The sequence below is a fragment of the Streptomyces sp. NPDC091387 genome (assembly GCF_044756945.1).
Taxonomy (GTDB): Bacteria; Actinomycetota; Actinomycetes; order Streptomycetales; family Streptomycetaceae; genus Streptomyces.
The window spans coordinates 114,020-170,223 of sequence record NZ_JBIVTZ010000013.1 but is presented as its reverse complement, the minus strand read 5'-3'; the positions used below and the strand labels follow the sequence as shown (position 1 = coordinate 170,223).

Annotated in this window: 49 protein-coding genes, 1 tRNA gene and 1 pseudogene (1 of these 51 cut by a window edge); 30 read left to right on the top strand and 21 right to left on the bottom strand. The window is 69.4% G+C overall.

Annotated features, from left to right (window positions below; all coding sequences use genetic code 11):
* From ACIQM0_RS26785 to ACIQM0_RS26775, 3 genes are all read left to right on the top strand, one after another.
* Positions 1–130, top strand: partial view of a DeoR/GlpR family DNA-binding transcription regulator gene (locus tag ACIQM0_RS26785; RefSeq protein WP_401291150.1) — the final stretch only. It extends 656 nt beyond the left edge of the window; the window shows 130 of its 786 coding nt (coding positions 657–786); its start codon lies beyond the left edge, outside the window; the stop codon is at positions 128–130.
* A 76-nt stretch (positions 131–206) separates the two neighbouring features.
* Positions 207–584 (top strand): DUF4406 domain-containing protein, encoded by a 378-nt coding sequence (locus tag ACIQM0_RS26780; RefSeq protein ID WP_401291148.1) that lies wholly within the window; start codon positions 207–209, stop codon positions 582–584.
* A complete protein-coding gene (locus tag ACIQM0_RS26775; protein WP_401291146.1) occupies positions 581–1,252 on the top strand; it encodes an NUDIX domain-containing protein in 672 nt (223 codons plus the stop codon). Before ACIQM0_RS26780 ends, ACIQM0_RS26775 begins: the two co-directional genes overlap by 4 nt.
* A gap of 48 nt (positions 1,253–1,300) precedes the next feature.
* Here the strand turns inward: ACIQM0_RS26775 and ACIQM0_RS26770 are convergent, their stop codons facing one another.
* Entirely contained in the window at positions 1,301–2,176 is an 876-nt protein-coding gene (locus ACIQM0_RS26770; protein ID WP_401291144.1) for an NAD(P)H-binding protein, read from the bottom strand.
* A 90-nt stretch (positions 2,177–2,266) separates the two neighbouring features.
* On the opposite strand from ACIQM0_RS26770, the gene ACIQM0_RS26765 reads away from it, so the two are divergent.
* Together ACIQM0_RS26765 and metG are read left to right on the top strand one after the other, a co-directional pair.
* A complete protein-coding gene (locus tag ACIQM0_RS26765; RefSeq protein ID WP_401291142.1) occupies positions 2,267–3,010 on the top strand; it encodes a TetR/AcrR family transcriptional regulator in 744 nt (247 codons plus the stop codon).
* A 252-nt stretch (positions 3,011–3,262) separates the two neighbouring features.
* Positions 3,263–4,984 carry a methionine--tRNA ligase gene (gene metG, locus ACIQM0_RS26760; protein WP_401291140.1) on the top strand — a complete coding sequence of 574 codons (1,722 nt, stop codon included), beginning with the start codon at positions 3,263–3,265 and terminating at the stop codon, positions 4,982–4,984.
* Positions 4,985–5,029: 45 nt separating this feature from the next.
* On the opposite strand, the gene ACIQM0_RS26755 is transcribed toward metG, so the two are convergent.
* Positions 5,030–5,800 carry a helix-turn-helix domain-containing protein gene (locus ACIQM0_RS26755; RefSeq protein ID WP_401291356.1) on the bottom strand — a complete coding sequence of 257 codons (771 nt, stop codon included), beginning with the start codon at positions 5,798–5,800 and terminating at the stop codon, positions 5,030–5,032.
* Between the two features lie 242 nt (positions 5,801–6,042).
* On the opposite strand from ACIQM0_RS26755, the gene ACIQM0_RS26750 reads away from it, so the two are divergent.
* The 3 genes from ACIQM0_RS26750 to ACIQM0_RS26740 are packed head-to-tail and all read left to right on the top strand — an operon-like array spanning position 6,043 to position 8,525.
* The gene (locus ACIQM0_RS26750) at positions 6,043–6,714 is read left to right on the top strand and encodes a DUF4097 family beta strand repeat-containing protein (protein WP_401291137.1); all 672 of its coding nucleotides are present in this window, start codon (positions 6,043–6,045) and stop codon (positions 6,712–6,714) included.
* A gap of 12 nt (positions 6,715–6,726) precedes the next feature.
* The gene (locus ACIQM0_RS26745; RefSeq protein WP_401291134.1) at positions 6,727–7,737 is read left to right on the top strand and encodes an ATP-binding cassette domain-containing protein; all 1,011 of its coding nucleotides are present in this window, start codon (positions 6,727–6,729) and stop codon (positions 7,735–7,737) included.
* Complete coding sequence (locus ACIQM0_RS26740; protein ID WP_401291131.1) at positions 7,734–8,525, top strand: ABC transporter permease; 792 nt, start codon at positions 7,734–7,736, stop codon at positions 8,523–8,525. The genes ACIQM0_RS26745 and ACIQM0_RS26740 overlap by 4 nt, the downstream gene beginning before the upstream one ends.
* 40 nt (positions 8,526–8,565) lie before the next feature.
* Here the strand turns inward: ACIQM0_RS26740 and ACIQM0_RS26735 are convergent, their stop codons facing one another.
* The 4 genes from ACIQM0_RS26735 to ACIQM0_RS26720 form a co-directional block, all read right to left on the bottom strand.
* Positions 8,566–9,102: a hypothetical protein gene (locus ACIQM0_RS26735; RefSeq protein ID WP_401291129.1), complete on the bottom strand. Its 537-nt coding sequence runs from the start codon at positions 9,100–9,102 to the stop codon at positions 8,566–8,568.
* A gap of 138 nt (positions 9,103–9,240) precedes the next feature.
* Positions 9,241–9,669 (bottom strand): hypothetical protein, encoded by a 429-nt coding sequence (locus ACIQM0_RS26730; RefSeq protein WP_401291126.1) that lies wholly within the window; start codon positions 9,667–9,669, stop codon positions 9,241–9,243.
* 967 nt (positions 9,670–10,636) lie between these two features.
* The gene (locus ACIQM0_RS26725) at positions 10,637–11,503 is read right to left on the bottom strand and encodes a hypothetical protein (protein WP_401291124.1); all 867 of its coding nucleotides are present in this window, start codon (positions 11,501–11,503) and stop codon (positions 10,637–10,639) included.
* The gene (locus ACIQM0_RS26720; protein ID WP_401291121.1) at positions 11,500–13,980 is read right to left on the bottom strand and encodes a PrsW family glutamic-type intramembrane protease; all 2,481 of its coding nucleotides are present in this window, start codon (positions 13,978–13,980) and stop codon (positions 11,500–11,502) included. The genes ACIQM0_RS26725 and ACIQM0_RS26720 overlap by 4 nt, the downstream gene beginning before the upstream one ends.
* 243 nt (positions 13,981–14,223) lie before the next feature.
* On the opposite strand from ACIQM0_RS26720, the gene ACIQM0_RS26715 reads away from it, so the two are divergent.
* Positions 14,224–15,489 (top strand): IS3 family transposase, encoded by a 1,266-nt coding sequence (locus ACIQM0_RS26715; RefSeq protein ID WP_401291119.1) that lies wholly within the window; start codon positions 14,224–14,226, stop codon positions 15,487–15,489.
* A 16-nt stretch (positions 15,490–15,505) separates the two neighbouring features.
* Here the strand turns inward: ACIQM0_RS26715 and ACIQM0_RS26710 are convergent.
* Together ACIQM0_RS26710 and ACIQM0_RS26705 are read right to left on the bottom strand one after the other, a co-directional pair.
* Positions 15,506–15,579, bottom strand: a tRNA-Pro gene (locus tag ACIQM0_RS26710).
* A 157-nt stretch (positions 15,580–15,736) separates the two neighbouring features.
* Positions 15,737–16,678: a metallophosphoesterase gene (locus ACIQM0_RS26705; protein ID WP_385039249.1), complete on the bottom strand. Its 942-nt coding sequence runs from the start codon at positions 16,676–16,678 to the stop codon at positions 15,737–15,739.
* A 79-nt stretch (positions 16,679–16,757) separates the two neighbouring features.
* On the opposite strand from ACIQM0_RS26705, the gene ACIQM0_RS26700 reads away from it, so the two are divergent.
* Positions 16,758–17,222: a GatB/YqeY domain-containing protein gene (locus ACIQM0_RS26700; protein ID WP_363031088.1), complete on the top strand. Its 465-nt coding sequence runs from the start codon at positions 16,758–16,760 to the stop codon at positions 17,220–17,222.
* 124 nt (positions 17,223–17,346) lie between these two features.
* On the opposite strand, the gene ACIQM0_RS26695 is transcribed toward ACIQM0_RS26700, so the two are convergent.
* Positions 17,347–19,593: a transglycosylase domain-containing protein gene (locus ACIQM0_RS26695; RefSeq protein WP_401291117.1), complete on the bottom strand. Its 2,247-nt coding sequence runs from the start codon at positions 19,591–19,593 to the stop codon at positions 17,347–17,349.
* Positions 19,594–19,990: 397 nt separating this feature from the next.
* Between ACIQM0_RS26695 and ACIQM0_RS26690 the strand changes: the two genes are divergently transcribed.
* Complete coding sequence (locus ACIQM0_RS26690) at positions 19,991–20,341, top strand: WhiB family transcriptional regulator (protein ID WP_018551136.1); 351 nt, start codon at positions 19,991–19,993, stop codon at positions 20,339–20,341.
* Positions 20,342–20,439: 98 nt separating this feature from the next.
* On the opposite strand, the gene ACIQM0_RS26685 is transcribed toward ACIQM0_RS26690, so the two are convergent.
* Together ACIQM0_RS26685 and ACIQM0_RS26680 are read right to left on the bottom strand one after the other, a co-directional pair.
* Positions 20,440–21,936: an ArsA family ATPase gene (locus ACIQM0_RS26685; protein ID WP_401291114.1), complete on the bottom strand. Its 1,497-nt coding sequence runs from the start codon at positions 21,934–21,936 to the stop codon at positions 20,440–20,442.
* Entirely contained in the window at positions 21,933–22,922 is a 990-nt protein-coding gene (locus ACIQM0_RS26680; RefSeq protein WP_401291112.1) for an ArsA family ATPase, read from the bottom strand. Before ACIQM0_RS26680 ends, ACIQM0_RS26685 begins: the two co-directional genes overlap by 4 nt.
* Positions 22,923–23,004: 82 nt before the next feature.
* On the opposite strand from ACIQM0_RS26680, the gene ACIQM0_RS26675 reads away from it, so the two are divergent.
* The 4 genes from ACIQM0_RS26675 to ACIQM0_RS26660 all read left to right on the top strand — a co-directional run bounded on the left by ACIQM0_RS26675 (position 23,005) and on the right by ACIQM0_RS26660 (position 25,549).
* Positions 23,005–23,163, top strand: coding sequence for a DUF4177 domain-containing protein (locus tag ACIQM0_RS26675; RefSeq protein ID WP_003991873.1), 159 nt, complete (start codon positions 23,005–23,007; stop codon positions 23,161–23,163).
* Positions 23,163–23,633 carry a RidA family protein gene (locus ACIQM0_RS26670; RefSeq protein ID WP_401291110.1) on the top strand — a complete coding sequence of 157 codons (471 nt, stop codon included), beginning with the start codon at positions 23,163–23,165 and terminating at the stop codon, positions 23,631–23,633. Before ACIQM0_RS26675 ends, ACIQM0_RS26670 begins: the two co-directional genes overlap by 1 nt.
* A gap of 195 nt (positions 23,634–23,828) precedes the next feature.
* Positions 23,829–24,722 carry an NUDIX hydrolase gene (locus ACIQM0_RS26665; RefSeq protein WP_401291107.1) on the top strand — a complete coding sequence of 298 codons (894 nt, stop codon included), beginning with the start codon at positions 23,829–23,831 and terminating at the stop codon, positions 24,720–24,722.
* Positions 24,719–25,549 carry an MBL fold metallo-hydrolase gene (locus ACIQM0_RS26660; protein WP_401291104.1) on the top strand — a complete coding sequence of 277 codons (831 nt, stop codon included), beginning with the start codon at positions 24,719–24,721 and terminating at the stop codon, positions 25,547–25,549. The genes ACIQM0_RS26665 and ACIQM0_RS26660 overlap by 4 nt, the downstream gene beginning before the upstream one ends.
* 102 nt (positions 25,550–25,651) lie before the next feature.
* Here the strand turns inward: ACIQM0_RS26660 and ACIQM0_RS26655 are convergent, their stop codons facing one another.
* The gene (locus tag ACIQM0_RS26655; RefSeq protein ID WP_123460131.1) at positions 25,652–26,326 is read right to left on the bottom strand and encodes a Crp/Fnr family transcriptional regulator; all 675 of its coding nucleotides are present in this window, start codon (positions 26,324–26,326) and stop codon (positions 25,652–25,654) included.
* Positions 26,327–26,636: 310 nt separating this feature from the next.
* Here ACIQM0_RS26655 and nth point away from each other — a divergent pair, with 310 nt between their 5' ends.
* The 3 genes from nth to ACIQM0_RS26640 all read left to right on the top strand — a co-directional run bounded on the left by nth (position 26,637) and on the right by ACIQM0_RS26640 (position 29,705).
* Positions 26,637–27,602 (top strand): endonuclease III, encoded by a 966-nt coding sequence (nth, locus tag ACIQM0_RS26650; protein ID WP_401291101.1) that lies wholly within the window; start codon positions 26,637–26,639, stop codon positions 27,600–27,602.
* Between the two features lie 61 nt (positions 27,603–27,663).
* The gene (locus ACIQM0_RS26645; RefSeq protein WP_401291098.1) at positions 27,664–28,410 is read left to right on the top strand and encodes an NUDIX hydrolase; all 747 of its coding nucleotides are present in this window, start codon (positions 27,664–27,666) and stop codon (positions 28,408–28,410) included.
* A gap of 89 nt (positions 28,411–28,499) precedes the next feature.
* Complete coding sequence (locus tag ACIQM0_RS26640) at positions 28,500–29,705, top strand: MarP family serine protease (protein ID WP_401291095.1); 1,206 nt, start codon at positions 28,500–28,502, stop codon at positions 29,703–29,705.
* 149 nt (positions 29,706–29,854) lie between these two features.
* On the opposite strand, the gene ACIQM0_RS26635 is transcribed toward ACIQM0_RS26640, so the two are convergent.
* The 6 genes from ACIQM0_RS26635 to ACIQM0_RS26610 all read right to left on the bottom strand — a co-directional run bounded on the left by ACIQM0_RS26635 (position 29,855) and on the right by ACIQM0_RS26610 (position 38,618).
* The gene (locus ACIQM0_RS26635) at positions 29,855–30,058 is read right to left on the bottom strand and encodes a hypothetical protein (protein ID WP_359461284.1); all 204 of its coding nucleotides are present in this window, start codon (positions 30,056–30,058) and stop codon (positions 29,855–29,857) included.
* A gap of 105 nt (positions 30,059–30,163) precedes the next feature.
* Complete coding sequence (locus ACIQM0_RS26630) at positions 30,164–31,252, bottom strand: alpha/beta fold hydrolase (RefSeq protein WP_401291091.1); 1,089 nt, start codon at positions 31,250–31,252, stop codon at positions 30,164–30,166.
* Positions 31,249–31,779, bottom strand: coding sequence for a phage holin family protein (locus tag ACIQM0_RS26625; protein WP_363031283.1), 531 nt, complete (start codon positions 31,777–31,779; stop codon positions 31,249–31,251). The genes ACIQM0_RS26630 and ACIQM0_RS26625 overlap by 4 nt, the downstream gene beginning before the upstream one ends.
* A 39-nt stretch (positions 31,780–31,818) precedes the next feature.
* On the bottom strand, positions 31,819–33,225 hold the full coding sequence (gene nhaA / locus ACIQM0_RS26620) for a Na+/H+ antiporter NhaA (protein ID WP_401291353.1): 1,407 nt from the start codon (positions 33,223–33,225) through the stop codon (positions 31,819–31,821).
* A 300-nt stretch (positions 33,226–33,525) separates the two neighbouring features.
* Positions 33,526–35,523, bottom strand: a complete 1,998-nt coding sequence (gene acs, locus ACIQM0_RS26615) for an acetate--CoA ligase (protein ID WP_401291087.1) — start codon at positions 35,521–35,523, stop codon at positions 33,526–33,528.
* A gap of 194 nt (positions 35,524–35,717) precedes the next feature.
* On the bottom strand, positions 35,718–38,618 hold the full coding sequence (locus ACIQM0_RS26610; protein WP_401291084.1) for a SulP family inorganic anion transporter: 2,901 nt from the start codon (positions 38,616–38,618) through the stop codon (positions 35,718–35,720).
* Between the two features lie 285 nt (positions 38,619–38,903).
* On the opposite strand from ACIQM0_RS26610, the gene ACIQM0_RS26605 reads away from it, so the two are divergent.
* On the top strand, positions 38,904–40,196 hold the full coding sequence (locus ACIQM0_RS26605) for a hypothetical protein (protein ID WP_401291081.1): 1,293 nt from the start codon (positions 38,904–38,906) through the stop codon (positions 40,194–40,196).
* Positions 40,197–40,462: 266 nt separating this feature from the next.
* Here ACIQM0_RS26605 and ACIQM0_RS26600 read toward each other — a convergent pair whose 3' ends face one another.
* Positions 40,463–41,458 (bottom strand): ATP-binding protein, encoded by a 996-nt coding sequence (locus ACIQM0_RS26600; RefSeq protein WP_401291078.1) that lies wholly within the window; start codon positions 41,456–41,458, stop codon positions 40,463–40,465.
* A 102-nt stretch (positions 41,459–41,560) separates the two neighbouring features.
* Here ACIQM0_RS26600 and ACIQM0_RS26595 point away from each other — a divergent pair, with 102 nt between their 5' ends.
* Entirely contained in the window at positions 41,561–42,385 is an 825-nt protein-coding gene (locus tag ACIQM0_RS26595) for an oxidoreductase (RefSeq protein ID WP_401291076.1), read from the top strand.
* 423 nt (positions 42,386–42,808) lie between these two features.
* Here the strand turns inward: ACIQM0_RS26595 and ACIQM0_RS26590 are convergent, their stop codons facing one another.
* Positions 42,809–43,648, bottom strand: coding sequence for an HAD-IB family hydrolase (locus ACIQM0_RS26590; protein ID WP_363031276.1), 840 nt, complete (start codon positions 43,646–43,648; stop codon positions 42,809–42,811).
* A gap of 529 nt (positions 43,649–44,177) precedes the next feature.
* Here ACIQM0_RS26590 and ssd point away from each other — a divergent pair.
* The 7 genes and pseudogenes from ssd to ACIQM0_RS26555 all read left to right on the top strand — a co-directional run.
* On the top strand, positions 44,178–45,278 hold the full coding sequence (gene ssd, locus ACIQM0_RS26585; protein WP_401291351.1) for a septum site-determining protein Ssd: 1,101 nt from the start codon (positions 44,178–44,180) through the stop codon (positions 45,276–45,278).
* On the top strand, positions 45,275–46,423 hold the full coding sequence (locus ACIQM0_RS26580; RefSeq protein ID WP_401291072.1) for a TadA family conjugal transfer-associated ATPase: 1,149 nt from the start codon (positions 45,275–45,277) through the stop codon (positions 46,421–46,423). Before ssd ends, ACIQM0_RS26580 begins: the two co-directional genes overlap by 4 nt.
* A gap of 35 nt (positions 46,424–46,458) precedes the next feature.
* A complete protein-coding gene (locus ACIQM0_RS26575) occupies positions 46,459–47,304 on the top strand; it encodes a type II secretion system F family protein (protein WP_401291348.1) in 846 nt (281 codons plus the stop codon).
* Positions 47,301–48,146: a type II secretion system F family protein gene (locus ACIQM0_RS26570; protein ID WP_401291069.1), complete on the top strand. Its 846-nt coding sequence runs from the start codon at positions 47,301–47,303 to the stop codon at positions 48,144–48,146. Before ACIQM0_RS26575 ends, ACIQM0_RS26570 begins: the two co-directional genes overlap by 4 nt.
* A gap of 67 nt (positions 48,147–48,213) precedes the next feature.
* On the top strand, positions 48,214–48,414 hold the full coding sequence (locus ACIQM0_RS26565; protein ID WP_401291346.1) for a DUF4244 domain-containing protein: 201 nt from the start codon (positions 48,214–48,216) through the stop codon (positions 48,412–48,414).
* A 97-nt stretch (positions 48,415–48,511) separates the two neighbouring features.
* Positions 48,512–48,841, top strand: coding sequence for a TadE family type IV pilus minor pilin (locus ACIQM0_RS26560; RefSeq protein ID WP_385349964.1), 330 nt, complete (start codon positions 48,512–48,514; stop codon positions 48,839–48,841).
* Positions 48,841–49,215, top strand: a pseudogene (locus ACIQM0_RS26555) (Rv3654c family TadE-like protein); the annotation flags it as partial. The gene ACIQM0_RS26560 and the pseudogene ACIQM0_RS26555, both read left to right, overlap by 1 nt.
* A gap of 31 nt (positions 49,216–49,246) precedes the next feature.
* Here the strand turns inward: ACIQM0_RS26555 and ACIQM0_RS26550 are convergent.
* On the bottom strand, positions 49,247–51,817 hold the full coding sequence (locus tag ACIQM0_RS26550) for a DEAD/DEAH box helicase (RefSeq protein ID WP_401291065.1): 2,571 nt from the start codon (positions 51,815–51,817) through the stop codon (positions 49,247–49,249).
* A gap of 78 nt (positions 51,818–51,895) precedes the next feature.
* Here ACIQM0_RS26550 and ACIQM0_RS26545 point away from each other — a divergent pair, with 78 nt between their 5' ends.
* The 3 genes from ACIQM0_RS26545 (at position 51,896) to ACIQM0_RS26535 (ending at position 55,923) form a co-directional block, all read left to right on the top strand.
* The gene (locus ACIQM0_RS26545) at positions 51,896–52,249 is read left to right on the top strand and encodes an STAS domain-containing protein (RefSeq protein WP_003967428.1); all 354 of its coding nucleotides are present in this window, start codon (positions 51,896–51,898) and stop codon (positions 52,247–52,249) included.
* Positions 52,250–52,731: 482 nt separating this feature from the next.
* Complete coding sequence (locus tag ACIQM0_RS26540; RefSeq protein WP_401291062.1) at positions 52,732–53,205, top strand: ATP-binding protein; 474 nt, start codon at positions 52,732–52,734, stop codon at positions 53,203–53,205.
* Positions 53,206–53,487: 282 nt separating this feature from the next.
* The gene (locus ACIQM0_RS26535; protein ID WP_401291059.1) at positions 53,488–55,923 is read left to right on the top strand and encodes a sodium-translocating pyrophosphatase; all 2,436 of its coding nucleotides are present in this window, start codon (positions 53,488–53,490) and stop codon (positions 55,921–55,923) included.
* Positions 55,924–56,204: the final 281 nt, after the last annotated feature.

The following is a 56,204-nucleotide window of genomic DNA, read 5'->3' as shown; positions in this document are numbered from 1 at the left end:
GGTCGCCCCGCTGGGCGCGGTCGACGACTTCGTCACCGACGCCGCGGCCGAGGACCCGGCCACCCACCCCAACGGTCCCCAGACCCTCACGGCCCTGCGCGACGAGGGCGTCCGCACCACCCTGGCCTGACCCCGGCCGAGCCCGGTTCCCACCCGGTCCCGAGCTCCTGCCCCGAACCCGGACCCCACCGCGAGGAGCACCCGTCATGACCGCCGTCCCGCGCCCCCTGATGATCCTTGTCGCCGGCCCCTACCGTGCGGGGACCGGGGACGACCCCGCCAAGCTCGACGCCCATGTGCGCGCGATGAACCTGACCGCACTGGAACTCTTCCGCGCCGGCCACCTGCCGCTCACCGGCGAGGCCCTGGCCCTTCCCCTGGTGGAGGCCGCGGGGAGCACGGGGCCGGGCGATCCGGTCTTCCAGGAGATCTTCCACCCCGTCGCCGAACGCCTGCTGGCGCGCTGCGACGCCGTACTGCGCATCGGAGGCCCCTCGGAGGGCGCGGACCGGATGGTGACGACGGCCCAGAGCCTGGGCCTGGACGTCTACACCGGCATCGACGACATCCCGGCCGCGCGGTGACCGCCGGCCTGGACACCCCGGACCGGCGCGGGCGCACGGGCCTGGACCGCCATGGCCGGGACCTGACCGGGAACCCGCGGGTGCGTGTCAGGGACGTGGACGTCCTCTCCTGCGACTGGTACGTCCTGCGCAGGACGACCTTCGACTACCAGCACAGCGACGGGCATTGGAGCCGGGAGCAGCGCGAGACGTACGACCGGGGCGACGGCGCCACGGTCCTGCTCCACAACGCCGAGCGTCGTACCGTGCTGCTGACCCGCCAGTTCCGCCTGCCCGCGTACGTGAACGGGCACCCCGACGGGATGCTGATCGAGGCCGCCGCCGGGCTGCTGGACGGTGACGCCCCGGAGGAGGCCATCCGCAGGGAGGCGGCCGAGGAGACCGGGCACGTCATCGGAGCCCCCGAGCCGGTGTTCACCGTCTACATGAGCCCGGGGTCGGTCACCGAGCGCCTGCACTTCTACGCCGCTCCCTACGATCCCGTGACGACGGTGACCGACGGGCACGGGGTCGCGGAGGAGGGCGAGGACATCGCCACCGTGGAACTCCCCTTCGACGAGGCGCTCGCGATGATCCGCAGCGGGGACATCGCCGATGCCAAGACCGTCATGCTGCTCCAGTGGGCAGCCCTGGACGGACCGTTCCGGCCCTCCGTGCCTGTCCCCTAGCCCACATGAGTCTGCGTCACCACCGCCCGCGCATAGGGGTTTTCGTCCCTACCGGCCGCTGTTGTCGCTGGACAGCTGCTCGTGCAGCACGCCGCTCATGGAGAGGGGTTCGCGCCCGATCAGGGCGGCCAGTGTCGGGTCGACGGCGGAGAACTCACCGGCGCGGGCGGCCGTGAAGACGCCGAGCAACTGCTCCGCGGTCTCGGCGGGAGCGCCCCGGCCCATCAGCTGCTCCCGGAACTCGGCGTCGGGTGCGGTGGTCCTGGTGATGGTGCGGCCCGTGATGTCGCCGGCGATGCCTGCGATGTCGTCGAACGTGAACGCCTGCGCCGCGGTGAGCGGCGGCGTGGGCCCGTCGAAGCGGCCCTCGTCGGCCAGGATCGCGGCAGCCGCGTCGGCGAGGTCGGCATGCGTGGTCCAGGTGACCGGCCCGTCCGCGGGGAGCACGATCTCGCCGGACTCGATGCCGTGGGCGGCGAACTGCATCGCGCTGGCGGCGTAGAACCCGTTCCGCAGCGAGGTGAACGGCACGCCGGATGCGCGCAGCGCGTCCTCGGTGGCGGCATGGTCGCGGCAGGCCTGGAAGCGCGAGTCGTGGCGCGCGCCCATCTGGCTGGTGTAGAGGATGCGCCGGGCGCCTGCCGCGACGGCCCCGTCGATCGCGAGGCGGTGCTGCCGCACGCACTCGTCGCCCATCTTGTCGACGGAGACGATGAGCACCTGGGAGGCGCCCTCGAAGGCGTGGGCCAGGCCGGCGGTGTCGGTGAAGCTGCCCCGGCGCACGCGTACGCCGCGGTCGGCGAACTCCTTTGCCTTCTCCGGGTCGCGGACGCTGATGCCGACCTGTTCGGCCGGTAGGCGCGTCAGCAGCCTCTCGACGATTTGGCGTCCGAGCTTTCCGGTGGCTCCGGTCACGATGATCACGATGTGCTCCAGCGCTCTAGTTCCAGTGGAAACATAACTACCGTAACACTGGAATTATCGGTGGAATCATCTGAGCTGTATCATCGATATATGTCACCACGTTCACGCGACAACGACACCGGCGAGGCCGCGGCCGCTGTCGGCGGTGCTGCCTCGGCGGAGCCCCGCCGGCGGATCATCGAGGCCGCGGCCGACCTGCTGGCGCGCGAGGGCCGCGACGCCGTCACCACCCGCGCGGTCGCCGTCGCGGCGGGCGTGCAGCCGCCGGCCATCTACCGCATGTTCGGTGACAAGGGCGGGCTGCTCGACGCGGTGGCCGAGTACGGCTTCACCAGGTTCCTCGCGACCAAGCACGTGGATCCCGACCCGCCGGACCTCATCGAGGACCTGAGGGGCGGATGGGATCTGGCGGTCGAGTTCGGACTGGCCAACCCCGCGTTGTTCACGCTGATGTACAGCGAGCCCACGAGGCCCACGTCGGCGGCCTTCAGGGCCGGCCTGGAGATCCTCATGGGGCGCATCCGGCGCCTGGCCGCCGGGGGCTGGCTCCGCGTAGACGAGGAACTCGCGGCGATGCTCATCCACGCCACGGCGCGCGGCGCGGTGCTCACCTGGCTGTCCCTGCCCGAAGACCGGCGCGACCCGGCCCTGTTGACGACGCTCCGGGAGTCCATGGTCGCCGCGGTGACCAACGAGGAGCCGGCCGTGCAGGACGCCGGCCCGGCCGGTGCCGCCCGCGCCCTGCGCGCGGCGATGCCCGAACAGACGGTTCTCAGCGGCGCGGAGCAGCATCTGCTGGGCGAGTGGCTGGACCGCATCGCCGCCGACGGCTGAGCCGCGCGCGTTCCTGCTGCGGCCGCTCTCGGAGCCGTCCTCCTCAGCAGCTCTGAACAGCCGTCAACGGACAGAAATCGCTCGCCGGGGTGGCAGCCGGGTGCCATACGATTGCCGCGCCTCGCGGATCCGGCCGTCACGACGCGTGACGCGGTTGAGTGGCCTGGGCGGTCGAGTCCGCCGCACCCTCCCGACCTGGGTCCGCCGCGGCACCGTCACCGGCGCCGTACGCACGAAATGGAGCATCCGAGGATGGCTCGACACCTGGTAACCAGCGCGCTTCCCTACATCAACGGGATCAAGCACCTGGGCAACATGGTCGGGTCGATGCTTCCGGCGGACGTGTACTCCCGGTACCTCCGCCGGCGCGGCCACGACGTCCTCTACATCTGCGCGACCGACGAGCACGGGACGCCGGCCGAGCTGGCGGCCAAGGCGGCGGGGCTGCCGGTGGCGGAGTTCTGCGCGCAGGCCCACGACGCGCAGAAGGCGGTCTACGACGGCTTCCAGCTCGCCTTCGACCACTTCGGACGCAGCTCCTCGCGGCAGAACGCCGGGATCACCCAGCACTTCGCGCGGAAGCTGTACGAGAACGGTTTCATCGAGGAACGGGCGATCCGCCAGGTGTACTCGCCGGTCGACGGCCGCTTCCTGCCGGACCGTTACGTCGAGGGCACCTGCCCGCACTGCGGCTACGACAAGGCCCGCGGTGACCAGTGCGAGAACTGCACCCGCGTGCTCGACCCGACGGACCTGCTGAACCCGCGCTCGGCGATCAGCGGCTCGACGGAGCTGGAGGCCCGCGAGACCACGCACCTGTTCCTGCTGCAGTCCAGGCTCCAGCACGAGGTGGAAGCGTGGGTGGCCCGGCACGAGGACCAGTGGCCGCAGCTGTCCTCGTCCATCGCCCGCAAGTGGCTGACCGAGGGCCTCCACGACCGTGCCATCACCCGCGACCTGGACTGGGGCGTCCCGGTCCCGGCCGACACCTGGCCGGAGCTCGCGGCCGAGGGCAAGGTCTTCTACGTCTGGTTCGACGCCCCGATCGAGTACATCGGCGCGACGATGGAGTGGTCGGACGCCGCGACGGGCGGTGAGACCCGCGACTGGAAGTCGTGGTGGTACGAGGCCGACGACACCGTCCACTACACGCAGTTCATGGCCAAGGACAACGTCCCGTTCCACACGGTGATGTTCCCGGCCACGGAGCTCGGTGTCCGCGAGCCGTGGAAGAAGGTCGACGTCGTCAAGGGCTTCAACTGGCTCACGTACTACGGCGGCAAGTTCTCCACCTCCCAGCAGCGCGGCATCTTCACCGACGCGGCGCTGGAGACGCTGCCGGCGGACTACTGGCGCTACTTTCTGATCGCCAACGCCCCCGAGTCCGACGACTCCTCCTTCACCTGGGAGCACTTCGCCGCCACGGTCAACAAGGACCTGGCCGACACCCTCGGCAACTTCGTCAACCGCGTGCTCTCCTTCTCCCGCAAGCGGTTCGGCGACGAGGTCCCGTCCGGCAGCCCCGCCGGTGAGCCGGAAGCGCGGCTGGGCGACGAGGCCGCGCGGCTGCTGGCCGAGTACGAGGAGCACATGGAGGCGCTCCAGTACCGCAAGGCCGCTGCCGCGCTGCGGGCCCTGTGGTCGGCGGGCAACTCCTACCTGGAGGAGAAGGCCCCCTGGCTGGAGATCAGGACGGACCCGGAGGCCGCGGCGCTGACCCTGCGCACGGCGATGAACCTCATCCACCTCTACGCGATCGTCTCCGAACCGCTGATCCCGGCCTCGGCCGCCGCGATGCGCGGGGCCTTCACCCTGGAGAGCGACACCGCGACCTGGGTGACCGCGGAACAGGCGAGGTCCCTGGCCGCTGTCCCGGCCGGCACGCCGTTCACCGTGCCGCCGGTGCTCTTCGCGAAGATCACCGAGGACGATCTGACCGCCTACCGCGAGCGCTTCGGCGGAGCCGGCGTCTGACAGCGTCTGGCGGCGCTGTTCGCTCCCGTCGTGCCTGGGGTCCCGTCAGGCGGTGCCCTTCGCAGTCGTGTCCGCAGTGCTGGTCCCAGTGCTGTCCGGGGTGGTCTCGGGTTTCGTGTGGAGCACTTCGCGGGCCTGCTCCGCGGAGCGGATGAGGCTCTCGGTGACGAAGTCGAGGAAGCGGGCGATGTTTTCGAGGCGGACGCCCGCCGGGGTGTCGGGGCCGAGGACGCCGACGCCCTGCCGTGCGGTCTCGACGATCTGGGCGGTTGACCGGGCGCTGGAGATCATCGACTGGTACCAGATGTCGTCATCGACGACGTAGCGCTCGCGGCGGCGTCCGTCGCGTTCCCGGCGCACGAGGCCCTGGCTGTCGAGGAACGCGACCGCCTTGGAGATGGAAGCCGGGCTGACCTGGAGGCGCTGGACGAGTTCGGACGCGGTGAGGCTGCCCGAGTCCGCGGTGTAGAGGCAGGTCATCACCCGGGCCATCATCTTGGGCGTGCCCGACTGTATGAGGGCGGTGGTGAAGATCTCCTCGTACTCGCGCACCGCCTCGGCGTCGCGTCCGTGGGCCTGCGCGGGCGCCTCCGACTCCCGGGGCGCGGCCTGCCTGCGCCGGTGGGTGCGGCGTTCGGTGGCGCGGTGGGCGAGCTCGGCCCGGTACGCGGTGGGGCCGCCGTTGCGCATCACCTCGCGCGTGACCGTCGAGGTCGGACGGTCGAGGCGTCTGGCGATCTCCGCGTAGGCCAGGCCGTCGGCCAGTCCCAGCGCGATCTGCTGACGTTCCTGCTGGGTGAGCCTGCCTCCCGGCATCGGGATCTCCTTCGTGGTCTGCGGTGTGTCGAGCATAGCGTTCATCTCCAATTCATTGCAACGATCGGAGTGGTGTTGTTGCGTTGACTTCAATTCCATTGCAACGATCTCAGTGCTTTGAGCTGCAGAAATGGCATTCTTATGCAACGAGTACGTTGTCAGTTATCTGAACACAACGTAGCGTTTCCACTATCAGAAACAGCGGGCGGGAGAAGCGCCCGAGGGAGAAGAAGGAGAACGCGATGCAGAAGTTCGACACCCCCGCCCCCGTCTCGGCCGTCCTCGACATCCCCGCGGGACGCATCCGGTTCATCGCCGCCGACCGGGCCGACACCACGGTCGAGGTCGTGCCCGCGGACGCCTCGAAGGGCCGCGACGTGCAGGCCGCGGAGCGGATCGCGGTCGAGTACGGCGACGGAGTCCTGCGGATCGCGGCCTCACCGGCGAAGAACCGGATCCTCGGCAGCTCGGGATCCGTCGAGGTGACCGTCCAGTTGCCCGCCGACTCCCGCATCGAGGTGAAGGCGGCCGACGCCGAACTCCGGGGCGTCGGACGGCTCGGCGACGTCACCTTCGAGGGCGCGCAGGGCTCGGTCAAGCTCGACGAGGCCGCGAGCGCCCGCCTCACCCTCCTCGCCGGCGACGTCTCGGTCGGCCTCCTGCGCGGCCCCGCGGAGATCAGCGCCCAGAAGGGCGACCTCCGGATCGCCGAGGCCCTGCACGGCGCGGTCGTACTGCGCACCGTGTCCGGCGACGTGTCGGTCGGCGCCGCCCGCGGAGTCTCCGCCTCCCTGGACGCCGGCACCACCTACGGCCGGATCGAGAACGCGCTCAAGAACACCGACGGCGCTGCCGCCGCCCTGAAGATCCGCGCGACCACCGCCCACGGCGACATCGTCGCCCGCAGCCTCTGAGGAGCAACTGTCATGACCAACCTGGCCATCGCGGCGAACGGGCTGCGCAAGTCGTACGGTGACAAGGTCGTCCTCGACGGGATCGACCTGGCTGTCCCCGAAGCAACGGTCTTCGCGCTGCTCGGCCCGAACGGCGCGGGCAAGACCACCGCCGTCAAGATCCTCTCCACCCTCATCGCCGCCGACGCCCCGACAGCCGGCGCCGACACCGATGGGTCCGTCTCCGGTCCCGCTGCCGCCCCCGGTGGCATCCGAGTCGGTGGTCACGACCTCGCCACATCACCACAGGCCGTGCGGGCCGCGATCGGCGTCACCGGTCAGTTCTCCGCCGTCGACGGCCTGATCACCGGCCAGGAGAACATGCTCCTCATGGCGGACCTGCACCACCTCTCCCGCGGCGAGGGGCGGCGGGTCGCCGCCGAACTCCTGGCGCGCTTCGACCTCACCGACGCTGCGAAGAAGCCGGCCTCCAGCTACTCGGGCGGCATGAAGCGCCGCCTCGACATCGCCATGACCCTGGTCGGCGACCCGCGGATCATCTTCCTCGACGAACCCACCACCGGCCTCGACCCCCGCAGCCGCCACACCATGTGGAACATCATCCGCGAGCTGGTGGCCGACGGCGTCACCGTCCTCCTCACCACCCAGTACCTCGAAGAAGCCGACGAGCTCGCCGACCGCATCGCCGTACTCAACAACGGGAAGATCGCCGCCGAAGGCACCGCCAAGGAACTGAAACAGCTCATCCCCGGCGGACACATCCGCCTCCGCTTCACCGACCCGGCCGCACACCGGAGCGCCGCAGCCACCCTCCACGACGCCACCAGCGACGACGAGGCGCTGTCACTGCAGATCCCCAGCGACGGCAGCCAGCGCGAGCTGCGCACCATCCTCGACCGCCTCGACTCCGCCGGCATCGAGGCCGACGAACTGACCGTGCACACCCCCGACCTCGACGACGTGTTCTTCGCCCTCACCAGCGCAGCAGGCATCCCCGACCAGCCCAAGGAGACAGTCCGATGAGCGCCCTGACCCTTGCCGCACGCGACTCCGGCACCATGCTCCGCCGCAACCTGCTGCACGCCCGGCGCTACCCCTCCCTCACCCTGAACCTCCTGCTCACCCCGGTCGTGCTGCTCCTGCTGTTCGTCTACATCTTCGGCGACGTCATGAGCGCGGGCATCGGAGGCGGCGGCGCGGACCGCGCCCAGTACATCGCCTACATCGTCCCGGGGATTCTCCTCATGACCATCGGCAGCACCGTCGTCGGAACCGCCGTGTCCGTCTCCACCGACATGACCGAAGGCATCATCGCCCGCTTCCGCACCATGGCGATCCACCGCGGCTCCGTGCTCGTCGGACACGTCATCGGGAGTGTCCTGCAAGCGGTCATGAGCGTGATCCTCGTCGGCGCCGTAGCCGTCGCCATCGGCTTCCGCTCCACCGACGCGACCCCCCTGGAGTGGCTGGCGGCACTCGCACTGCTCGTACTCTTTGCCACCGCACTCACCTGGGTCGCCGTCGGTATGGGCCTCGTCAGCCCCAACGCCGAGGCCGCCAGCAACAACGCACTGCCCATGGTCCTGCTGCCCCTCCTGTCCAGCGCCTTCATCCCCGTCGACACCATGCCCGGCTGGTTCCAGCCGGTCGCCGAGTACCAGCCCTTCACCCCCGCCATCGAAACCCTGCGCGGCCTGCTGCTCGGCAGTGAGATCGGCAACAACGGATGGCTCACCCTCGCCTGGAGCGTCGGCCTGGTGGCCCTCGGCTACTTCTGGGCGACCGCGAAGTTCAACCACGACCCGAAGTAGCCACTACGACGGCCCCGACTTCGCCACCCGCGTCCCGACGTCAGTTCTCGTCCACGCCGGACAGAGCCTCGGTGATCATGCGGGTGGCGAAGTCGGGGTCGTCGGCGATGCGGTTGATGTGTTCCGCGAGCAGGAAGGCGGTGACTTCGAGAGGAGTCATCTCTTCGTCGGTCCAGTGCCCGTACTGCTTGCGCCACAGGTTGGGGCTCAGACCGGTGCCCGCGGCGATGACGAGGCCCGCCATGGTGGGGATGACCTCGGAGGGGCAGCTCCGGGGCATCATGCGCATCGTGGCCACAAGGGTGGGCACCACGTACTCGATGACGTCCTTGTCGTGCTGTTCGTGGGTCATCCGCAGCCACTTCATGAACATGAAGATGAGCGTGCAGGCACCGTCCAGCAGGTCCTTGGTTCCCTGGGGCCCCAGGGACGCGGCGAACTGGTTGACCAACTCCTGCTGTTCTGGGTCGGAACCGGACTTGCCGTCGTGGATGCACTTGAGCCGGGAGTCGATCATCATGAGCGCCGTGCCGACATCGCCGGCGGGAGCGTGCTGGGGGTCGCAGGGCGATGACACAGGGGTCCTCCTCAGTTGCCCACGGTGGGCAGTGCGGCGGGTCCGACAGTAGACCGCCGACGAGGCGTGGGTCCTGGAAATCCCGGTGAAGCGCCCTATGGTGGCTGTCCCGCTCGACCGCCGCCCCGCCCCCGGCCGTCAGCGGTCGTCGGTCTGCGACATGTTGAAGGTGAGGCCGCCGGAGAAGTCCCTGCCCTGAAGGAACGGGGCGTTCTGGGTCCCTCCACTGATGCTGTTGGTGTGCACGTCACCACCCGAGCCGCTCCGGGCCTGCTGCCACCACTCCTCGAGCAGCGCGCGGAACTCGTCGTCCATGGCCGCCCGCACGCCCAGCGCCGTCGCCAGCGCCTGGGCGCGCAACGGATCGGCGGGACTGTTCTCCAGGTCCACGAGCTCCAGCTCGCCCGAGCTGATCGCGGGCGAACCGCCCGGTGCCGCACCCGGCGCGGCACCGCGCCGGAACGGACGTCTCACCAGCGCGGTGAGCCCTTGCCACGTCTGGCGGCCGGCTTCGCCACCGACGGTTCCGGCCAGTGCCGTCAGGGCTGCTGCCGTGATCGGGTCCATGTCAGGCTCCCTCGGGGGTGGTGTCTGATTGGCACACCTTAAGTCCGTTGTGTGGAGCCATGGAGAGCTTCCGGCGCATCGATGGTCCTCACCTCCCTTGTTCCAGACACTATGTGAGGGAGCGTCACCTCGATGGCGTGTACGGCATGTCCACGGCTGCCCTTGCCGCTCCCCGCACCGGCGTCACCTACTCCCTGCGGGATACGACGGACCCCGCAGGGCTGCATGCCGGGGTCTTTGCACGCCGAGCCCGGCGCATGCGGCTGCGCGGAGTCGAACCTCCAGGGCTGGAGCGAGCGGCGCGGCTCCTCCACGCGCATGGCCGACCGGTGCGCGGAGGGCTGATCGATTCTGCCGATCAGAAATGGACCTTCCTCAGGCCCGGCAGCGTCCGGCCGCCGGTGACCCGTGGCAAGGAAGCGCGCTCGTCTTCACCTCGGCCGTGGGGGCTGAGCCGGGCGCGGCGTGTGCGTCATCTTCGGCACGCTTCCGTACCGCCTCCGGAGCGCTGGTCGCGCGGATAGTCGCGCACGCAGAAACAGGTGAGGCGCCCACCGAATCCGGTAGGCGCCTCACCTGCTGTTTTGGCTGTCGGGGTGGCGGGATTTGAACCCACGACCTCTTCGTCCCGAATGAGGTTCGGGCGTGACTGCCACCGGGTGGTTTGCTGTTTTGGCTGGTCAGGGCGTTGGAGTGGGGTGGTGTCGGGTTGTCTCGAAGGGGCTTGGAAGGTGGCTCGGCTCCCAAATGGCTCCCCGGGAAACAGTCGGCGTGCGTCGTCGAGCTTGCGCATGAGCTCGGCGATCAGCACGTGATCTCGATCCGCGGCGGAACGCAGGGACGGATCCCGCTGGATCCGGTGCTTCTCTTTCTGGCCTTGGGGAACTGCCCGCCGAGCATGTCCGTGACGGTTGCGGGTTGGGCCCGGACGGCTTCGTCTCAACGCGGGCAGCCGTACGGTGGCCGACTACCAGGGCAGTGGTTCGGGCCGCCGGTGCCACCACCAGCCCAGTTGCCTGCCACGCGCCTCCGCGCCCAGGAGTATTCCGATCAGTGAGCCCTGTGGGTCCTCCGTGGTGAGGTGGGTGTAGGTGCTGTCCAGGTGCTGAAGCCCCTGTTGGAGTACGGCCGCAGCGGGAGGGGGAAGGGTGTGAGGGACGGTAGTCAGTCCGTCTCGCGCGGCCAGCCGCTCCCGGTAGATGTCCGGGGGGCACCAGCCCGAACCGGCCCACCTCGATGCCATGTGGGCGACGAGCATTTCCCACGCTGCCAGATCGTCCGAGAACTTCCATTCAGGACCACGCTGGGTCAGGAAGTGTGCGGGCATTTGCTCGCGGAAGCTGTCCGTGATGGGAGTGGGTATCCTCAACTCCCGCACAACCTCCGGGATCCTCGTCACCTTTGCGTTCGGCAGCTGTCGAACCGGGATTTCCACGGCATCAACCACGTATACGGGGGATTCTTCGTCGGATTCGTAGAGGCGTACCCGCGTGATGTTTCCTTCGGGGGTGGCTGCCCAGTAGGCGCTTGGCGGCATCGACTCGGCAGGGAAGAGGACCACCAGTTCGGTTGCTGTGGCTACACGCTGAGCCAACACCGATTCTGAGGGAGGGTCGGCAACAAACTCCTGCGCATAGATGTCCAACCCCCAAGAGAGGTCACCGCGAAGGGCGCTGTACTGGCATGAGACGGCGGCTTCCCAGTTCCTCAGGTCGGGATCACCGAAGGAGTCGGATACATCCACATCCGCGACACTCACGTCAAAGGATGATGCCAGAACGGATACCAGTATGCGTGATTCCATCGCGCCGGCAACCAGCAGGTTATACATCATGGAATGATCCCGTTGTAGATCTTCAAAGCCTTTTCGATGGCTTCCGGGTTTCGCGCAAAATTTGGATCTCTTGCGAGCTGTGGGGCTGCTGAAATGTCGCCGCGCGCCCGGACGATCTGCTTCAAGGCTCCGTACTCAACTCGGTTCAGATTGACTATGTTTGGTCCGCCTGTAGGAAATATCGTACCGTTCTCTTCTATCCCGTATGTACGGCCATTTATCTCGTAGCGCGACAGGCTCTTGTTCCACGCTGCTCGCCCGGCAGCGATCCCCTCGATGTCCTGTGCGACCTCTCCTTCATGGCCGCGCATGATGACGCTGTTCTTGGCTTTGGGTGTGCCGGTGCCTGAACCCGAGACGGTATGCCGAGAATGCGGAAAGCGTAGCTCTTTCCCCGCAGCAGGGCCTTCGATATCTTCTCGCGCCCGCCACTTCCCCCTTCTTCCAGTTGACCCAGAACCCTTTCCGCTGGATCCAGATGAGGTGGTCTCGCCCCAGCCGCTTCCCTGACTCCCCGCCGCCATGAGGACGATCCCGGCACTGCCCAGAAGGGCGGCGTTCATGGCGGCTTCGGCGGTGATCCCGGCCGTGGCAATGCCTCCGGCCATGGCGCCGCCTCCCGCCATGGCTAGGCCGGCGCCTGGCGGGAAGAGGGCGGCAAGGGATATGAGAAGGAGCAGGAGGCCAATCCAGAATGCTGCTTGGTTGAGGGCTTCCAGGAGGTGTGCGGTGGGGGTCAGAGTGCCGGTGGGGTCGGCGTTGTCGAAGCCGCGGCGGAGGAGGTACGTGCCGGTGGTGGCGGAGCCGAGGGCGGTGGTGATGCGGAAGCGGTGGAGGGCCAAGTGCTCACCGATGGGCTGGGCGGCCGTAGCTCGCCAGGTGCGTAGCAGGGCGGCGAGTAGGCAGGCGATCCAGGCCAGGGCTGCCATCGCGCAGTAGAGCAGGATGCGCGGGCGCGGACCGGTGGAGATGTAGCGCTGGAGGTCGGCTTGGGAGTGGAAGGAGCCAATGCCGAGGAAGACCAGGGAGGGGAGGGCGAGCAGGCACGGGATGAGGAGCAGCCATCTGCGGCGCCCAGCGCGCGCCCGAGTTTCGCGCAGCAAGCCGCGTATATCGAGGTCCTTCCAGGCATCCGCATGGTCGGAGGCGTCGATGCGGGCTGCGATTCGCGCTGTGAGACGGCCCAGGTCTTCGGTGGCTCCACTTGAGGGGTGGGCGGTCGGGTGTCGCAGGGGTGCTACGGGCGGCACCTGGCGAGAAGCGGGGTGCGGAATTTCTGCGGGTGGCAGAGTTGAGGCGTAGCAGAGGGCGCGGCGTAAGCGGATGAAGCGGAGCGCGATCAGCAGGGTCCAGGGCGGTCGCCAGGCGGCGTAACGGACCAGTGCGGCGGCGCTGTCGCCATCGCGGCGTTCAGCGGTCAGTAATATGCCGGGTATGAGGAGTTTACCGCGGTGAAGTCGGTGCAGGTCCACGAGCATCGCTGCGGCCAGACAGAGCAGCGGCATCATCCACGCCTTGGCGTCCAGCGTCTCCAACCAGTGCAGCGCGTCAGTGGATTCACTGTGCTGGGCTGCGTAGTTGTTGAGCGTGTGATAGGCGACAGCGCCCCCGATCGGCACGGCTGATAGCAGGCGCTGCCAGCCGCGGCCGCGCAGCAGCACGCCAACGCCCAGGGCGGCCATGGCCGTCCACACCAGGTGCGAGAACGTCACCGAAGCCGATGCCTGTCCCATCTCGACGGTGGCGAACGGGGCCGGTAGCCAACTGGTCAACACCTGGCTCAGGCCCGGCACATAGGGCGGGGAGAAGCCGTCGGGAATCACCCATCCGCCGCCCGGGCGCGGGATCGCACGCTTGGCCTCGCCGCCGAACCGCAGCAACGCCTCCAGCAGTCCGAACCCGGCACCCATCGCAGATCCGAGCACCACGAAGTCGGTCAGCCCCCACTGGCGGCGCACCTTGGCATACAGGCCGGCCAGCAACAGCGGGCTCAGCTTGAGGAGTTCCTCCACCCACGGTGCCACGGTATAGCTGGTGGTGTTCACGATCTCGGTCAGCGGGTGGCCGGACTGATCCGCGTACAGGCGCGTGTAGGCCACCTCGATCAGCGCCGTTGCGGTGCCGCATCCGTAGATCCCGACCATCAGGGCGAGCAGCAGTGTCGACAGCCGCACCGAACGCGTCGGCCACGCAAGAGTGAACAGTTGCAGCGCGCCCCACAGTGCCGCTGCGGCCATTAATACGGCCACGGGCCCTCCCCCGTTCGTCAATTCTCGAACCCAGCGTGCCTTCTGTTCGCAATCGCGAATGGAATGATATGGCTTAGGTTCTTTGGTGGCAACGTGGCGACTGGTGCTGTCGAGGGTACTGAAGAGGCCGATCAGCCCGTGCAGTTCGGCGTCGGGCCTCGGATCCGCTGCCCTGTGGAGGACTTGGGTCTGGCGTTCGGAGGAGGCATCTCCGAGGCGACGAACCATCCGCTCACCGTGCGTGGCAGAAAGGGTGCTCGTGCCGCCTGCCGGAACAGCGTCCGTCCGAGGTGCGGCAGCCTGCGGTCAGCCCCGGCGCGGTAGTACCGAACCCCCGTCACCCGGGGGTGCTGTTCTGTCTGTCGGGGCATTGGGATGTGGTGGCGTCGGGTGGTCTTGAAGGTGAAGTTACCCCTCTGAACTGGACAGCCTGATACTGGGACGGATCGGTCCCGGAGGAAGCAGTCCAGGTTGAGTGGCAAGAGCAACATGAGTAAGCGGTACACGTCGGAGTTCAAGCGGGACGCGGTGGCGCTGGTCCGGTCGTCAGAGCGGAATGTCACCGAGGTCGCCTGGGAACTCGGTGTGAGTCCGGAGGGGCTTCGCGGCTGGGTGAAGCAGGCGAAGGCCGACCGCGGCGAGGGGGCGCCCGGCGCGCTGACCACGGCGGAGAAGGAAGAGCTCCAGATCAACCGCTCCACCTACTACTCCTGGCTGGCGGACCGGCCGGCAGCGGCCGAACGGCAGTGTGCCGAGGACGAGTTGGCCGAGGAGATCCACGCCTCCTCACGGGGTGCCTACGGCGCCCCGCGCGTGCACGCCGCGCTGCGGCGCAAGGGTCATGCGATCAACCGGAAGAAGGTCGAGCGGATCATGCGCGAGCGCGACATCCGCGGCGTCACCCGCCGCAGACGCCGCCACCTGACGCAGCAGGACACCAAGGCCGCACCGGCTCCGGACCTGGTTGGACGCGACTTCACCGCTACCCGGTCCGGCACGAAGCTCGTCGGCGACATCACCTATCTGCCGACGATCGAGGGCTGGTGGTATCTCGCGACCGTCATGGACCTGGCGACGCGCGAGGTGATCGGGTACGCGATGGCCGAACACCACCGTGCCGAGCTGGTCACCGACGCGCTGCGGATGGCCGCCGGCCGCGGCGACCTTCAGGACGGCTGCATCATGCACACCGACCGCGGAAGCAAATACACGAGTGGCGAATTCCGCCGCGAGCTACGGGAGTTGAACCTGAGACAGAGCATGGGACGAACCGGCATATGCCACGATAACGCCGCAGCCGAGAGCTTCTTCGGTCTACTGAAAGCGGAGATCGGCACCGCCGTCTGGGAGAGCCGTGAGGCGGCCCGCGCCGATGTCTTCCGCTTCATCGAGGGTCGAGTACAACCGCACCAGGCTCCGCAAGCACCCCGAGTTCGGGTACCTCACCCCACCACGAATTCACCCCCGCAGCGTAAACAACCGCTGTCCAAGATCAAGGGGGAACTTCCTCTCTGTGCCTACCCGTATGAGCGCGACCGTACTGCATTGTCTGTCGAGGGCCCGCTCAGTGCGACCCCTTCGAGACAGGGGAGTCTGAACGTCTTGCTGCGCGGTGGCTGCCCCTTCCAGCGCCGGGGCCTGGGGAGCCGCCTTCCCGCACTTGGCTCCCAAGCGGCTCCCAAGACGCCCCCGGAAACCACTCAGGGGCCTGATCCACTAAGTGGATCAGGCCCCTGACCTGGTCTTACGGCTGTCGGGGTGGCGGGATTTGAACCCACGACCTCTTCGTCCCGAACGAAGCGCGCTGCCAAGCTGCGCTACACCCCGATCGTCGTCGGTTTCCCGGCGACATCGATTACTTTAGCCCACCGGCGGCCGGAGACGAAATCCGGTTTTTGTGCCGATCGGGGTGGGGGTGAGCGGTACCGGGGTGGGGTACGTGCCCAGGGTGCGCGCGAGCGCGAGGGGGATGGTGTACGAGGGGCTACGCGTCCCGGGCCGTCAGGGTCAGCAGTGTGGCCTCGGGGGGGCAGGCGAAGCGGACCGGGGTGTAGCGGTTGGTGCCGCAGCCGGCCGAGACGTGGAGGTAGGCGCGGTTGCCGTCGACCGAGTGGGAGGACAGGCCCTTCACCCGGTCCGTGTCCAGGTCGCAGTTGGTGACCAGGGCTCCGTAGAAGGGGATGCAGAGCTGGCCGCCGTGGGTGTGGCCGGCCAGGATGAGCGGGTAGCCGTCCGAGGTGAAGGCGTCCAGGGAGCGCAGGTAGGGGGCGTGGACCACGCCGATGGAGAGGTCGGCGCCCGACTCGGGGCCGCCCGAGACCTCCGCGTAGCGGTCGCGCTTGATGTGCGGGTCGTCCAGGCCGGTGAAGGCGAGCTCCAGGCCGTCGAGCTTGAGGCGGCCGCGCGTGTTGGTCAGGTTCAGCCAGCCCGCCTCGTCGAAGGCGTCCCGCATGGGTTCCCACGGGTTGTGGACGACGCCGACCGCCGGGGCGTTCCCGTTGAGGCCGTGCTTGCCCGCGGTCTTCTCGAAGAGGTAGCGGGCGGGGTTGCGGAGCTTGGGTCCGTAGTAGTCGTTGGAGCCGAACACGTACACACCCGGGAGCTCCATCAGGGGTCCGAGCGCGTCGAGCAGTTCCGGTACGGCCTCCGGGTCGGAGAGGTTGTCGCCGGTGTTCACGACGAAGTCCGGGCGCAGCCCGGCCAGCGACTGCAGCCAGGCGCGCTTCTTGCGCTGGCCGCTCACCATGTGCACGTCGGAGACCTGGAGCACGCGCAACGGACGTGCTCCGTGCGGGAGTACGGGGATCGTGACCCTTCGCAGGCGGAACGAGCGGGCCTCGAACCCGGCCGCGTAGGCGAGGCCGACGGCGCCGGCCGCGGCGGTGACCGCCGTGATTTTCAGGGGTACTCCGTAGCGTGCGCGCATACGCCCATCGTCGCAGACAGCACGTGCCGACAGGAAAACCGGCGGGCGGTGGGCACCCCGCACCTGCCACAATCACCCCATGACCACGCTCAAGTCCAAGCTCAAGGAAGACCTCACCACGGCCATGAAGGCGCGCGACGAGCTGACCTCGTCCACGCTCCGGCTGACCCTCACCGCGATCACGAAGGAGGAGGTCAGCGGCAAGTCGGCCCGCGAACTCTCCGACGACGAGGTGCAGAAGGTGATCGCCAAGGAGGCGAAGAAGCGCCGCGAGGCGGCCGAGGCCTTCTCCCAGGGCGGCCGGACCGAGCAGGCCGAGCGGGAGAAGAAGGAGGGCGAGCTGCTCGACGCCTACCTCCCGCAGCAGCTGAGCGACGACGAGCTGGCCGCGATCGTGGCGTCCGCCGTCGACGAGGCGAAGGCCGGCGGTGCCGAGGGGCCCCGTGCGATGGGCGCCGTGATGAAGATCGTGAACCCGAAGGTCGCGGGGCGCGCGGAGGGCGGCCGGGTCGCCGTCCTCGTCAAGAAGCTCCTCGCGGGCTGAGGCGGCCGCGCGATCCGGTACAGCCGGCCGCGATCCGGTACAGCCGCGGAAGGCCGTACACATGAAGGTGGGGCGCTACCCGGACCGGGTGGCGCCCCACCTTCATGTGTACGGCAGTGACAGGTCAGGGACCCTGCGACCCGCCGTTGTCCTCACCGCGGGCGTGGCCGTCGTTCCCGCCGCTCAGGTCCGGCGGGATGCTGATGCCGGGGAAGGGGTCGTCGCCACCGGGCTTGTTGTCGCCGTCGCCCGGCTTGTTCTTGTCCCGGTCCTTGTTCTTGTCCTTTTCTTCCTTCGGCTTGGACCGCGGTACGTCGACCGCGTTGAAGGCCGGGGTCTCCGAGGCGTTCAGGGAGCCGGTCATCGCCGTCTTCCAGATCGGACCGGGCAGACAGCCACCGCAGACGTCCTCGTAGTACTGGCCGCCGATGGTGATGTTGCTCATCGGGAGCTGCGTGGCGCCGTCGCTGCCGACCCAGACCGCCGTGGACAGGTTCGGCGTGTAGCCGACGAACCAGGCGTTCTTGCGCTCGTCGGTGGTACCGGTCTTGCCCGCGTTGTCACGGTCGTCCAGACCGGCCCGCTGCCCGGTGCCGTCCGCCACGACGCCCTTGAGCATCTGGTTGATGGTGTCCGCCGTGTGCTCGCTCATGGCCTGCGTGCACGTCGACTTCGGTACCGCCATCTGCTTGCCGTCCGGCTTGGTCACCGAGAGGATCGCGATCGGGGAGCAGTACTTGCCGCGGTTGGCGAAGGTGGCGTACACCGAGGCCATGGCCAGCGGTGTCGACTCCTGGCCGCCGAGGGTGGTGGAGGCGACCGCCTGGAGCGGCTTGTTGTTGCCGCGGATGTAGCCCATCTTGTCGGCCATCGAGAGGGTCTCGCAGAGACCGGCCTTCTGTTCCAGCTTCGCGAAGTAGGTGTTGATCGACTTGCCCAGCGCGCTGGTCATGTCGAAGGTGCCCTTCTCCTCCTCCAGCTCGTTCGACACGTCCCAGGGGCGGTTGTCCGCCGGCTTGTTGTCGCACGTGCGGAAGCTCTCACCGGGCAGGGAGATCTGGTGGTCCGTGGTGAAGCTCTGCGCCGGGCTGATGCCCTTCTCCAGCGCCGCCGCCGCGGTGATCGGCTTGAAGGTCGAACCCACCTGGAAGCCGGCGTAGCTGCCGCCCATCTTGTGGTCGACGTTGAGGTTCAGCACCGTCTGGTGCTTGGACTGGTCCAGCCCGTACGGGCGGGACTGGGCCATCGCCATGATCTGGCCCGTGCCGGGCTTCACCTGCACGACCGCGTCGGCGATCTTGTCGTCCTTGTTGACCCGGGACGTGGCGGCCTCGTTGGAGGCGGCCTGCGAGCGCGGGTCCAGCGTCGTCTTGATGGTGAGCCCGCCGACCGCCCAGAGCTTGGCCCGGTCCTTCGCGGTCTTGCCGAAGGCGGGGTCGCCCGTGACGATCTGCCGTACGTAGTCGCAGAAGAAGCCGGAGCCGCTGACGGCGGTGATGCAGCCGTTCTGCGGCCGCTTGACCTTCAGCTTGATCGGGGTCGCCTGGGCCTTGGCCGCCTCGCCCTTCGAGATGTTCCCGACATCCGCCATCCGCTGGAGGACGGTGTTGCGACGCTTGGTCGCCTCCTGGGTGTCGTTGACGGGGTCGTAGCGGCTGGGCGACTGCACGATGCCGGCCAGCAGCGCCGCCTCCTCCACCTTCAGATCCTTCGCCGACTTCGAGAAGTAGCGCTGCGAGGCCGCCTCGACCCCGTACGCCTGCTGTCCGAAGAAGGTGATGTTGAGGTAGTTCTCCAGGATCTTCTTCTTGCCGAGCTCTTCCTCCACCTGGATCGCGTACTTGAGCTCCTGGACCTTGCGGCCGAGCGTCTGCTGGGTGGCCTCCGCGACCTTGGCCGGGTCGTCGCCCGCCTCCTCGACGAAGACGTTCTTCACGTACTGCTGGGTGAGGGTCGACGCGCCCTGCGCGGTCCCGCCCGACTGCACGTTCCGGTTCATCGCGCGCAGGATGCCCTTGAGGTCGACCGCGCCGTGTTCGTAGAACCGGGCGTCCTCGATCGCGATGATCGCCTTCTGCATGTACGGGGAGATGTCCTTGAGCGGCACCACGGTGCGGTCACGCGAGTAGACCGTGGCGATCTGGCCGCCCTGGTTGTCCAGGATCGTGGTTCGCTGGCTCAGCGGCGGAGTCTTCAGATTGGCCGGGATCTCGTCGAATCCGTCGACCGTTCCCTTGGCGGCGAGACCCAGTGCTCCGGCGGCCGGCAGCGCGATGCCCGCCAGGACCACTCCGGAGAGTGCGGCGACACCGAGGAACTTGGCGGCCTGCTGGGTCGTCGTGAGACCCCCGCCCGAGCGCTTCTTTGGCATGGGGGCAGCCTACGTTCTCATTCGCCGGACACACGTATATGCCTTGGCCTAAGCTGCTCTCAACTGTCACAGCAGTCCGGTTTCGTATCAACCCCCCTGCATGAGCCCGTGCACGACCCGGCCACGATTCAGGCGCCCCCGAAATCGCCTCGTGTGTCATCGAACGTCCGTTGTGACTCAGATGGTCTGTCCCGATTCTGCCGGGATAGTCGTGCATGTCCTCACCTCACTCCCCTGGGTGATCTGCCGCATACGCATAGTCCGTTCGGGCCATTCAAGATTGGGCCCGAAGGGGGTGTTGTGCTGTCGCCACCTTCCGTAACGTCCTCAACTGGCAGCGGTGAATATGCCGCTGTCGCCGTGGGGGAGCCTCGATTCGGGAGAGGACGGCGCCGGGATGGGCTGGGTAACCGACTGGAGTGCGCAGGCAGCCTGCCGCACTACCGATCCGGATGAACTGTTCGTACAAGGGGCAGCGCAGAACAGGGCCAAGGCGGTGTGCACCGGATGTCCGGTGCGGACCGAGTGCCTGGCCGATGCGCTGGACAATCGCGTCGAGTTCGGCGTGTGGGGCGGGATGACGGAGCGGGAGCGCCGCGCATTGCTGCGCAGGCGTCCGACCGTCACGTCCTGGCGCCGGCTGCTGGAGACCGCGCGCAGCGAGTACGAGCGGTCCACGGGCATCCTGCCCGTGGCGATCGGGCTGGAGGACGACGAACTGCACGAGACGTTCGCCGCCGTGGGGTAGCCCCGGGCGGTGGACGGCCGGTCCGGTCCGCGGGGGGTGGACCACGCGGTACGGACGTCCTGAGGCGTCATACGCGCGTACTACGGATGACGGGGTGGCTACGCAGCTCCGGCCGGGGCGGAACCGGTCGCGAGCCGGTCCCCGATGGCTCGCAGCCCCGCGAGGTCATGGACATCTCCGGGCAGCGCGGCCACCGCGGTGACGGCCACCTCGGGATGCAGCGCGGTGAACCGGTCGCGCGTGTGCTGTTCGCGCGCGACCACCTGCATCCGTTCGGCGTGCAGATGCAGCAGACCGGCAGTCAGCTGCTCGACGGAGGTCGGTTCTACGCAGGTCGGTTCGGATTCGTGTTCCGAGGCGTGCTCCGAAGCGGAGGCGTGTTCCGAGGGATCGGCGGCTCCGGCGGACGGGTCGGGGGTGGCGGCTCCAGCGGTGTCCGAGGTGTCCGTGGTCTGTGCGCTCCCGGCCGCGGGGGAGTCGGCGGGCTCACGAAGTCCAGCCTTCCCGGTCGTCTGATCCACAATGCCGGTCGCATCAAGATTTTCTGCGGCGGCCAGCGCGCTCTCGGCCGAGAGCCGGGCGGCCTCGCTGCCGTGCACCCGGTTGAGAACCAGACCTGCCAGCGGCATCTCCTCCGCGGCCAGCCGCTCCACGAAGTACGCCGCCTCGCGGAGCGCGTCCCGCTCCGGCGTCGCGACGACGAGGAACGCCGTGCCGGGCGCCTGGAGAAGCTGGTACGTGGCATCGGCGCGGGTACGGAACCCCCCGAACATGGTGTCCATCGCGGCGACGAAGGTCTGTACGTCCCTCAGGAACTGGCCGCCGAGCAGCTTGCCGAGCGTCCCGGTCATCATCGACATGCCCACGTTGAGGAATTTCATCCCGGCCCGGCCGCCCATTTTCGCGGGGGCCATCAGCAGCTTGATGAACTTCCCGTCCAGGAACGAGCCGAGCCGCTTCGGCGCGTCCAGGAAATCGAGCGCGGAACGCGACGGCGGGGTGTCGACGACGATCAGGTCCCACTCCTCGCGCGCCCGGAGCTGACCGAGCTTCTCCATCGCCATGTACTCCTGCGTGCCCGCGAAACCGGCCGACAGGGACTGGTAGAAGGGGTTCTCCAGAATCGCGCGGGCCCGCTCGCCGTCCGCGTGCGCCTCGACGATCTCGTCGAAGGTCCGCTTCATGTCGAGCATCATGGCGTGCAGCTCGCCGCTGCCCCGTGTCTCGATGCCCTCGACCCGGCGGGGGACGTTGTCCAGCGTCTCGATGCCCATGGACTGGGCGAGCCTGCGGGCCGGGTCGATGGTGAGGACGACGACCTTGCGCCCGCGCTCGGCGGCGCGTACGCCGAGCGCCGCGGCGGTCGTGGTCTTGCCGACGCCGCCCGAACCGCAGCACACGATGATCCGGATGTCCGGGTCGTCCAGGAGAGCGTCGGTGTCCAGGGCGGGGACGGCGTCAGCGTCTGCCGTTGCGGCAGCGTCCGCGTTTCCGTCCGAGTCGACTGTCCCGGCCGTGGCCCTGTCCGCGTCCGTGTGCGCGTCCCTGTCCCCGTTCCCGTCCGCGTCCGCGTTCCGGATTCTGTCCGCTGTCATGAACTCATCCCTTGTCCCGCCGGCCCTTCGCCCGCACCTTGCTTACGGAGCTCCATCGCAAGTTCGTACAGCCCGGCCGGGTCCACGCCCTCGCCGATCAGCGGGAGCTCGTAACCCGGCAGTCCGAGGCCTGCCAGCACGGCGCGCTGTTCCCGCTCCAGCTCGACCCGCTGGGCGTGCTCGGCGGCCTGTTCGAGCAACGGGCGCACGAGGCCCGCGGCGCCGGTCACGCCCGCCCGGGTCAGCGTCTTGGCGATCTCCTTGCGGCGGCCGCCCGCGGCGGTGCGCAGCGCGTCCTCGTCCAGCAGATGCGGGCGCACCATGTTCACGATGACGCGGCCCACCGGCAGTTCGGCCGCCCGGAGCTCGGCGATCCCGTCGGCGGTCTCCTGGACCGGCATCTCCTCCAGCAGGGTCACCAGATGGACCGCGGTCTCCGGGGACTTCAGCACCCGCATCACGGCCTGGGCCTGATTGTGTATCGGGCCTATCCGGGCCAGCCCGGCCACCTCGTCGTTCACGTTGAGGAAGCGGGCGATGCGGCCGGTCGGCGGGGCGTCCATGATCACGTAGTCGTAGACGAACCGGTTCTGCTTGTCCTTGCGGCGCACTGCTTCGCACGCCTTGCCGGTCAGCAGGACGTCCCGGACACCGGGCGCGATCGTGGTGGCGAAGTCGATCGCGCCGAGTTTCTTGAGCGCCCGGCCCGCGCTGCCGAGTTTGTAGAACATCTGGAGGTAGTCGAGGAGTGCGCGCTCGGCGTCGATCGCGAGGGCGTACACCTCCCCGCCGCCCGGTGCGACGGCGATCTTGCGTTCCTCGTAGGGGAGGGACTCCGCCTCGAAGAGCTGGGCGATGCCCTGTCTGCCCTCGACCTCGACGAGGAGGGTGCGCCTGCCCTCGGTCGCGAGGGCGAGCGCGAGGGCGGCGGCAACCGTGGTCTTACCGGTACCGCCCTTGCCGCTGACGACCTGGAACCTGCTCACGTATTCGAGCCTAACCAGTCGTACCGCAGGCTACGCACGAGGCTGCGCGTCCCGTGGATTGCACAGGCATTACAGTCGGGCCATGACCAAGTGGGAATACGCGACCGTGCCCCTTCTCGTGCACGCGACCAAGCAGATTCTGGACACCTGGGGCGAGGACGGCTGGGAGCTGGTCCAGGTCGTTCCCGGCCCGAACAACCCCGAGCAGCTCGTGGCCTACCTGAAGCGGGAGAAGCAGTAGTGGCGGGCGCCGTCGAGGCGAAGCTCGCCGAGCTCGGTCTGGCCCTGCCGGACGTCGTGCCGCCGCTGGCCTCGTACCAGCCGGCCGTGCAGACCGGGGTGTACGTGTACACCTCGGGCCAGCTGCCGATGGTGGACGGCAAGCTCGCCGTCACCGGCAAGGTCGGCGCGGAGGTCACGCCCGACGAGGCCAAGGAGCTGGCGAAGACCTGCGCGCTCAACGCGCTCGCCGCGGTGAAGTCGGTCGCGGGCGACCTGGACCGGATCGCACGCGTCGTGAAGGTCGTCGGCTTCGTCGCCTCGGCCAGCGACTTCACCGGCCAGCCCGCCGTGATCAACGGCGCGAGCGAACTGCTCGGTGCGGTGCTCGGCGACAAGGGCGTGCACGCCCGCAGTGCCGTGGGCGTCGCGGTGCTGCCGCTGGACGCACCGGTCGAGGTCGAGGTCCAGGTCGAACTGACCGGGGTCTGATCCGCCTCTTCGCCGCCGCCCCTCCTGATCCCGTCCGGTCACGACGACCGGGCGGGATCTTCTGTGCGCCGGAGCGGATCGGGGGTGTGTGACTGATCAGCTGCGACCGTTTGTGCGGCGGATCGTCTGTGTACAGGGCATGTACGGATCACCGACCCACTCGAACATCGGCACGGTTCCGGATAGCCTCCGGCCATGTCCCATGGTCAGTGGTACCCACCGGAATGGCCCGACCGGATCCGGGCCCTCGCCACCGGCGAACTGACGGCCGCGACCCCCAGGCGCGCCGCCACCGTGATGCTGCTCCGGGACGCCGCGGAGGGTACCGGGGGCGGACCCACTGTCCACATGCTGCGCCGGCGCACCTCCATGGCCTTTGCCGGAGGGGCGTACGCCTATCCGGGTGGCGGGGTCGACCCGCGCGACGACGACCGGCTCGTCGGATGGGCCGGACCCGCCCTGGAGAGCTGGGCGCGGCGGCTCGGTGTCGCCACGCCCGCGGAGGCGCAGGCGATCGTCTGCGCGGCGGTCCGCGAGACGTACGAGGAGGCGGGCGTCCTGCTCGCCGGCCCGACCGCGGACACCGTCGTCACGGACACCACGGGCGCTGACTGGGAGGCCGACCGCGAGGCGCTGGTCGCCCGGGAGCTGTCGTTCGCCGGGTTCCTGGAGCGCCGGGGGCTGGTCCTGCGCTCGGACCTGCTCGGCGCGTGGGCGCGCTGGATCACTCCGGAATTCGAACCGCGCCGCTACGACACCTGGTTCTTCGTGGCCGCGCTCCCGGCCGGCCAGCGCACCCGCAACGCCTCCACTGAGGCCGACCGCACGGTCTGGATCCGTCCGGGAGAGGCGGCCGACGGCTACGACCGCGGCGAGCTGCTGATGATGCCGCCGACCGTCTCGACGCTGCGCGGGCTCAGGGCCCACGCCACCGCCGCGCAGGCGCTGGAGGCGGCATCGGCCCAGGACCTCGCCCCCGTACTCGCACAGGCGCGCCTGGAGGGCGACGAGCTGGTGCTGAGCTGGCCGGGGCACGCGGAGTTCACCAAGCACATACCGGCGGGCGGCGCGGGCGGTGGGGCGGCATGAGCGACGCGGCAGCGCTGCCCGGACAGCCGCGCGGCGGGGTGCTGTCCGGCCCCGCCACCACCCGTGCGGTCAACGTCCTCGCGCCCAACGCGTCACCGATGACGCTGGACGGCACCAACACCTGGATCGTCGCCGAGCCCGACTCCGATCTCGCGGTGGTCATCGACCCGGGACCGCTGGACGACGTCCACCTGCGGGCCGTCATCGACACCGCCGAGCGGGCGGGCCGCCGGATCGCGCTCACGCTCCTCACCCATGGCCACCCCGACCACGCCGAGGGCGCGGCACGGTTCGCCGAGCTGACCCGTACGAAGGTGCGCGCGCTCGACCCCGGGCTGCGCCTCGGTGACGAGGGCCTGGGTACGGGTGACGTGATCACGACCGGCGGGCTGGAGATGTACGTGGTGCCGACCCCGGGCCACACCGCGGACTCGCTCTCCTTCCATCTGCCCGCCGACCGCGCGGTGCTGACGGGGGACACGATCCTCGGCCGCGGTACGACGCTGGTCGCGCATCCGGACGGGCGGCTGGGGGACTACCTCGACTCGCTGCGGCGGCTGCGTTCGCTGACGGTCGACGACGGGGTGCACACGGTGCTGCCGGGGCACGGTCCGGTGCTGGACGACGCGCAGGGCGCGGTCGAGTTCTACCTGGTGCACCGCGCGAACCGGCTGGCCCAGGTGGAGACGGCGGTGGAGGCGGGGTACCGGACGTCGTCGGAGGTGGTGGCGCACGTGTACGCGGACGTGGACCGGTCGCTGTGGCCTGCGGCGGAGCTCTCGGTGCTGGCGCAGCTGGAGTACCTGGACGAGCACGGCCTGATCTGAGACCGGCCGGCCGCCGGACAGGCGCCGCGGGGCCCGTGCGTGTCCCCATGCGTGAGGGCCCCGCCGGTTCGGCGGGGCCCTCGGGCGCTGGGTACGACGGGGTCAGCGGGAGCGCTTGGCCAGCCGCTCCACGTCGAGAAGGATCACCGCACGGGCCTCCAGCCGCAGCCAGCCGCGGCCGGCGAAGTCGGCGAGGGCCTTGTTGACCGTCTCGCGGGAGGCGCCGACCAGCTGGGCCAGCTCTTCCTGCGTCAGGTCGTGCACGACGTGGATGCCTTCCTCGGACTGCACGCCGAAGCGGCGCGACAGGTCGAGGAGGGCACGGGCCACGCGGCCCGGCACGTCGGAGAAGACCAGGTCGGACATCTGGTCGTTGGTCTTGCGCAGGCGCCGGGCGACGGCGCGCAGCAGGGCCGTGGCCACCTCGGGGCGTACGTTCAGCCAGGGCTGGAGGTCGCCGTGGCCGAGGCCGAGGAGCTTCACCTCGGTCAGCGCGGTCGCGGTGGCGGTACGCGGGCCCGGGTCGAAGAGCGACAGCTCACCGATCAGCTCGCCGGGACCGAGGACGGCCAGCATGTTCTCGCGGCCGTCGGGGGAGGTGCGGTGGAGCTTCACCTTGCCCTCGGTGACCACATAGAGGCGGTCGCCCGGGTCACCCTCGTGGAACAGCGCGTCGCCGCGCGCGAGGGTCACCTCACTCATCGAGGCGCGGAGCTCCGCGGCCTGCTCGTCATCGAGCGCCGCGAAAAGCGGGGCGCGCCGCAGAACGTCGTCCACGAGTTCTCTCCTTGTCGGCCTGTTCAGGGAACCGTGGTCCCCATCATGCCGGACGGTAAAACAGTGCGATCAATCACAAACCAGTTTGACGCACGCACGTCCCGGAACGTACGGCAGGGGGCCGATTGGGGGTGGATCGGCAGTGACCGGGGCGGATGTCAGTCGCTGGCTCTAGGCTGGCCGGGTGTCCGGAACGCCGGTGAGAGCGCAGGCCAAGGGGGTTGATGGGGTGCCGGAAGACCGTAATTCCGCTGTGGGCGAACAGGCTGCAAGCGAACCGAAAAATGCGACAAAAAGCCCGGCGAGGCGGATGAAACGGGAGGGATCCGAGGGGGATCCCGGCTCGGCGCCGAAGTCGGCTCCGAAACAGGAGCCGAAGCCGAAATCCAAGGCCAACGCCAAGGCCAACGCCAACGCCAAGGCCGACGCCAAGTCCCTGGCGAACGCCAAGGCCGGCCCCACATCCCAGGCCAAGCCGGTGCCGAAGGCCGGGGCCAACGCCAAAGCCAAGCCGGAATCCCACCTGGCCATGGTCCGCAGGGCCCGCCGGATCAACCGTGAGCTCGCCGAGCTCTACCCGTATGCCCACCCGGAGCTGGATTTCAGGAACGCCTTCGAGCTCCTCGTCGCCACGGTCCTCTCCGCCCAGACCACCGATCTGAGGGTCAACCAGACGACCCCGGCGCTGTTCGCCGCCTACCCCACCCCCGAGGACATGGCCGCGGCCGTCCCGGAGGAAATGGAAGAGATCATTCGGCCGACCGGCTTCTTCCGGGCCAAGACCAAGTCGCTCCTCGGCCTCTCCGCCGCCCTCCGGGACAACTTCGACGGCGAGGTGCCCGGACGGCTGGAGGACCTCGTGACGCTGCCGGGGGTCGGGCGCAAGACCGCCAACGTGGTCCTGGGGAACGCCTTCGGGGTGCCCGGGATCACCGTCGACACCCACTTCGGACGGCTGGTGCGCCGCTGGAAGTGGACCGAGCAGGAGGATCCGGTGAAGGTCGAGGCGGACGTCGCGGCGATCTTCCCCAAGAGCGAGTGGACGATGCTCTCGCACCGCGTCGTCTTTCACGGACGCCGGATCTGCCATGCCCGTAAGCCCGCCTGCGGTGCCTGTCCGATCGCCCCGCTCTGTCCCTCCTACGGCGAGGGTGAGACGGATCCCGAGAAGGCACGGAAGCTTCTGAAGTACGAGATGGGGGGCCGGCCGGGGCAGCGGCTGAGCCCGCCGCCGGAGTACCCGGGCGCACCCGCCCCCGCCCTGGGCGCCGGCTGACCCCGGGCGCCGCTCCGGAACGAAATGCGTGACGACAGGCGTTGTGAGACGAGGGGTGCCCATGAAGACGCATCAACACAGGACGGACGCGGCGACCGGCGCCGCGTCGGCCGCGCCCGGGGCGGGTGCCGGCCGAGAGGCCTCGATCACCGTCACCACCGAGGGCCTGCCCGGCTGGCTCGACCCCGTCGCCCAGGCCGCGCGCACCGTCGAGCCGCAGCAGCTCAGCCGGTTCCTGCCGCCCGAGAGCGGAGCGGGGCGGCAGTCGGCCGTTCTCGTCCTGTTCGGTGAGGGCGCTCGCGGGCCCGAGCTGCTCCTGATGGAGCGGGCCGGAAGCCTGCGGTCGCACCCCGGGCAGCCCTCCTTCCCCGGCGGCTCCCTGGACGCGGAGGACGGTGACCAGGCGACGACGGGTCCGCTCAGGGCCGCGCTGCGGGAGGCCGAGGAGGAGACCGGCCTCGATCCGCACGGTGTGCAGCTGTTCGGCGTGCTGCCCCGGCTGTACATCCCCGTGAGCAGCTTCGTGGTGACGCCGGTCCTCGGCTGGTGGCGTTCGCCCAGCCCGGTCGGAGTCGTCGACCCGGGGGAGACCGCGCGGGTCTTCACCGTCCCCGTGGCGGATCTCACGGACCCGGCCAACCGGGCGACGGCCGTCCATCCCAGCGGCCACCGAGGCCCGGCATTTCTGGTCGAATCCGCACTCGTATGGGGGTTCACGGCCGGCGTGATCGACCGGATTCTGCACTTCGCAGGGTGGGAGCGCCCCTGGGACAGGGCCAAGCAGGTGCCGCTCGACTGGCGCGCATGACAGGCTGACTCCCGTGCTCCACTGCTCCGGGCCCGCCCGGACCCAGAGAGACGTACGGGCCCGGTGACGAATCTGTGAGGCTATAGACGGTGAACGTGCTGGACATCCTGCTGCTGGCCGGCGCCGTGTGGTTCGCGGTCATCGGATACCGCCAGGGGTTCGTCGTCGGCATTCTGTCGGTGATCGGGTTCCTGGGCGGCGGTCTCGTCGCCGTCTATCTGCTGCCGGTCCTGTGGGACCAGGTGACGGACGGCTCCGAGGTCTCGTCGACGGCCGCCGTCGTCGCGGTCGTCATCGTGATCGTGTGCGCCTCGGTGGGCCAGGCCTTCACCACCCACCTCGGGAACAAGCTCCGCCGGCACATCACATGGTCGCCCGCGCGCGCCGTCGACGCGACGGGTGGTGCGCTGGTCAACGTCGTGGCGATGCTGCTGGTGTCCTGGCTGATCGGCTCCGCACTGGCCGGCACCTCGCTGCCGACACTGGGCAAGGAGGTGCGCAGCTCCTCGGTGCTGCTCGGCATCTCCCGGGTGATGCCGCCCCAGGCCTCCACCTGGTTCACGGACTTCTCCTCGGTCCTCGCGCAGAACGGCTTCCCCCAGGTGTTCAGCCCGTTCGCCAATGAGCCGATCACCGAAGTCAGGGCCCCCGACCCGGCCCTGGTGGGCAGCCCGGTCGCCGCCCGCGCCCAGAAGTCCATCGTCAAGGTCGTCGGTACGGCTCCGAGCTGCGGCAAGGTCCTCGAAGGCACCGGCTTCGTCTTCTCCGACCGCCGGGTGATGACCAACGCCCACGTCGTCGGCGGCGTCGAGGAGCCGACCGTCCAGATCGGCGGCCAGGGACGGCTGTACGACGCGAAGGTCGTCCTCTACGACTGGCGGCGCGACATCGCCGTACTCGACGTCCCGGATCTCGACGCGAAGCCGCTCCGCTTCACCGAAACCGACCACGACGCCGCGACCGGCAACAGCGCGATCGTCGCGGGCTTCCCGGAGAACGGCGCGTACGACGTACGGGCCGCGCGGGTCCGTGCCCGTATCGACGCCAACGGCCCGGACATCTACCACCGGGGCACCGTCCGCCGCGATGTGTACTCACTCTTCACGACGGTCCGTCAGGGCAACTCCGGCGGACCGCTGCTGACCCCCGACGGCAAGGTGTACGGAGTCGTCTTCGCCAAGTCGCTCGACGACCCGAACACCGGCTACGCGCTGACGGCCGACGAGATCCGCCAGGACATCACGCAGGGCCGCACCGCCAACCAGCAGGTCGACAGCCAGGCGTGCGCGCTGTAGGCGTACCGCCCTGCCTCGACCTGCCCGGCGGAACCCGCGAGCCATGAGCCCGCGAGCAGGGTGCGAGCGAGTGGTTCAGCGTGTGAGGGCGGTGGGTGACCGGGCGGCCGTCCGCGGAGGCCGGGTGGCCGTCCGCTCAGCTCGGGAGGTCATCCACGCGGGTGGCGCAGCCGCGCCGAGACCCAGCGGGCCCGGCGGCGGAGGATGCGCGGAATGCCGAGCCGGGGATCATGCAGAACATGCATAGTGTGCACCCGGCCCTGGAGGCCGCCCCCCTCATGAGTGCCCGGACCCGCCGTGGCGGTCGAGCGACGATTGCGTGCTGCGTCACCGAAGTCGTGCGTCCAGCCCATACACCGACGTCTGCCCGTGGCTCATGGTCGGTAACCGCCCATCCGTCAGCCAATTGGCCTATGCGTCAGGCAAGTGGCTGTTCGTAGGACTCGTGTGCCCACCGGTCAGCGGTCGGGCTCGGAATCCTTGAGCCAGCTGATGAGTTCGGCCGAGAACCCGGCCGGATCCTCCTCGTGGGGGAAGTGCCCCAGACCGTCGAAAAGTCGCCAACGGTACGGTGCCTCGACGTACTCGCCGGACCCGGCCGAACTCCGGGTGCGTACCGCCGGATCGAGTGAACCGTGCAGGTGCAGCGTGGGCACCCGTACCGGCCGCTTCATGCGCCGGTTGAACTGGATGCCGTCAGGGCGGGCCAGCGAGCGCACCATCCAGCGGTACGGCTCGATCGCGCAGTGCGCCGTCGACGGGATGGACATGGCGCGCCGGTAGACGTCCACGGTCGCGTCGTCGGGGAAGTCCGTGGTCCGCGGCCCCGCCCAGTCATGGATCAGCCGCCCCACCAAAGCCGCGTCGTCCGCCACGAGCTGACGCTCAGGCACCCACGGCCGCTGGAAGCCCCAGATGTACGAGCCCGCGCGGGACTGCGCGAAGTCGGAGAGCATCGAGGAGCGCCACCGCCGCGGATGCGGCATCGAGGAGACCACCAGCCGGCGCACCAGCTTCGGGCGCATCACCGCGGCCGTCCAGGCGAGGTAGCCGCCCATGTCGTGGCCGACCAGGGCGGCATCCGGCTCACCGAGCGAGCGGATCACGCCGGTGATGTCCAACGCCAGGTTGGCCGGGTCGTAACCCCGGGGCGTGCGGTCGCTGCCGCCCACGCCGCGCAGGTCCATCGCCACCGCGCGGAACCCCGCGTCGGCGAGCGCGGGCAACTGGTGGCGCCAGGTCCACCAGAACTGCGGGAAGCCGTGCAGGAGCAGGACCAGTGGCCCCTCACCCATTTCGGCGATGTGGAAGCGGGCGCCGTTGGCGGCGACGTCGCGGTGCGTCCAGGGCCCGTCCAGGCGGACGGGGCCACCGGACCCGGCCGCCGGGCCCAGCGGGCCGGTGAAAGGCGCTGAGGCCGGGGCCGGGGGCGTTGGCAGTGATGGCGGTGTGGCGGAAGGGTCTGCCGGGGGGCCGGCCGGTCCTTCGTGGCCCGCCCGGTCGTCCGGGCCCACTGGGCCGAATGCGCTGGAATCGGGGACCGTCATGTGGATGAGCGTGCCACAGCTGACGCCTTGTCCTGAACCGGACGGTTCTCGATGGCCTTGTCCGCAAGTGTGCTGCCGCCCGCCGGAAGGATCGCGTCCGCCCCGATGCCCGGACGCGGGTGCGGCTTGACGCCCTGGAGGATGGCGGCGGTCTGCTTCGCCGACGCGATGGACTTCTCCGGCGGCTTGACCTTCTTGAACTTGGCGTAGCCGAACAGCGCGAGCAGGATCCCCAGCAGGATGAACGCGCCGCCCACGATCAGGAACGACCAGGCCAGTCCCAGCCCCAGATTGTGGATTCCGTACGCGGCCGCGAAGCTCAGCACCGGGATCGCGAACAGGATCAGCACCCCCGTGACGATGAACGCCACGCTGCCGATGACGCCACGCTTGACGTCCTGTCGCACCTCGGCCTTGGCCAGGGCGATCTCGTCGTGTACCAGTGCCGACAGCTCGGCCGTCGCCGAGGCGACCAGCTGGCCGAGACTACGGTCGGCGCTGCCCGCGTAATTGCCGGGGTCGCTCATGCCTGACTCCCTCTCCTGTTCAACACATCCGATGTCAGATCATGCCGGACTGTCCGGCTTGTTGCTCGCTGCCCCCGCCAGTTGGGCAAGGCGGCGATGCTCGGCCGCCTTCCTCTCGTGGATCGCGGCCATCCGCAGGTGGTACTCCGGATCGTCCTGTTCATAGACGTCGGGTACCCCGGACTCGTCCTCGTCGAGCTCCTCCGCGTCCGTGAGCGCCCGGTATCTGCGTACCCGGAGTTTGAGCAGTACACCGGAGAGTACGGCGGCAATCAGGGAGCCGAGCAGAACCGACGCCTTGATCTCGTTGATCATGTCGTCGTCGCCGGTGAAGGCGAGCTCGCCGATCAGCAGCGAGACGGTGAACCCGATCCCGGCGAGCGAGGCGACCGCGAAGACATCGGCCCAGGCCAGCTCCTTGTTCAGCTCCGCCTTGGTGAACCGGGTGGCCAGCCATGTACCGCCGAAGATCCCCAGCGTCTTGCCGACGACCAGCCCCAGTACGACACCGAGCGTCTCCGGCCGGGTGAACACGCCGGCCAGCGCGCCGCCGGAGAGCGAGACCCCGGCCGAGAAGAGCGCGAACAGCGGTACGGCGAAACCTGCCGACAGCGGGCGGATCAGGTGCTCGACGCGTTCGCCGGGGGAGCGCTCCTCGCCGTCGCGCCTGGTGCAGCGCAGCATCAGGCCCATCGCGACACCGGCGATGGTGGCGTGGATGCCGCTGTTGTACATCAGCCCCCAGATGACCAGGGCGAGCGGTACGTAGATGTACCAGCCGCGGACGTTGAGGCGCAGCAGCAGGTAGAAGACGGCCAGGCCGACGAAGGCGCCGATGAGCGCGACGAAGTCGATGTTCTCGGTGAAGAAGACGGCGATGATCAGGATCGCGAAGAGGTCGTCGACGACGGCGAGGGTCAGGAGGAACGCACGGAGCGCGGACGGCAGCGAGGTGCCGATGACCGCGAGGACGGCGAGCGCGAAGGCGATGTCGGTGGCCGTGGGGACGGCCCAGCCGCTGGTGGAGCCGTCTCCGAGCACCGTCACCAGGGTGTAGACGACCGCGGGTACGGCCATGCCGCAGAGCGCGGCGACGACCGGGAGGGCGGCGGCCTTCGGGTCGCGCAGCTCACCCGCGACGAGTTCGCGTTTGAGCTCGACCCCCGCGACGAAGAAGAAGATCGCGAGCAGTCCGTCGGCCGCCCAGTGCGCCACGGAGAGATGCAGACCGAGCGCCTCGGGACCGAAGTGGAAGTTGCTGACGGTCGTGTAGCTCGATCCGAAGGTGTTCGCCCAGATCAGCGCGGCCACCGCGGCGGCCAGCAGGATGACTCCGCCGACGGTCTCGGTACGCAGCGCGTCGGTGAGGAAGTTCCGCTCCGGGAGCGACTGGCGTCCCAGGAATGTGCGGCGGGGGGAAGGGGGTGCGGGGGTGGGCGCGACCACGAGAGAGAACCTCCGGGTGGGTACGGCAGCGACGGCATGGCTGATGCACTTGCCGACCAGACTTCCCGGCACACCCTTTGAGATTTCTTGTCGTGTTATTGACCAGCTGCCACTGTACCCGGGGTGTGCGGGGCCGTGAGCGGTGATCTTCACCCTAAATGCCCGAAGGGCATCCGGCGCGCTGCCGGATGCCCTTCGGGGAGCTCAGCTCCGCCGTCGTTCTCGCTGCTGTCGCTCTTGTTGCTTCGCTCTCAGCTGTCGTTGCTGTCGCTCTCAGCTGTCGTCGCCTCGGAGTAAGGCTCAGTCCTCGGATGCGGACGACGGAAGCTGGGTCTGGATGAGGTCCATGACCGAGGAGTCGGTCAGCGTCGTGACGTCCCCCAGCTCCCTGTTCTCCGCGACGTCACGCAGCAGACGCCGCATGATCTTGCCGGATCGCGTCTTCGGCAGCTCGGCCACGGGCAGGACCCGCTTCGGCTTGGCGATGGGGCCGAGCGTGGTGCCGACGTGGTTGCGCAGCTCAGCCACCAGCTCGTCGGAGGCGGTCGCCGTACCGCGCAGGATCACGAACGCGACGATGGCCTGGCCGGTCGTCTCGTCGGCCGCACCGACCACGGCCGCCTCGGCGACCGACGGGTGCGACACGAGCGCCGATTCGACCTCGGTGGTCGAGATGTTGTGCCCGGACACCAGCATCACGTCGTCGACCCGGCCGAGCAGCCAGATGTCGCCGTCCTCGTCCTTCTTGGCACCGTCGCCCGCGAAGTACTTGCCCTCGAAGCGCGACCAGTAGGTGTCGAGGAACCGCTGGTCGTCGCCCCAGATGGTGCGGAGCATCGACGGCCACGGCTCGGTGAGGACGAGATAGCCGCCCCCGCCGTCCGGGACCTCACGGGCCTCGTCGTCGACGACCGTGGCGGAGATGCCCGGCAGTGCGCGCTGGGCGCTGCCCGGCTTGGTCGCCGTGACACCGGGAAGCGGCGAGATCATCATCGCGCCGGTCTCGGTCTGCCACCAGGTGTCCACGATCGGGCACTTGTCGGCGCCGATGTGCTTGCGGTACCACATCCAGGCCTCGGGGTTGATCGGCTCACCGACCGAGCCCAGGACCCGGAGACTGCTCAGGTCGAACTTGGCGGGGATGTCGTCTCCCCACTTCATGAACGTCCGGATCGCGGTCGGCGCCGTGTAGAGGATGCTCACGCCGTACTTCTGGACGATCTCCCAGAAGCGCCCCTGGTGCGGGGAGTCGGGCGTGCCCTCGTACATGACCTGCGTCGCGCCGTTGGCCAGCGGGCCGTAGACGATGTACGAGTGTCCGGTCACCCAGCCGATGTCGGCGGTGCACCAGTAGACATCGGTCTCCGGCTTGAGGTCGAAGACCGCGTGGTGGGTGTACGCCGCCTGCGTGAGGTAGCCGCCGGAGGTGTGCAGGATGCCCTTCGGCTTCCCCGTCGTGCCCGAGGTGTAGAGGATGAAGAGCGGCTGCTCCGCCTCGAACGCCTCAGGGGTGTGCTCGGTGGACTGGCGGCCGGTGATCTCGTGCCACCAGACGTCCCGGCCCTCGGTCCACGCGGTGTCCTGTCCCGTACGCCGGACGACGAGGACGTGCTCGACGCTCTCGATACGGGCGACGGCGTCGTCGACCGCGGGCTTGAGCGCGGAGGGCTTGCCGCGGCGGTATCCGCCGTCGGAGGTGATGACGACCTTCGCGTCCGCATCCTGGATGCGGGTGGCGATGGCATCGGCGGAGAAGCCGCCGAAGACCACGGAGTGCGCCGCACCGATCCGGGCACACGCCAGCATGGCGATGGCGGCCTCGGGGATCATCGGCAGATAGACGGCGACCCGGTCGCCCTTGCCGACACCGAGCTCGGTGAGGGCGTTGGCGGCGCGGGAGACCTCGTCCTTCAGCTCCGCGTAGGTGATGGCACGGCTGTCGCCGGGCTCGCCCTCGAAGTGGATGGCGACCCGGTCGCCGTTGCCCGCCTCGACGTGGCGGTCCACGCAGTTGTACGCGACATTGAGCTTGCCGTCCGCGAACCACTTCGCGAAGGGCGGATTGCTCCAGTCGAGCGTCTCGGTCGGCTCCGTGGCCCAAGTCAGGCGGCGGGCCTGCTCGGCCCAGAAGCCCAGCCGGTCCGCATCGGCCTGTTCGTACGCCTCGGCTGTGACGTTGGCGTTCGCGGCCAGATCGGCAGGCGGTGTGAACCGCCGCTCCTCTTTGAGCAGGTTGGCCAGGCTTTCGTTGCTCACGACATCTCCCATTCCCAGGGTGTCCGTTGTGTCCCGGGGCATAGCTCATCAGGCCAAAGGCCGGGTGACAAGTGTCTACCGGGAATTGGTTTAGACCTGTGTTTCGTGTATGGAGGCACGGTCCCGCCCCCGCGGCGGGGTGGAGCGAAGTGCCGAGGCGCCCTGCGGTGGTGCAGGGTGCACGGCGCTGCGGAGGTGGGACCCACACGGTCTCACGGACCCGAGATGTACCCGGTTCAGGTGCCGGTACGCGCCAACTCGGCCGGTTCATAGGGATCGTACGGGGCGCAGGGGCTGACCCGGTCGAAGACCTCGTCGAGCCCGTGGCCGGCTCCGATACCTTCGGTCAGCAGGTACGACTGGGCCTCAGCCACGTGGAAGTACATGCCGTGCAGTTGGAGCGTGCCTTCCGCGAGGCGTCGCGCCACCGATCCATGGGCTCGCAGGTGGTCCAGCTGCTGGACCACATTGGTGAGGCAGAGCTGTTCCACCTCGTCGGCGGGCAGCCGGCCGGAGATCCGTGCCCAGGCGTGGCGTCTGGAGGCCATGCGCTTCAGGCTCGGCACACCGTGCCGCAGCCAGCGCCACAGAGGTGTGTCCGGGGTGTCGGGCCCGGCACCGAGCAGCGCGTTCATGGCGCCGCAGCCGGAGTGCCCGCAGATGGTGATGGACTCCACCCCCAGCACGTCCACCGCGTACTCGATCGCCGCCCCCACCGAGTCGTCACCCCGCTCGGAATGCGGTGGCGGCACCAGATTTCCGATGTTCCGGACGGTGAACAGATCGCCCGGACCACTTGCTGTGATCATGCTCGTCACCAGGCGGGAATCCGCGCAGGTGATGAACAGCTGCGAGGGGCGCTGCCCCTCCCTGGCCAGCCTTGCCAGCTCCTCACGCACCAGGGGTGCCGTATTGCGCTGGAACGAGCTGAGACCGCTGACCAGCCGCTGCGCACCGGTCCGGCGTGGTGGAGCGGCGTCGTGGTCGGGTGCGTAGTCGGTTGAACGGTCGGGGGATGGCTGGGCATCTGTGGGGGTGAGCCCGTCCGGGGTGGTGCCGGGGGCGCTGGTGACGCCTGCTGGGGGTGTGGGTGGGGCGGGAGCGGACGAGGGGGTGGGTGCGAGGGTGGGCGCGGGGTGGAGGGGGGCTGGGGCGGGGCTGCCCGGCGTGCCCGTCGCGTCGGTCGCGTCGGCCGGGTTCATCTGGTCGGTCTCGTCCGTCGTTTTCGTCGTGGGGGCGGTGGCGGGGCCGGCGGGGGCCTGGGGGGACGCGGTTGCTCCGGTGGACGCGGCGATTGGGGCGCCTGTGCCGGGCTCGGCGGATCCGGCGGATCCGGCGGGCTCGGCGTATGCGGTGGCCTCGGTGGGGGGTACCTGCTCGGGCCGTTCGTGGCAGTGGTGGTTGCGCCACGGTGTCCAGGGGCGGCAGCAGGAGTGCGCTGCCGAGGCGGGCTCGGCGATCCTGCCGCCGGACCGGCCGGCGAAGACGACCCGGCCGCCGTGGGCGGTATGGGCGTTGCTCCAGTCCTGGAACATCTCGTACGCCGCGTGATCGATGAAGAAGCCGTCCAGCTCGACGACCACGTCCGCGTCCTGGGGCAGCTGGCCCAGAGTCCGGTTGAGCCGGGGCACGGCCAGGAACGTCAACTGGCCGCTCACGACGACCAGATACTGACCGTTCCGCTCCGTCACGGTGATCCTGGTCCGCGCCAGTCGGTGCAGGGCGACAGCCACCGCTACCGAGATCCCGATCGCCACGCCCTTGAGGACACCGAAGAGCAGTACCCCGGTGATCGTCGCCCCGTACACCAGGAATTCCCGATGCCTGTGGACATTGCGGATGTGGGCGAAGCTCACCATCTGGATGCCGACCACCATCACGAGCGCGCCCAGGGCGGCCAGTGGGATCCACTCCAGCACGGTGACCAGCAGACCGGTGGCGAGCAGCACCCAGACGCCATGCAGCACGGTGGAGGCACGGCTGGTAGCTCCGGCCCGTACGTTCGCCGAACTGCGTACCGCGCCACCGGAGACCGCCAGCCCGCCCAACAGGCCAGACACCGTGTTGGCGATGCCTTGTGCGCGTAGTTCCCGGTCGAGGTCGGAGCGTCTGACGGGGGGCGAGGCCGGCCCGGAGCCGGGCTCGGGGGGCTCGGCCGGGTGTGCGGACGTGCCCTCGACCGGCTGATCGCCGTCCTGCTGACCACCGTCCTGTTCGACGGCCGGTCCGGCCGACCGCTCGCTGCTCCGGTCGGCGGCCAGCTTGTCCACGGCTACGGCGGCGAGCAGTGACTCCAGGCTTGCCACCAGCATCATGGTGAACGCGGCTGTGGCCAGGCCGAGTACGGGTCCTTGCGGCAGTTCGGGCAGGGCGTGCGAACGCCAGGACGGCAGATCGACCCGTGCGATCGACGGTGCCGCGAAGGCCGCTACGGCAGTGGCGACGGCCACGGACACCAGGGCCGCCGGAATCCGCCGCAGCATGCGGCCGGGCCGCCCCGGAATCCGGGGCCACAGCACCAGGATCGCGATGGTCAGACCACCGATCAGCGGTGCGGCCGGGCCCACCTGCGCCAACTGGGCTGGCAGAGTGAGCGCGTTGGAGACGGCCGAGCTCTCCGGTGAGCCGCCCAGCACGATGTGCAACTGAGCGAGCGCGATGGCCACACCGATGCCGGCGAGCGTGCCGTGCACGATGGCGGGGCTGACGGCGAGGGCGCTGCGAGCGGCCCGCAGCGAACCCAGCAGGAGCTGCAGCAGGCCCGCTCCGATGGTGATCGCGCAGGTGGTGCGCCAGCCGTAGACCTGAATCAACTCGGCGGTCACCACGGTCAGCCCGGCGGACGGCCCGGAGACCTGGAGCGGGGTGCCGCCGAGCAGGCCGGCCACGATGCCGCCGACTGCGGCGGAGATGAGACCGGCTTCCAGTGGGGCATCCATGGCGACGGCCAGGCCGAGCGACATGGGGATGGCAAGAAGGAAGACAGTGATCGATGCGGACAGGTCGGCGCCCGCGATGCGGAATCGTCCGCCGCGATGCGGCGGTGGCGGGCCGTGAGGTCGCTTGACCCCCGATGACCGGGGAGGTCGCGAACTGCGGGATGAGCGGTCATGGCGAGTGGGGACGCAGGCAGACATGTTTTCCCGTCTCCTCCGGGGCAGCGCGGTCGCGGAACGTGGGACGCGGCCGTGGGTCACGGCGTGCAGCGGCGGGATATCTCAACTCTCGGTAAACAGATCGTAATGGAGAGTAAAGATCTGTGTCCATGATTGAGGGCAAATGGTCTACCTAAACACCCATTCCAGTGAATAAGCAGCTTTTCATTCGGCCTGTCGCGCGAATTTGTGTGCAGTGCGTGCGAGTTTGACCGCGCCGTGTCGGCACTTCAGCGCAATCAAACCTGCAAGGAAGAGGGTGGGCGGATGATGACCGCCACGAAGAGGATCGCCTTGGGCATCATGGCCGTTGCGCTGGTCGCGGGAGTGGCCGGCTGCTCCGGGGCGGATTCCGGCTCGGGTGTATCCGGGCCCGCTGCCGTGAACGGTGCGGCGAGCGGAGCCGCGAACGGTGCGGCCGGGGCGAAGAAGAAGGCCGTCGGTGAAGCCCCCAAGAGCGCTTTCCGGCTCATCGGCGACGGCTCCACGGCCTTCACCGGCGCTCAGCCGAAGCAGCCCGCGGTGCAGCGGCTGGCTCCCGGTCAGAAGCCCCCGCAGTTCGTGGTGTTCTCGTGGGACGGCGCCGGGGAGGACAGCCAGCAGCTGTTCTCGCACTTCCGCGAGGTGGGCAAGAAGTACGACGCGAACATGTCGTACTTCCTCAGCGGCGTGTACCTGCTGCCGGACGCGAAGAAGAAGCTCTACGACCCGCCCAAGCACAACGCCGGAAGTTCCGACATCGGCTTCAACGACACCAAGGGGATCCGGGACACCCTCACCCAGGTCCGCGGTGCCTGGCTGGACGGAAACGAGATCGGCACCCACTTCAACGGCCACTTCTGCGGCAAGGACGGTGGTGTCGGCACCTGGTCCGTCGCCGAGTGGAAGAGCGAGATCAACCAGGCGAAGTCCTTCGTGAAGGGCTGGAAGTCGAACGACCCCGAGCTCAAGGGCCTGAAGCCGCTGCCCTTCGACTACGACAAGGAACTCATCGGCGGCCGCACCCCCTGCCTGGAGGGGCAGAAGAACATGGTGGCGGCCGCACGCTCGATGGGCTTCCGCTACGACTCCAGTGGCGTCAACGACCAGGTCTGGCCGAAGAAGAAGGGCGGCATCTGGGACCTCTCGATGCAGCTCGTCCCGGTCCCGGGACGCGAATTCGAGACCCTCTCGATGGACTACAACTTCATGTTCAACCAGTCCGGTACGACGCAGGGCGACCCGGACCAGCACGAGTACTGGGGCAACCAGATGCGGGACGGCCTGCTCCAGGCCTTCGACCGCTCGTACGACGGAAACCGCGCCCCGCTGATCATCGGCAACCACTTCGAGTCCTGGAACGGCGGCACGTACATGCGCGCCATCGAGGAGACGATCGAGACCGTCTGCACCAAGCAGGGTGTGCGCTGCGTGTCCTTCAAGCAGCTGGCGGACTGGCTGGACGGTCAGGACCCGGCGACGCTCGCGAAGCTCGGCACGCTGAAGGTCGGAGAGGCGCCCGAGAAGAGCTGGGCGTCCTTCCTCGGCGGAGCCGCGAGTCCGGTCAAGGGAAAGAAGTAGAGGCAGAAGTAGGGACAGAAGTGGGGCAGAGGGAGGGGTGCGAGCATTGGATGCGCCTGGGTGTGGGGCTGCCGTGCCGTGTGTGTCCGATCCGGTCCCGTCCGATCTGACCCCGGACGGGACCGGATCGGACGGGACCGGATGACCGCGGCCGGCCGGGTCGGCCGGCGCCGACCGGGTCGGCACCGGTTCGCCCGGCACCCGCCGGCCGCGCTGACTGCGCGCGGCTGAGGGCGCCCGTGCCGAAGTCGGTCGGCGCCGGCCGATCAGGCCGGCTGGGCCGCCCCGGTCCGGGCGCACTGCTCGTCGAGCACGAAGGCCGGGTCCACCTGGGCTGCCAGGTCGGCCCCTGTCTTCTCGTTGCCCCAGCTCTCCGCGTTCTTCAGATGGAAGTGCACCATCTGCCGCGTGTAGCGCTCCCAGTCGCGCTGTCCGTACGAGTCCTCCGCGGCGTTCTGCAGGGCCTGGAGGGCCATCCGGTTGTCCGCTTCCAGCAGCTCGAAGCGGTCGGGGCGGCCCTTCTCCATGGCCCGCACCCAGTCGGAATGGCCGACGGTGACCAGCAGGTCGTCACCGACCTCGGCGCGCAGGAACTCCAGGTCGTCCTCGCCCTGCACCTTGTTGCCCACGACCTTCAGCGCGACTCCGAAGTCACTGGCGTACTCCTTGTACTGGCGGTAGACCGACACTCCCTTGCGGGTCGGCTCCGCGACCAGGAACGTCATGTCGAAGCGGGTGAACATCCCCGAGGCGAAGGAGTCCGAGCCGGCGGTCATGTCGACCACGACGTACTCCTCGGGGCCGTCGACGAGATGGTTGAGGCAGAGCTCGACCGCGCCGACCTTGGAGTGGTAGCAGGCCACCCCCAGGTCCGATTCGGTGAACGGCCCGGTGGCCATCAGCCGGATGTCCCCGTCGTCGAGCCCGACCGTGCGGGCGCACGCGTCGTAGATCGGGTTGTCCTCGCATACGCGGAGCAGTCGCGAGCCCTCGCCGGGCGGCGTTGTCTTGATCATCGTCTCGACCGAAGCGATGCGGGGATTGCTGCCGCGCAGATACTCCTTGATCAGAGGCAGGTGCGCTCCCATGGCGGGCAGCGCCGCGGCCTCCGTCTCGTCGAGGCCGAGCGCGGCCCCGAGGTGCTGGTTGATGTCGGCGTCCACCGCGACGACGTGGGCCTCATTGGCGGCAAGGTGGCGGATGAAGAGCGAGGACAGCGTGGTCTTGCCGCTGCCGCCCTTCCCTACGAAAGCGATCTTCATGTTCACCTAGCGTAGTGGCACGATCGCTATCCGTCGTCGGACTTCGTGAAGAAGACCACTCCGGGGCGGTAGGCGCGCGGGGGGCGCGTAGCCTCGCTACTTATGAGTACGACTTCCTCGGACCCGCTCGCCACCCTGGGTACCCTGCCGGGCGTGACGGACGCGGTTGACTCCGTGCGCAAGGCGGTCGACCGCGTCTACGGTCACCGTGTCATGCGGCGCCGCAGCAACGAGGTCACCTCGGAGGCCGCCCTGCGGGGCGCTCGCGGGTCGGCCGCGCTCTCCGGTGCCGACTGGAACCTGGAAGAGGTGCGCCGGCGTACCGACTTCACCGGGGACAGTGAGGCGCGTGTGGTCGGGGCCGCCCTGCGGTTGACCGCCGAGGCGGGCCAACTGCTCTCCATCTGGCGGCAGTCGCCGTTGCGTGTGCTGGCGAGGCTGCATCTGGTGGCGGCCGGCGGTGCGGCACCCGAGGATGCCGTCGGCCGGCCCCGGCTGGCGGGTGAGCCGGTGGACGAGCCGCTGATCGAAGCGCCGCTGCCCGGCGCCGATGAGGTGGCGGGGAGGCTGGAAGGGCTCAGCGGGCTCATTCTTTCGGGGAGTGAGGCGCCCGCCCTGGTGATGTCCGCGGTCGTGCACGGCGAGCTGCTGGCCCTGCGTCCCTTCGGTTCGTACAACGGTCTGGTCGCGCGCACCGCCGAGCGGATCGTGCTGATCGGGAGCGGACTCGACCCGAAGTCGATCTGCCCGGCAGAGGTCGGCCATGCCGAGCAGGGGCGGGCGGCTTACGTGGCGGCTTTCGAGGGATATCTGTCGGGAACGCCGGAAGGTATGGCGGCCTGGATCGCGCACTGCGGGCGCGCGGCGGAACTCGGTGCCAGGGAATCGACGGCTGTCTGCGAGGCGCTCCAGCGCGGCGCCGCGTAACGAGCGGATGCCGGGACGTTCTCGGTGGTTCCGGCGCCGGGTGGTAGTGCCTGGTGAAAAGGGTTGCGGCGGTACCGTCCTCGGTACCGCCGCTGGCATGTCCGCCCAGTTACCAAGCGTCCTCGATATATGCCCATCAGGTCGGGTACTTCGCCCGTTCCTGGTGCGGCTGGCCCGTAATCGACGGGTCGACGTCGCGTGGGTGCCCGGCTTTCATGCGCGGTCCGTGGGGCCTTCTCTGCGTTGACAGGTCATCCTCACGGATGTCCTTGGTCTCGCGGGCCGTTGAATCCTTTGTACTCCAGGGACCGGGTGAGCGGTAGTGCTGGCGACACTTCTTTACTTTTGTGTTCAATTAAGGACGAGTTGTTTCAATTGGGCGCGCCGGGAATTCGGGGTGCGGTGCGCCGGCGGAGGGCTGTGTCACGTGGACGCCGCGGCGGTGCGTCGGCGGGCGGTGTACCAGACGAGTCCGGCGGTGAGGGCGGCCGCTCCCACCGCGGCCGCGGCCATGAGTGCCGGGCGTGGTGGCAGCGAGAAGGCGGGCAATCGCTGTTTGAGCCGGACGGGGCGGTCGAAGACGAGAATCGGCCACTCCCGGAGAGTCGCCTCGCGGCGTAGGGCGCGGTCCGGATTGACCGCGTGCGGATGGCCGACGGACTCCAGCATCGGCACATCGGTCGCGGAATCGCTGTAGGCGTAGCAGCGTGCGAGGTCGTAGCCCTCGGACACGGCGAGGGCCTTGATGGCCTCGGCCTTCGTCGGCCCGTACGCGTAGTACTCCACCTCGCCGGTGAAGCAGCCGTCGTCACCGACGACCATGCGCGTGGCGACGACACGGTCGGCGCCGAGCAGTTCGCCGATCGGTTCGACGACTTCGGCGCCGGAGGTCGAGACGATGACCACGTCGCGTCCCGCGGTGTGGTGTTCCTCGATGAGCGTCGCCGCTTCGTCGTAGATGATCGGGTCGATCAGATCGTGCAGGGTCTCGGCGACAATTTCCTTCACCTGCTGGACGTTCCAGCCTTTGCAGAGCGCGGAGAGATACTCGCGCATCCGCTCCATCTGGTCGTGATCTGCGCCCCCGGCAAGGAACACGAACTGTGCGTACGCGGTGCGCAGTACGGCACGGCGGTTGATCAGCCCGCCTTGGTAGAAGGACTTGCTGAAGGTGAGTGTCGAAGACTTCGCAATGACCGTCTTGTCCAGGTCAAAGAAGGCTGCTGTGCGCGGCAAGTAGCAGTTTTCCACAAGGCAGAGCATAGGGGCCCACCATTCGGCGTAAACTCCGGCGCTTGGGTTTGCCTGAGAAGGTGCTCGGGTACACCATGGAAGTCACGGATCGTTCGCGACCGTGCTAACCCGGTCCGGCTCCTCCCCCCCCCGAGTCGGCCGTGGGGACGACCCCCGCTCTCCCCCCCCGGCGGGGGTCGTCGCATGTCCGGACGCTTTTCTGTCGCTCGGAATCACGCATTTCTCCTCCTTCTCGGCCGTGATGGCCCGTATCTGCGCTGAACTCACTTCAGCATGCCTCGTCACAGCGCGTGACGGAAGGGCTGCTCTCCGGAAGTCGCCGGTTTGAGCTACGGGGATATTCACAACGGTGGAGTTGTCCACAGTTTTTGAGCAAGATCCACACGATTTCCTGAAGCGCTGCACCGTGATTCCACCCGTGAAGTCCGCGGGTTCCGGAATCACCGTTCTCGGAACGCTCCGAGATCGCCGCGAACCGCGGTGAAGGTGAGTGAAGAAGGGGGCTGAGGTCGTGGCTGAATCCAGCGCACGGGATCGTTTGCAGGCCGGCGGGTCGCATCGGGGCGGGCCGTTGATCGTCACCGAGGATGTGGATCTGCTCGACGATCTGCTGAGGCTGTGTGCGGCCGCCGGCGCGGAGCCCGTGGTCCACCACACGCTGCCGGACCGGCGAGGGGGCTGGGAGCGGGCACCCATGGTTCTCGTCGGGGACGATGCGGCGCCGAGGTGCCGCGGGGCGGCTCGCAGGCGGGGCGTGATGCTCGTCGGGCGCGACCAGGACGCGCCCGACGTCTGGCGCCGGGCCGTGGAGATCGGAGCCGAGTACGTGCTGCGGCTGCCCGATTCGGAGAACTGGCTCGTCGATCAGATCGCCAACGCGACGGAAGGCGTCGGCAGGCCGGCGCTCACCGTCGGAGTGATCGGCGGCCGCGGTGGCGCCGGTGCGTCCACGCTGGCCTGCGCACTCGCGGTGACCGCCGCGAGGATCGGGCGGCGGACCATGCTGATCGACGGCGACCCGCTGGGCGGCGGCATCGATGTCCTGCTCGGCGGCGAACGGGCGGAGGGCATGAGGTGGCCTGATTTCGCCCATTCCAAGGGGCGGGTCGGTGGCGGCGCCCTGGAGGAGTCCCTGCCCGCGCTGCACGGGCTGCGCGTGCTCAGTTGGGGCCGTGACGACTGGGTGGTCATCCCACCGCAGGCCATGCAGGCGGTCCTGGCCGCCGCGCGGAGGCTCGGCGGAGTAGTGGTCGTCGACCTGCCCCGCCGTGTGGACGAGGCGGTGGCCGAGGCCCTTGCGCAAATGGACCTCGGGCTTGTGGTGGTGCCAGGGGAGCTGCGGGCGGTCGCGGCCGCGAAACGCGTGGCGTCGATGGCGGGGATGGTGCTCGACGACCTCCGGGTCGTGGCGCGCGGGCCGTACGCGTCCGGCCTCGACGAACAATGGGTTGCGCACGCCATGGGGCTTCCGCTGGCCGGTGAACTCCCCTTGGAGCAAGGCCTGCTGGCCGAGCAGGAAACGGGTGAGCCGCCCGGCGGCAGCGCTCGCGGACCGCTTGCCAGGTTCTGCTCGGCCTTCTGGGACCGGGCGCTCGCCGGTGAGGGCGCCGGAGGTCCGGCTGCCGGAGGTGTCTCATGACCGAGGCGCTGCTCGACGCCGTCCGGCAGCGGCTGGCGCAGAGCGGAGCGGCGCCGACCCCGGCCGGAGTCGCGGCCGCGCTGCGGGCGCAGGGGCGTCTGCTCGGGGATGCCGAAGTGCTTTGCGCCGCAGATGAGTTGCGCGGAGAACTGATCGGGACCGGCGTGCTGGAGCCGCTCCTCGCGGACCCGGCGGTCACCGATGTTCTGGTGTCCGCGCCCGACCGGGTGTGGGTGGACCGGGGTCGCGGACTCGAACTCACCGGGGTGACCTTCGCCGATGCGGCGGCGGTGCGCAGGCTCGCGCAGCGGCTCGCCGCCGTGGCGGGACGGCGACTGGACGATGCCAGGCCCTGGGTGGACGCGCGCCTTCCGGACGGGACCCGGATGCACGCCGTGCTGCCACCGGTGTCGGTCGGATCGACCTGCCTGTCGTTGCGCGTGGTCCGGCCCAAGGCCTTCTCGCTGGGCGAGCTGGTTGCGGCGGGGACCGTACCCCCAGGTGGTGACCGGGTGCTGCGGGCATTGGTGGAGGCCCGGGTCTCCTATCTCATCAGTGGAGGCACGGGGGCCGGCAAGACAACGCTCCTCGCGAGCCTGCTGGGTGCGGTGGGGGAGCGGGAGCGGATTGTGCTCGCCGAGGATTCTGCCGAGCTGCGTCCGGACCATCCGCACGTCGTACGGCTGGAGTCACGTCCTGCCAATCAGGAGGGTGCCGGGCGGGTGACGCTCCGGGACCTGGTGCGGCAGGCGCTGCGCATGAGGCCCGACAGGCTGGTGGTCGGGGAGGTGCGGGGTGCGGAAGTCACCGAGTTGCTGGCTGCGCTGAACACCGGCCATGAGGGTGGATCAGGAACGGTTCACGCAAACGCGGCCGAGCATGTCCCGGCCCGGCTGGAGGCGTTGGGGACGGCGGCGGGGCTGGACCGGACGGCCCTTCACAGCCAGCTGGCGGCGGCGCTGTCCGTGGTGGTTCATCTCGTGCGGGACCGGTCCGGGCGGCGGCGGATCGCCGAGGTCCATGTTCTTGAGCGGGATGCGGCGGGTCTGGTGGTGACCGTACCGGCACTGCGTTGGGGTGCGGCCGGCTTCGAGCGGGAGCGGGGCTGGGAACGGCTGCGGTCGCTGATCGGGGATGAGCTGTGACCGGTGGTGCGGCAGGGGTGGGTACGCCGGAGACGGTGCACGCGGCGGCGCTGTGTGCGGGAGCGGCTGCCTGGTTGGCGGTGTCCGCGCGGGGTCAAGGGTCCCGGAGAGCGCGGGTGTTGTTCGGTGAAGGGGCTGAGCAGTCGCCCCTGGGCAAGCGATGGGAGAGCGGTCGGAGGCAGCTCCAGGTGTGGCTGAGAGGGCGGCGGGAGTGGCTGTGCCTGCCGGTGGCTCTGGTTCTGGGGGTTCTTGGTGAGTCCGTGCTGCCGATGGCCGCGGGGGCGGTCGCGGTGCCGCTGGTGCGGCGGTGGTTGGGGAGAAGGGAGTTGCGCAAGGTCCGGGAGCGCCGGGCCGACGGAGTGGTGGACCTGTGCGGTGCGGTGGTCGGTGAGCTGAGGGCCGGCCGCGAACCGGGGCAGGCGCTGCTCGTCGCGGTCCGCGGAACGGGGGTGATGGGCGCGGCGGAGGCGGGGGTGTCGGCCGCGGCACAGTTCGGGGGCGATGTCCCGGGAGCGCTGGGACAGGCGGCGTGCGAACCGGGTCTGGACGGGCTCGCCGGGGTGGCTGCCTGCTGGCGGGTGGCGGTGGACGGCGGTGCGGGACTCGCGGCCGGGCTGGACCGGCTGGAGGGTGCACTGCGGGCCGAGCGGCGTCGACGGGAGGAACTGCGGGCGCAACTGGCCGGAGCGTGGTCGACGGTCGTGGTGCTGGCTCTGCTGCCCGTGCTGGGCATGGGGCTTGGCGCCGCGCTCGGGGCGGAGCCGCTGAGGGTGCTGCTGCACAGTTCAGCCGGACTCGCCTGCCTGGTGGTGGGCGGTCTGCTGGAGGCGGCCGGTCTGCTCTGGGCCGGCCGGATCGTCAGGGCGGGGGAAGCGGTATGAGCGCCGTGTTCGGTGAGGTTGTCCACAGGGTGGGGGGCGTCGGGGTGGCGGCGGTTGTGTGCACATGGTTGGCGCTCGCCCTGGCCCGGCGGCGGACCGGGCGGCGGGTGCGGCGCCGGGGAACGGCGGTTCTGGCGGTCGAGGAGCTGGGCCCGGTACGTCCTGGCGGCCGTGCCGGCACAGTCGGCCGGGTCCGGCGGCGGCTCGGCCGACTGGTGGCCGGTGCCCCGGTCAGGCTGTGGGCGGTGGCGCTGGGTGTCGTGCCGGCGGGCTGGATTCTGGTGGGCGGCCTGCTGGGATGGGCGGTTGGCCTGGCGGCGGGGTACGGCGCCTGGCGGTGGCAGCGGGCTCGGCCGGGAAGGACGCCGCATGTCGCGGCCCAGGAGGCGACAAGGGCTGCGGAGGTCATACGTCAGCTCCCGCTGGCTGCCGACCTGTTGGCGGCCTGCATCTCCGTCGGGGCCGGTCCGCGAGAAGCGGCGGAGGCGGTGGGGGAGTCGCTGGGCGGTCCGGTCGGTGAGCAGTTGGCGCGCACGGCGGCGGAGATTCGGCTCGGTGGGGATCCTGCCGTCGCCTGGGGGAGGTTCGGGGAGATACCGGGTGCTGCCGCGCTGGCCCGCTGTCTGGACCGGGCCGCCGCGACCGGCGCTCCGGCGGCGGAGCCGGTTTCCAGGCTGGCCGAAGCGATGCGTGCCGAGCGGTCGAGCGCGGCGGTGACGCGTGCGCAGAGGGCTGGCGTACTGATCACCGCGCCTGTCGGGCTCTGCTTCCTTCCCGCGTTTCTCACGGTGGGGGTGGCGCCCGTGGTGATCGGTCTGGCGACGGGATTGCTGAATCCCTGACGTGTCAAATAAGGCCAAAGAGATTAATCGGTCAATTTCGATAGAAAACTATCTCGCGGGAGTTGAAATGATGCGGAAAGTGGTGGATTGGGTCCGGAGCCTGGTGAGCGGGGCTCGTGTGGACAGGGGCATGACGACGTCCGAATACGCGGTGGGGACGATCGCCGCCTGTGCGTTCGCTGCGGTGCTCTACAAGGTGGTCACCAGCGCACCGGTCATGGCGCAGTTGCAATCGCTGCTCAAGGACGCGCTCGATGCGAAGTTCTGAGCGCGGCGCAGCGGTGGCGCCGGGCCCCGGCGAGCGATCCGGGGAAGGACCTGGGCAGCGATCCGGGCCGGCGGGGTGGGGGAGTGACCGGGGTGCGGTGACGGCGGAGGCCGCCATGACGATTCCGGTGCTGGTGGTGTTCACCCTCGCCCTGCTGTGGGCCCTGATGGCCGCGTCGGCCCAGATCCGGTGTGTGGACGCGGCACGGGCCGGTGCACGGGCGGCGGCCCGCTCCGAGCCGGAGGCACAGGTGAGGGAGGCCGCCCTGTCGGCGGCACCGGGCCGGGCGGGGGTCGAGGTGCGGCGGACCGGGGCGCTGTGGCGGGTCAGGGTGACCGCACCGACTCCGGGCCCCGGGCCGCTGGCCGTCACGCTGAGAGCGGAAGCCGTGGCGTCGGCCGAGGACACGGTGGGGGCGACGCCGTGATGCGGCCGGGCCGGCGAGCGCCGGGCGCGTGGCTACAGCGGCTCTGCGGGCGCTACGGGCGGTCCGGGCGGCGGGACCGGGGGTTGGCCACCGTGTGGGCTGCGGTGACCACGGTGACACTGTGCACGGTGTTCGCGGTGGTGCTGGCGCTCGGGCAGGTGGTGGTGGCTCGGCACCGGGCCGGAGGCGCGGCCGACCTGGCGGCCCTGGCAGCGGCCGACCGGGCCTTGGAGGGAGTAGCCGCGGCCTGCGAGGCCGCCCAGCAGGTTGCCAGGGCGCAGGGGGCGGAAGTGGTGCGGTGCGCCGTGCAGGGGGAGATCGCCGATGTGGCGGCCCGGGTGCGGCTCGGACCGTACGCACCGGAGGTCAGGTCCCGGGCGGGGCCGGCGACGACGGCTCCTGCGGCTACTGGGCCGCCGGGGAGTCCGGGGAGTCTGGGAAGTCCGGGGAAGGCGGGGTTGGCGATGCTGATGGGTCCGGTGCCGCCGAGTGATCTGGGGTGCTCGTTGTCGCCGGCCCCGTCCGGTCGGGAGGTGCGGACCGGAGGAGCTCGGTGAGCAGGCGCACGGCCCCGCGTTTGTGCAGCGGTTCGTTGCCGTTGCCGCACTTCGGGGACTGGATGCAGGACGGGCAGCCCGCATCGCACTCGCAGGAGGCGATGGCCTGACGCGTGGCGGTCAGCCAGCCGCGCGCGGTGTGGAATGCCCGTTCGGCGAACCCGGCCCCTCCTGGGTGGCCGTCGTACACGAAGACGGTCGGCAACAGGGTGTCCGGATGCAGCGGTACGGACACGCCGCCGATGTCCCAGCGGTCACATGTGGCGAAGAGCGGCAGCATCCCGATCGACGCGTGTTCGGCGGCGTGCAGCGCGCCGCCCAGGATCTCCGGATTGATCCGGGCGGTGTCGAGCTGGTCCTGGGTGACCGTCCACCACACGGCACGGGTGCGCAGGGTGCGGGGCGGAAGGTCCAGTTTGGTCTCGCCGAGCACCTCGCCGCTGATCAGTTTGCGACGGAGGAAGGAGACGACCTGGTTGGTGACTTCCACGGAGCCGTAGCAGAGGCGCCCGTCGCCCCACGGGATCTCGGTGTCGGTCTCCAGGACCGAGATGGCGGTGGTGTCGCGTGCGGTCGTCGAGTACGGCGGATTCGCCTCCTCGACCAGCGCCGCCGAGTCCTCCAGGTCCAGTTTCCGGACCAGGTAGGTGCGGCCCTGGTGCAGGTGGACGGCGCCCTCGTGGACGGCGGTGTGGGCGGCGGACTCGTCGACGGTGCCCAGCAGCCTCCCGGTGCCCTCCTCGACGATCTGGACGGGGCGGCCGCCCTCGCCCCGGATGTCGGTGAGGTCGGCGGCCCGTTCACGCCGGGTCCAGTGCCATCCCGAGGGCCGTTTGCGGAGCAGCTTCGCGGCTTCCAGCTGCGGCAGCAGTCCGGCCGCGGCGGGCCCGAAGAGTTCCAGGTCGGGTTCGGTGAGCGGCAGCTCCGCCGCGGCGGCACACAGGTGGGGGGCCAGGACGTACGGGTTGTCCGGGTCGAGGACGGTCGACTCCACGGGCTGCTGGAACAGCGCCTCGGGGTGGTGGACGAGAAAGGTGTCCAGCGGGTCGTCACGGGCCACCAGGATGGCGAGGGCGCCCTGGCCCGCTCGTCCCGCGCGGCCGGCCTGTTGCCACAGCGAAGCCCTCGTACCGGGGTAGCCCGCTATGACGACGGCGTCCAGGCCGGAGACGTCGATGCCGAGTTCGAGGGCGGTGGTGGCGGCGAGGCCGAGCAGCTGGCCGGAGTGCAGGGCGCGTTCCAGGGCGCGGCGTTCCTCGGGGAGATATCCCCCGCGGTAGGCGGCGACGCGCGCGGGCAGGGAGCGGTCGATCGCCGCGAGGCGTTCCTTGGCGATGACGGAGATGAGTTCGGCGCCCCGCCGGGAGCGTACGAAGGCGACCGAGCGCACGCCCTGCACGGTCAGATCGGTGAGCAGGTCCGCGGTCTCCGCCGTGGCGGTGCGGCGCACAGGGGCGCCCTTCTCGCCGTGCAGCTCGGTCAGGGGCGGCTCCCACAGGGCGAAGACCAGTTCGCCGCGCGGTGAGGCGTCGTCGGCGACCTCGACGACCGGGAGGCCGGTGAGGCGGCCCGCCGCGGCCGAGGGCTCCGCCGCGGTGGCGGAGGCCAGGAGGAAGACCGGATCGGCGCCGTAGCGGGCGCACAGCCGGCGTAGCCGGCGCACCACCTGGGCGACGTGGGAGCCGAAGACACCCCGGTAGGTGTGGCACTCGTCGATGACGACATAGCGCAGGGCGCGCAGGAAGGAGGACCAGCGGGGGTGGGACGGGAGTATCCCGCGGTGCAGCATGTCGGGATTGGTGAGGACGTAGTTGGCGTACTGGCGTACCCATTCGCGTTCCTCGACGGGGGTGTCGCCGTCGTAGACCGCGGGACGGATCCCGTTGCCCAGCGGGGCCGCGAGCTCCTTCACCGAGCGCCTCTGGTCTGCGGCCAGGGCCTTGGTGGGGGCGAGGTAGAGGGCGGTCGCGCCACGCCCGTTGGGAGCCTCGGAGCCGTCCAGGAGGGCGCTGAGGACCGGGGCGAGGTAGGCCAGCGACTTACCGGAGGCGGTGCCGGTGGCGATGACGACCGACTCGCCGTCCAGCGCGTGCTCCGCGGCAGCCGCCTGATGGGCCCAGGGATGATCGATTCCGGCCTTCTGGATGGCGGCGATCACTTCTGGACGGATGCGATCGGGCCAGATGGCATGGGTTCCCGTACGCGGGGGCAAGTGCTCCGTATGAGTGATGCGCGCGGACCGGTTCGCCCCTGCGGCGAGCCGGTCGAGGACCATGTCCGGAGAGGGGCGGGAGCCCCCGCTCTCGGGCGGTCGACTGGGGCGGTGATTCTTGGCCATCGGGACCGAGTGTGTCACTGGCGAGGCGGACAATGGTCCCAAGGCGTCGTGCATGGCAGCTGGTAAGTGATTGAATGCCATCGCGGCTGGCGATCCGTCCCCTGGCTCCGCCGGGGAGACCGAGGGGCGACCGCTCGATAGCAAGGTGCTGGAGGATCCGTGGACCTGTCCTTGTCGACTCGCAATGTGTCCGGCCCTGGTGGCGACCGTACGGTCGTCGAGGTCGGTGGCGAGATTGATGTGTATACCGCGCCCAAGCTGCGCGAGCAGTTGGTCGAGTTGGTGAATGACGGCAGCTACCACTTGGTTGTCGACATGGAAGGCGTCGACTTTCTCGACTCCACCGGCCTCGGCGTGCTCGTGGGTGGCTTGAAGCGTGTGCGGGCCCATGAGGGCTCGTTGCGCCTGGTCTGCAACCAGGAGCGCATTCTCAAGATTTTCCGGATCACCGGTCTGACCAAGGTGTTCCCGATTCACACCACGGTCGACGAGGCCGTCGCGGCAACCGACTGACGGTCGGCCCGCGCGGTCGGATCGGCTCAAGGGCCGGTCCGGCGGCAGCGGGTGCCACCGCAGTCGGTGCCGTCGGCAGCTCCGGACGAAGACAGCCGGAGTGATGGCGGCGGTTCGTCGGCGGCCGGGGGCTCGGGTGGCCGGTGAATCCGGTGGCCGGTGCGTCCGGTGTCGGCCCGTCACTCGGTCGGCGGTCGTCGGCCGATTTATTTGCCGGTCCATTTGCCGGCCGGTCGCTCACACGATCGGATCAGCCGTCAGCCGTCAGCCGTCAGCCGTCAGCCGTCAGCCGTCAGCCGTCAGCCGTCAGCCGTCAGCCGTCAGGCAGCGGCTGAATGTTGTCCGGACATCGTCCGGCGGGCCGGTGTCCGGCTGATGCCGGGCAGGCGCGCCGGTCGGCAGTGCCCGGAAAGAAGAGCCAGGGGCTCCGGGCCACTCGCCCGGTTCCTGGGATGCACACACGTACGTTCGAGGGGGATCGCATGGCCACCGTTGAACTCCGCTTCAGCGCCCAGCCCGAACACGTCAGAACGGCCCGCCTCGTGGCGGCTGCCGTGGCGCGCCGGGCCGGGGTCGACGAGGCCGTGCTCGACGAGGTCAGACTCGCCGTGGGAGAGGCCTGCAGCCGTGCGGTCGGGCTGCACCGCAGTCACGGCATCACCGCTCCCGTCACGGTCGTCCTGACCGAGGAGGAGAAGTCCTTCTCCATCGAGGTCGGCGACGAGGTGCCGGGCCCCGGCAGCGACGGGTCCGTACCCGGCGCGTCCGGACGCGCCGGTGCCACGTCCGGTGTGGGACCGGACGAGCCGGAACCCGATCCGGAGGGCGACGGCGAGGACGAGATGGGCCTCGCGGTCATCAGCGGCCTGGTCGACGACGTGGAAGTCAGATCCGGCGCGGACGGCGGAGTCATCCGGATGAGCTGGCCGAAGACGCCGGCCACCGTACTGCCCTGAGAGGGGCGCGTCCCGGGGCGGTTCGGCCGGCCCGGTGGCGCGGGCGGTTTCCCCTGATCATTTTTTCGAGGCCCTGCTGAGCAGGGCCTTTTTTCATTTCTGCTTGATCAGTGATCTACGGACAATGCGTCTGCCCCATTACTGCATTCGGTCCATTCAGTGAAGGTGATCAATTGTCGTTCGGTGGATGAAGGTCAATTACATTTACCGCGCACTGTTTTGATCGTGTTCTGCTACCTACAATCCGTCCACGTCTTGAGCGCTGAGCGTCAAGGAGGACGTATGGCGGGGTTCGGCACCACACCACTGGCAGAACTGACGCAGTTTTCCGCAATTTCCGACCCACCCACCACTCTCGCGGCAGCGGTACTCACCCATGACAACCGCGTCATCGTGATCGTCGTCGCGGTCGTCGCCGTCGCGGCCCTGCTGGTCGCCCAGCTGCTGGCACGTCAGGTGCTGGCGGCCGGTGAGGGCACCGACCGCATGAAGGAGATCGCCGGGGCCGTCCAGGAAGGCGCAAATGCCTATCTGGCCCGACAGTTGCGCACGGTAGGCATCTTTGCCGTCGTGGTCTTCTTCCTGCTTCTGCTGCTTCCGGCCGACAACTGGTCGCAGCGGGCAGGCCGTTCGGTGTTCTTCCTGGTAGGTGCGCTTTTCTCGGCGGCCACCGGATACATCGGGATGCGGCTCGCCGTTCGGAGCAATGTTCGGGTGGCTGCCGCCGCGCGTGAGGCGACTCCCGCGGAAGGCGAACCGGAAAAGGATCTCACCGCTGTTTCGCACAAAGCAATGAAGATCGCATTCCGTACCGGGGGCGTGGTCGGCATGATCACCGTGGGCCTCGGCCTCCTGGGTGCTTCCTGCGTGGTGCTCGGCTACGCGGCCGACGCGCCCAAGGTGCTGGAGGGCTTCGGGCTCGGTGCGGCGCTGATCGCGATGTTCATGAGGGTCGGCGGCGGCATCTTCACCAAGGCCGCCGATGTCGGTGCTGACCTGGTCGGCAAGGTGGAACAGGGCATTCCGGAGGACGATCCGCGCAATGCCGCCACCATCGCCGACAACGTGGGTGACAACGTCGGGGACTGCGCGGGCATGGCGGCCGACCTCTTCGAGTCGTATGCCGTGACGCTGGTCGCCGCGCTCATCCTCGGCAAGGCCGCCTTCGGTGACGCGGGGCTGGCCTTTCCCCTGATCGTGCCGGCGATCGGTGTGATCACCGCGATGATCGGCGTCTTCGCGGTCGCCCCGCGGCGCAGCGACCGCAGCGGGATGACCGCCATCAACCGCGGTTTCTTCATCTCGGCGGTCATCTCGCTCGTCCTGGTGGCGGTCGCGGTCTTCGTCTACCTGCCGTCCTCGTACGCGGATCTGGACGGTGTCACCGATACGTCGATCACCTCGCACGGCGGGGATCCTCGGCTCTTCGCCCTGGTCGCCGTGGCCATCGGCATCGTGCTCGCGGCCCTGATCCAGCAGTTGACGGGGTACTTCACCGAGACCAACCGGCGTCCCGTCAGGGACATCGGCAAGTCCTCGCTGACCGGAGCAGCCACCGTCGTACTCGCCGGTATCTCCATCGGTCTGGAGTCCGCCGTCTACACCGCGCTGCTGATCGGGCTCGGGGTCTACGGGGCGTTCCTGCTCGGCGGTACGTCGATCATGCTGGCGCTCTTCGCGGTGGCGCTGGCCGGGACCGGACTGCTCACCACCGTCGGGGTCATCGTCGCCATGGACACCTTCGGCCCGGTCTCCGACAACGCTCAGGGCATCGCCGAGATGTCCGGCGACGTCACCGGCGCCGGTGCCCAGGTCCTCACCGACCTGGATGCCGTCGGCAACACCACCAAGGCCATCACCAAGGGCATCGCCATCGCCACCGCCGTTCTGGCGGCGGCGGCGCTCTTCGGCTCCTACCGTGACGCGATCGCCACCGCGGTCGACGACGTAGGCGCCTCGGCCGGGGAGATGGGGCTGAGCCTGGACATCTCGCAGCCCAACAACCTGGTGGGCCTGATCGTCGGCTCCGCGGTCGTCTTCCTCTTCTCCGGACTGGCCATCAACGCGGTGTCCCGGTCCGCCGGAGCCGTGGTCTACGAGGTGCGGCGGCAGTTCCGCGAGCACCCCGGGATCATGGACTACACCGAGAAGCCGGAGTACGGGCGCGTCGTCGACATCTGCACCAAGGACGCGCTGCGCGAGCTGGCCACGCCCGGTCTCCTGGCGGTACTGGCGCCGATCGCGGTCGGCTTCAGCTTCGGGGTCGGGGCGCTCGGTTCGTATCTCGCCGGTGCGATCGGCACCGGGACGCTGATGGCGGTCTTCCTCGCCAACTCCGGCGGTGCGTGGGACAACGCCAAGAAGCTCGTCGAGGACGGGCATCACGGCGGCAAGGGGAGCGAGGCCCATGCCGCGACCGTCATCGGTGACACGGTCGGTGACCCGTTCAAGGACACGGCCGGGCCGGCGATCAACCCCTTGCTCAAGGTGATGAACCTGGTGGCGCTGCTCATCGCGCCCGCGGTGGTGAAGTTCAGCTACGGCGAGGACGCGAGCGCCGGGGTGCGCGCGGTGGTGGCCGCGCTCGCCATCGCGGTCATCATCGGTGCGGTCTACGTCTCCAAGCGGCGCGGCATCGCCGTGGGGGACGAAGGTGGTTCCGGAGGTGAGGACGGAGGCGGCTCGGCCAGGCCGGCCGACCCGGCGGCCGTGCAGTGAGCCGGTTGTCCGAGGAAGTCGGTATCGACAACACTCCGGGCCACCCCAGCCGGACGATGTGAAGTCAGCCGACGGACCAGCGGATCGACGGACGAATCGGCGGACGGACGAACCGGTGAACGAGCGCGCGGGCGAGGCAGTCTGATGCGTCGTCCGCCCGTTGGACTGCCCGAACGAGTGCTTGTTCGGGCAGGTGTTCCCGCACGTGGGGGCCGTGTGGGTGAGTTGTATCTCCCTTGTTTTGCTTGGTGCAAATGGCTTCAAAAGGCCACCCATAGGAT

Excerpts from the sequence above, each read along its gene's own strand:
- ACIQM0_RS26780 (WP_401291148.1), top strand. The coding sequence starts at position 207 with ATGACCGCCGTCCCGCGCCCCCTGATGATCCTTGTCGCCGGCCCCTAC.
- ACIQM0_RS26765 (WP_401291142.1), top strand. The coding sequence starts at position 2,267 with ATGTCACCACGTTCACGCGACAACGACACCGGCGAGGCCGCGGCCGCT.
- metG (WP_401291140.1), top strand. The coding sequence starts at position 3,263 with ATGGCTCGACACCTGGTAACCAGCGCGCTTCCCTACATCAACGGGATC.
- ACIQM0_RS26755 (WP_401291356.1), bottom strand. The coding sequence starts at position 5,800 with ATGCCGGGAGGCAGGCTCACCCAGCAGGAACGTCAGCAGATCGCGCTG.
- ACIQM0_RS26750 (WP_401291137.1), top strand. The coding sequence starts at position 6,043 with ATGCAGAAGTTCGACACCCCCGCCCCCGTCTCGGCCGTCCTCGACATC.
- ACIQM0_RS26745 (WP_401291134.1), top strand. The coding sequence starts at position 6,727 with ATGACCAACCTGGCCATCGCGGCGAACGGGCTGCGCAAGTCGTACGGT.
- ACIQM0_RS26740 (WP_401291131.1), top strand. The coding sequence starts at position 7,734 with ATGAGCGCCCTGACCCTTGCCGCACGCGACTCCGGCACCATGCTCCGC.
- ACIQM0_RS26730 (WP_401291126.1), bottom strand. The coding sequence starts at position 9,669 with ATGGACCCGATCACGGCAGCAGCCCTGACGGCACTGGCCGGAACCGTC.
- ACIQM0_RS26725 (WP_401291124.1), bottom strand. The coding sequence starts at position 11,503 with ATGATGTATAACCTGCTGGTTGCCGGCGCGATGGAATCACGCATACTG.
- ACIQM0_RS26720 (WP_401291121.1), bottom strand. The coding sequence starts at position 13,980 with ATGGTTCGTCGCCTCGGAGATGCCTCCTCCGAACGCCAGACCCAAGTC.
- ACIQM0_RS26705 (WP_385039249.1), bottom strand. The coding sequence starts at position 16,678 with ATGCGCGCACGCTACGGAGTACCCCTGAAAATCACGGCGGTCACCGCC.
- ACIQM0_RS26700 (WP_363031088.1), top strand. The coding sequence starts at position 16,758 with ATGACCACGCTCAAGTCCAAGCTCAAGGAAGACCTCACCACGGCCATG.
- ACIQM0_RS26695 (WP_401291117.1), bottom strand. The coding sequence starts at position 19,593 with ATGCCAAAGAAGCGCTCGGGCGGGGGTCTCACGACGACCCAGCAGGCC.
- ACIQM0_RS26690 (WP_018551136.1), top strand. The coding sequence starts at position 19,991 with ATGGGCTGGGTAACCGACTGGAGTGCGCAGGCAGCCTGCCGCACTACC.
- ACIQM0_RS26685 (WP_401291114.1), bottom strand. The coding sequence starts at position 21,936 with ATGACAGCGGACAGAATCCGGAACGCGGACGCGGACGGGAACGGGGAC.
- ACIQM0_RS26675 (WP_003991873.1), top strand. The coding sequence starts at position 23,005 with ATGACCAAGTGGGAATACGCGACCGTGCCCCTTCTCGTGCACGCGACC.
- ACIQM0_RS26665 (WP_401291107.1), top strand. The coding sequence starts at position 23,829 with ATGTCCCATGGTCAGTGGTACCCACCGGAATGGCCCGACCGGATCCGG.
- ACIQM0_RS26660 (WP_401291104.1), top strand. The coding sequence starts at position 24,719 with ATGAGCGACGCGGCAGCGCTGCCCGGACAGCCGCGCGGCGGGGTGCTG.
- nth (WP_401291101.1), top strand. The coding sequence starts at position 26,637 with ATGAAACGGGAGGGATCCGAGGGGGATCCCGGCTCGGCGCCGAAGTCG.
- ACIQM0_RS26645 (WP_401291098.1), top strand. The coding sequence starts at position 27,664 with ATGAAGACGCATCAACACAGGACGGACGCGGCGACCGGCGCCGCGTCG.
- ACIQM0_RS26635 (WP_359461284.1), bottom strand. The coding sequence starts at position 30,058 with ATGGGCTGGACGCACGACTTCGGTGACGCAGCACGCAATCGTCGCTCG.
- ACIQM0_RS26630 (WP_401291091.1), bottom strand. The coding sequence starts at position 31,252 with ATGACGGTCCCCGATTCCAGCGCATTCGGCCCAGTGGGCCCGGACGAC.
- ACIQM0_RS26625 (WP_363031283.1), bottom strand. The coding sequence starts at position 31,779 with ATGAGCGACCCCGGCAATTACGCGGGCAGCGCCGACCGTAGTCTCGGC.
- acs (WP_401291087.1), bottom strand. The coding sequence starts at position 35,523 with ATGCCCCGGGACACAACGGACACCCTGGGAATGGGAGATGTCGTGAGC.
- ACIQM0_RS26610 (WP_401291084.1), bottom strand. The coding sequence starts at position 38,618 with ATGTCTGCCTGCGTCCCCACTCGCCATGACCGCTCATCCCGCAGTTCG.
- ACIQM0_RS26605 (WP_401291081.1), top strand. The coding sequence starts at position 38,904 with ATGATGACCGCCACGAAGAGGATCGCCTTGGGCATCATGGCCGTTGCG.
- ACIQM0_RS26600 (WP_401291078.1), bottom strand. The coding sequence starts at position 41,458 with ATGAAGATCGCTTTCGTAGGGAAGGGCGGCAGCGGCAAGACCACGCTG.
- ACIQM0_RS26595 (WP_401291076.1), top strand. The coding sequence starts at position 41,561 with ATGAGTACGACTTCCTCGGACCCGCTCGCCACCCTGGGTACCCTGCCG.
- ACIQM0_RS26590 (WP_363031276.1), bottom strand. The coding sequence starts at position 43,648 with ATGCTCTGCCTTGTGGAAAACTGCTACTTGCCGCGCACAGCAGCCTTC.
- ACIQM0_RS26580 (WP_401291072.1), top strand. The coding sequence starts at position 45,275 with ATGACCGAGGCGCTGCTCGACGCCGTCCGGCAGCGGCTGGCGCAGAGC.
- ACIQM0_RS26570 (WP_401291069.1), top strand. The coding sequence starts at position 47,301 with ATGAGCGCCGTGTTCGGTGAGGTTGTCCACAGGGTGGGGGGCGTCGGG.
- ACIQM0_RS26565 (WP_401291346.1), top strand. The coding sequence starts at position 48,214 with ATGATGCGGAAAGTGGTGGATTGGGTCCGGAGCCTGGTGAGCGGGGCT.
- ACIQM0_RS26550 (WP_401291065.1), bottom strand. The coding sequence starts at position 51,817 with ATGGCATTCAATCACTTACCAGCTGCCATGCACGACGCCTTGGGACCA.
- ACIQM0_RS26540 (WP_401291062.1), top strand. The coding sequence starts at position 52,732 with ATGGCCACCGTTGAACTCCGCTTCAGCGCCCAGCCCGAACACGTCAGA.
- ACIQM0_RS26535 (WP_401291059.1), top strand. The coding sequence starts at position 53,488 with ATGGCGGGGTTCGGCACCACACCACTGGCAGAACTGACGCAGTTTTCC.